The organism is Pseudomonas coleopterorum (genome assembly GCF_900105555.1).
GTDB lineage: Bacteria > Pseudomonadota > Gammaproteobacteria > Pseudomonadales > Pseudomonadaceae > Aquipseudomonas > Aquipseudomonas coleopterorum.
Window position 1 is genome coordinate 1,662,592 of the sequence record NZ_FNTZ01000001.1, and the last position, 53,125, is coordinate 1,715,716.

68 protein-coding genes and 1 tRNA gene (1 of these 69 cut by a window edge) are annotated in these 53,125 nt (G+C 60.6%); 33 read left to right on the plus strand and 36 right to left on the minus strand.

Annotation, left to right across the window (positions count from 1 at the left end):
* The first annotated feature begins 208 nt into the window (after nucleotides 1-208).
* A complete protein-coding gene (locus BLV18_RS07400) occupies nucleotides 209-1,672 on the plus strand; it encodes a glyceraldehyde-3-phosphate dehydrogenase (RefSeq protein WP_090357380.1) in 1,464 nt (487 codons plus the stop codon).
* Between the two features lie 179 nt (nucleotides 1,673-1,851).
* Here BLV18_RS07400 and tcuC read toward each other — a convergent pair whose 3' ends face one another.
* From tcuC to BLV18_RS07430, 7 genes are all read right to left on the minus strand, one after another.
* Nucleotides 1,852-3,141 carry an MFS transporter gene (gene tcuC, locus BLV18_RS07405; RefSeq protein ID WP_090357382.1) on the minus strand — a complete coding sequence of 430 codons (1,290 nt, stop codon included), beginning with the start codon at nucleotides 3,139-3,141 and terminating at the stop codon, nucleotides 1,852-1,854.
* 171 nt (nucleotides 3,142-3,312) lie between these two features.
* Nucleotides 3,313-3,537 (minus strand): DUF6555 family protein, encoded by a 225-nt coding sequence (locus tag BLV18_RS07410; protein WP_049859148.1) that lies wholly within the window; start codon nucleotides 3,535-3,537, stop codon nucleotides 3,313-3,315.
* Between the two features lie 113 nt (nucleotides 3,538-3,650).
* Complete coding sequence (locus tag BLV18_RS07415; protein WP_090357384.1) at nucleotides 3,651-4,901, minus strand: D-mannose isomerase; 1,251 nt, start codon at nucleotides 4,899-4,901, stop codon at nucleotides 3,651-3,653.
* A 106-nt stretch (nucleotides 4,902-5,007) separates the two neighbouring features.
* A complete protein-coding gene (locus tag BLV18_RS22320; protein WP_167375915.1) occupies nucleotides 5,008-5,163 on the minus strand; it encodes a hypothetical protein in 156 nt (51 codons plus the stop codon).
* 36 nt (nucleotides 5,164-5,199) lie between these two features.
* Nucleotides 5,200-6,423 (minus strand): MFS transporter, encoded by a 1,224-nt coding sequence (locus tag BLV18_RS07420; RefSeq protein ID WP_090357386.1) that lies wholly within the window; start codon nucleotides 6,421-6,423, stop codon nucleotides 5,200-5,202.
* Nucleotides 6,424-6,515: 92 nt separating this feature from the next.
* Complete coding sequence (locus BLV18_RS07425; RefSeq protein ID WP_208598845.1) at nucleotides 6,516-6,845, minus strand: DUF3253 domain-containing protein; 330 nt, start codon at nucleotides 6,843-6,845, stop codon at nucleotides 6,516-6,518.
* 51 nt (nucleotides 6,846-6,896) lie between these two features.
* The gene (locus tag BLV18_RS07430) at nucleotides 6,897-8,357 is read right to left on the minus strand and encodes a sugar porter family MFS transporter (protein ID WP_049859152.1); all 1,461 of its coding nucleotides are present in this window, start codon (nucleotides 8,355-8,357) and stop codon (nucleotides 6,897-6,899) included.
* A 380-nt stretch (nucleotides 8,358-8,737) separates the two neighbouring features.
* Here BLV18_RS07430 and map point away from each other — a divergent pair, with 380 nt between their 5' ends.
* Nucleotides 8,738-9,496 carry a type I methionyl aminopeptidase gene (map, locus tag BLV18_RS07435; RefSeq protein WP_208598846.1) on the plus strand — a complete coding sequence of 253 codons (759 nt, stop codon included), beginning with the start codon at nucleotides 8,738-8,740 and terminating at the stop codon, nucleotides 9,494-9,496.
* Nucleotides 9,497-9,512: 16 nt separating this feature from the next.
* Here map and BLV18_RS07440 read toward each other — a convergent pair whose 3' ends face one another.
* The 4 genes from BLV18_RS07440 to BLV18_RS22735 form a co-directional block, all read right to left on the minus strand.
* Complete coding sequence (locus tag BLV18_RS07440; RefSeq protein WP_090357388.1) at nucleotides 9,513-9,890, minus strand: response regulator; 378 nt, start codon at nucleotides 9,888-9,890, stop codon at nucleotides 9,513-9,515.
* A 21-nt stretch (nucleotides 9,891-9,911) separates the two neighbouring features.
* Nucleotides 9,912-11,357, minus strand: a complete 1,446-nt coding sequence (locus BLV18_RS07445; protein ID WP_167375979.1) for an ATPase domain-containing protein — start codon at nucleotides 11,355-11,357, stop codon at nucleotides 9,912-9,914.
* A 277-nt stretch (nucleotides 11,358-11,634) separates the two neighbouring features.
* Entirely contained in the window at nucleotides 11,635-12,975 is a 1,341-nt protein-coding gene (locus BLV18_RS07450; RefSeq protein ID WP_090357393.1) for a cation:proton antiporter, read from the minus strand.
* Nucleotides 12,976-13,114: 139 nt separating this feature from the next.
* The gene (locus BLV18_RS22735) at nucleotides 13,115-14,791 is read right to left on the minus strand and encodes an RHS repeat domain-containing protein (protein WP_425272620.1); all 1,677 of its coding nucleotides are present in this window, start codon (nucleotides 14,789-14,791) and stop codon (nucleotides 13,115-13,117) included.
* Nucleotides 14,792-16,132: 1,341 nt separating this feature from the next.
* Here BLV18_RS22735 and BLV18_RS07460 point away from each other — a divergent pair.
* The 7 genes from BLV18_RS07460 to BLV18_RS07490 all read left to right on the plus strand — a co-directional run bounded on the left by BLV18_RS07460 (nucleotide 16,133) and on the right by BLV18_RS07490 (nucleotide 23,096).
* Nucleotides 16,133-17,089 (plus strand): sugar ABC transporter substrate-binding protein, encoded by a 957-nt coding sequence (locus BLV18_RS07460; RefSeq protein WP_090357397.1) that lies wholly within the window; start codon nucleotides 16,133-16,135, stop codon nucleotides 17,087-17,089.
* 70 nt (nucleotides 17,090-17,159) lie between these two features.
* A complete protein-coding gene (locus BLV18_RS07465) occupies nucleotides 17,160-18,704 on the plus strand; it encodes a sugar ABC transporter ATP-binding protein (RefSeq protein ID WP_090357399.1) in 1,545 nt (514 codons plus the stop codon).
* A complete protein-coding gene (locus BLV18_RS07470) occupies nucleotides 18,701-19,693 on the plus strand; it encodes an ABC transporter permease (RefSeq protein WP_056843052.1) in 993 nt (330 codons plus the stop codon). The genes BLV18_RS07465 and BLV18_RS07470 overlap by 4 nt, the downstream gene beginning before the upstream one ends.
* A gap of 1 nt (nucleotide 19,694) precedes the next feature.
* Nucleotides 19,695-20,717 (plus strand): LacI family DNA-binding transcriptional regulator, encoded by a 1,023-nt coding sequence (locus BLV18_RS07475; RefSeq protein WP_090357401.1) that lies wholly within the window; start codon nucleotides 19,695-19,697, stop codon nucleotides 20,715-20,717.
* Nucleotides 20,718-20,729: 12 nt separating this feature from the next.
* Entirely contained in the window at nucleotides 20,730-21,647 is a 918-nt protein-coding gene (gene rbsK / locus BLV18_RS07480) for a ribokinase (protein ID WP_090357403.1), read from the plus strand.
* The gene (gene rbsD, locus BLV18_RS07485; protein WP_090357405.1) at nucleotides 21,644-22,048 is read left to right on the plus strand and encodes a D-ribose pyranase; all 405 of its coding nucleotides are present in this window, start codon (nucleotides 21,644-21,646) and stop codon (nucleotides 22,046-22,048) included. The genes rbsK and rbsD overlap by 4 nt, the downstream gene beginning before the upstream one ends.
* Before the next feature lie 28 nt (nucleotides 22,049-22,076).
* Nucleotides 22,077-23,096: a nucleoside hydrolase gene (locus BLV18_RS07490; protein ID WP_090357407.1), complete on the plus strand. Its 1,020-nt coding sequence runs from the start codon at nucleotides 22,077-22,079 to the stop codon at nucleotides 23,094-23,096.
* Nucleotides 23,097-23,126: 30 nt separating this feature from the next.
* On the opposite strand, the gene BLV18_RS07495 is transcribed toward BLV18_RS07490, so the two are convergent.
* Nucleotides 23,127-23,366 carry a hypothetical protein gene (locus tag BLV18_RS07495; RefSeq protein ID WP_090362095.1) on the minus strand — a complete coding sequence of 80 codons (240 nt, stop codon included), beginning with the start codon at nucleotides 23,364-23,366 and terminating at the stop codon, nucleotides 23,127-23,129.
* A gap of 144 nt (nucleotides 23,367-23,510) precedes the next feature.
* Between BLV18_RS07495 and BLV18_RS07500 the strand changes: the two genes are divergently transcribed.
* Entirely contained in the window at nucleotides 23,511-23,816 is a 306-nt protein-coding gene (locus tag BLV18_RS07500) for a hypothetical protein (RefSeq protein WP_090362097.1), read from the plus strand.
* 149 nt (nucleotides 23,817-23,965) lie between these two features.
* Nucleotides 23,966-24,283, plus strand: a complete 318-nt coding sequence (locus tag BLV18_RS07505) for an I78 family peptidase inhibitor (protein WP_090357409.1) — start codon at nucleotides 23,966-23,968, stop codon at nucleotides 24,281-24,283.
* Nucleotides 24,284-24,347: 64 nt separating this feature from the next.
* Here BLV18_RS07505 and BLV18_RS07510 read toward each other — a convergent pair whose 3' ends face one another.
* Together BLV18_RS07510 and BLV18_RS07515 are read right to left on the minus strand one after the other, a co-directional pair.
* Nucleotides 24,348-24,560 carry a cold-shock protein gene (locus BLV18_RS07510; protein WP_032631434.1) on the minus strand — a complete coding sequence of 71 codons (213 nt, stop codon included), beginning with the start codon at nucleotides 24,558-24,560 and terminating at the stop codon, nucleotides 24,348-24,350.
* A gap of 291 nt (nucleotides 24,561-24,851) precedes the next feature.
* Nucleotides 24,852-25,154 carry a hypothetical protein gene (locus tag BLV18_RS07515; RefSeq protein WP_049859165.1) on the minus strand — a complete coding sequence of 101 codons (303 nt, stop codon included), beginning with the start codon at nucleotides 25,152-25,154 and terminating at the stop codon, nucleotides 24,852-24,854.
* A gap of 343 nt (nucleotides 25,155-25,497) precedes the next feature.
* Between BLV18_RS07515 and thrS the strand changes: the two genes are divergently transcribed.
* The 9 genes from thrS to BLV18_RS07560 all read left to right on the plus strand — a co-directional run bounded on the left by thrS (nucleotide 25,498) and on the right by BLV18_RS07560 (nucleotide 32,951).
* Nucleotides 25,498-27,420, plus strand: a complete 1,923-nt coding sequence (thrS, locus tag BLV18_RS07520) for a threonine--tRNA ligase (RefSeq protein WP_049859166.1) — start codon at nucleotides 25,498-25,500, stop codon at nucleotides 27,418-27,420.
* Nucleotides 27,420-27,971 (plus strand): translation initiation factor IF-3, encoded by a 552-nt coding sequence (gene infC, locus BLV18_RS07525; protein WP_177327948.1) that lies wholly within the window; start codon nucleotides 27,420-27,422, stop codon nucleotides 27,969-27,971. The genes thrS and infC overlap by 1 nt, the downstream gene beginning before the upstream one ends.
* Nucleotides 27,972-28,031: 60 nt before the next feature.
* Nucleotides 28,032-28,226: a 50S ribosomal protein L35 gene (gene rpmI, locus BLV18_RS07530; protein ID WP_002553160.1), complete on the plus strand. Its 195-nt coding sequence runs from the start codon at nucleotides 28,032-28,034 to the stop codon at nucleotides 28,224-28,226.
* A 27-nt stretch (nucleotides 28,227-28,253) separates the two neighbouring features.
* The gene (rplT, locus tag BLV18_RS07535) at nucleotides 28,254-28,610 is read left to right on the plus strand and encodes a 50S ribosomal protein L20 (RefSeq protein WP_043188388.1); all 357 of its coding nucleotides are present in this window, start codon (nucleotides 28,254-28,256) and stop codon (nucleotides 28,608-28,610) included.
* Nucleotides 28,611-28,719: 109 nt separating this feature from the next.
* Complete coding sequence (gene pheS / locus BLV18_RS07540) at nucleotides 28,720-29,736, plus strand: phenylalanine--tRNA ligase subunit alpha (RefSeq protein ID WP_049859168.1); 1,017 nt, start codon at nucleotides 28,720-28,722, stop codon at nucleotides 29,734-29,736.
* 27 nt (nucleotides 29,737-29,763) lie between these two features.
* Entirely contained in the window at nucleotides 29,764-32,142 is a 2,379-nt protein-coding gene (gene pheT, locus BLV18_RS07545) for a phenylalanine--tRNA ligase subunit beta (protein ID WP_090357412.1), read from the plus strand.
* Nucleotides 32,143-32,145: 3 nt separating this feature from the next.
* Nucleotides 32,146-32,448, plus strand: a complete 303-nt coding sequence (gene ihfA / locus BLV18_RS07550) for an integration host factor subunit alpha (protein WP_002553164.1) — start codon at nucleotides 32,146-32,148, stop codon at nucleotides 32,446-32,448.
* A complete protein-coding gene (locus BLV18_RS07555; protein ID WP_043188397.1) occupies nucleotides 32,429-32,785 on the plus strand; it encodes a MerR family transcriptional regulator in 357 nt (118 codons plus the stop codon). The genes ihfA and BLV18_RS07555 overlap by 20 nt, the downstream gene beginning before the upstream one ends.
* Nucleotides 32,786-32,874: 89 nt before the next feature.
* Nucleotides 32,875-32,951 (plus strand) — tRNA-Pro (locus BLV18_RS07560).
* A 79-nt stretch (nucleotides 32,952-33,030) separates the two neighbouring features.
* Here BLV18_RS07560 and BLV18_RS07565 read toward each other — a convergent pair.
* The 9 genes from BLV18_RS07565 to BLV18_RS07605 all read right to left on the minus strand — a co-directional run bounded on the left by BLV18_RS07565 (nucleotide 33,031) and on the right by BLV18_RS07605 (nucleotide 38,525).
* A complete protein-coding gene (locus tag BLV18_RS07565; RefSeq protein WP_244156933.1) occupies nucleotides 33,031-34,194 on the minus strand; it encodes a tyrosine-type recombinase/integrase in 1,164 nt (387 codons plus the stop codon).
* Nucleotides 34,080-34,481 carry a helix-turn-helix transcriptional regulator gene (locus tag BLV18_RS22740; protein WP_244156816.1) on the minus strand — a complete coding sequence of 134 codons (402 nt, stop codon included), beginning with the start codon at nucleotides 34,479-34,481 and terminating at the stop codon, nucleotides 34,080-34,082. The genes BLV18_RS07565 and BLV18_RS22740 overlap by 115 nt, the downstream gene beginning before the upstream one ends.
* 36 nt (nucleotides 34,482-34,517) lie before the next feature.
* Nucleotides 34,518-35,258, minus strand: a complete 741-nt coding sequence (locus BLV18_RS07575) for a metallophosphoesterase (RefSeq protein ID WP_090357416.1) — start codon at nucleotides 35,256-35,258, stop codon at nucleotides 34,518-34,520.
* A 54-nt stretch (nucleotides 35,259-35,312) separates the two neighbouring features.
* Nucleotides 35,313-35,543: a hypothetical protein gene (locus BLV18_RS07580; protein ID WP_090357418.1), complete on the minus strand. Its 231-nt coding sequence runs from the start codon at nucleotides 35,541-35,543 to the stop codon at nucleotides 35,313-35,315.
* On the minus strand, nucleotides 35,540-35,857 hold the full coding sequence (locus BLV18_RS07585; protein WP_425272645.1) for a hypothetical protein: 318 nt from the start codon (nucleotides 35,855-35,857) through the stop codon (nucleotides 35,540-35,542). The genes BLV18_RS07580 and BLV18_RS07585 overlap by 4 nt, the downstream gene beginning before the upstream one ends.
* 446 nt (nucleotides 35,858-36,303) lie before the next feature.
* The gene (locus BLV18_RS07590) at nucleotides 36,304-36,840 is read right to left on the minus strand and encodes a hypothetical protein (RefSeq protein WP_090357420.1); all 537 of its coding nucleotides are present in this window, start codon (nucleotides 36,838-36,840) and stop codon (nucleotides 36,304-36,306) included.
* Nucleotides 36,841-36,896: 56 nt separating this feature from the next.
* Nucleotides 36,897-37,622 (minus strand): hypothetical protein, encoded by a 726-nt coding sequence (locus BLV18_RS07595; RefSeq protein WP_090357422.1) that lies wholly within the window; start codon nucleotides 37,620-37,622, stop codon nucleotides 36,897-36,899.
* Entirely contained in the window at nucleotides 37,619-37,864 is a 246-nt protein-coding gene (locus BLV18_RS07600) for a hypothetical protein (RefSeq protein ID WP_090357424.1), read from the minus strand. The genes BLV18_RS07595 and BLV18_RS07600 overlap by 4 nt, the downstream gene beginning before the upstream one ends.
* 64 nt (nucleotides 37,865-37,928) lie before the next feature.
* Nucleotides 37,929-38,525, minus strand: a complete 597-nt coding sequence (locus BLV18_RS07605) for a hypothetical protein (RefSeq protein WP_090357426.1) — start codon at nucleotides 38,523-38,525, stop codon at nucleotides 37,929-37,931.
* Nucleotides 38,526-38,612: 87 nt separating this feature from the next.
* On the opposite strand from BLV18_RS07605, the gene BLV18_RS07610 reads away from it, so the two are divergent.
* Complete coding sequence (locus BLV18_RS07610; protein ID WP_090357428.1) at nucleotides 38,613-38,831, plus strand: hypothetical protein; 219 nt, start codon at nucleotides 38,613-38,615, stop codon at nucleotides 38,829-38,831.
* Nucleotides 38,832-39,204: 373 nt separating this feature from the next.
* Here BLV18_RS07610 and BLV18_RS07620 read toward each other — a convergent pair whose 3' ends face one another.
* The 13 genes from BLV18_RS07620 to BLV18_RS07670 form a co-directional block, all read right to left on the minus strand.
* Nucleotides 39,205-39,561: a hypothetical protein gene (locus BLV18_RS07620; RefSeq protein ID WP_090357432.1), complete on the minus strand. Its 357-nt coding sequence runs from the start codon at nucleotides 39,559-39,561 to the stop codon at nucleotides 39,205-39,207.
* 72 nt (nucleotides 39,562-39,633) lie between these two features.
* A complete protein-coding gene (locus BLV18_RS07625) occupies nucleotides 39,634-40,365 on the minus strand; it encodes a hypothetical protein (RefSeq protein WP_090357433.1) in 732 nt (243 codons plus the stop codon).
* Nucleotides 40,362-41,999, minus strand: coding sequence for a YqaJ viral recombinase family protein (locus BLV18_RS07630; RefSeq protein WP_090357435.1), 1,638 nt, complete (start codon nucleotides 41,997-41,999; stop codon nucleotides 40,362-40,364). Before BLV18_RS07630 ends, BLV18_RS07625 begins: the two co-directional genes overlap by 4 nt.
* Complete coding sequence (gene bet, locus BLV18_RS07635) at nucleotides 41,996-42,820, minus strand: phage recombination protein Bet (protein WP_425272621.1); 825 nt, start codon at nucleotides 42,818-42,820, stop codon at nucleotides 41,996-41,998. Before bet ends, BLV18_RS07630 begins: the two co-directional genes overlap by 4 nt.
* 63 nt (nucleotides 42,821-42,883) lie before the next feature.
* A complete protein-coding gene (locus BLV18_RS07640; protein WP_090357437.1) occupies nucleotides 42,884-43,342 on the minus strand; it encodes a hypothetical protein in 459 nt (152 codons plus the stop codon).
* A complete protein-coding gene (locus BLV18_RS07645; protein WP_090357439.1) occupies nucleotides 43,339-43,560 on the minus strand; it encodes a hypothetical protein in 222 nt (73 codons plus the stop codon). The genes BLV18_RS07640 and BLV18_RS07645 overlap by 4 nt, the downstream gene beginning before the upstream one ends.
* The gene (locus tag BLV18_RS07650; protein ID WP_090357441.1) at nucleotides 43,557-43,748 is read right to left on the minus strand and encodes a hypothetical protein; all 192 of its coding nucleotides are present in this window, start codon (nucleotides 43,746-43,748) and stop codon (nucleotides 43,557-43,559) included. Before BLV18_RS07650 ends, BLV18_RS07645 begins: the two co-directional genes overlap by 4 nt.
* Complete coding sequence (locus tag BLV18_RS07655) at nucleotides 43,745-44,173, minus strand: hypothetical protein (RefSeq protein ID WP_090357443.1); 429 nt, start codon at nucleotides 44,171-44,173, stop codon at nucleotides 43,745-43,747. Before BLV18_RS07655 ends, BLV18_RS07650 begins: the two co-directional genes overlap by 4 nt.
* Nucleotides 44,174-44,403: 230 nt before the next feature.
* Nucleotides 44,404-44,844, minus strand: coding sequence for a hypothetical protein (locus BLV18_RS22200; RefSeq protein ID WP_139211009.1), 441 nt, complete (start codon nucleotides 44,842-44,844; stop codon nucleotides 44,404-44,406).
* 248 nt (nucleotides 44,845-45,092) lie between these two features.
* A complete protein-coding gene (locus tag BLV18_RS07660; RefSeq protein WP_090357445.1) occupies nucleotides 45,093-45,386 on the minus strand; it encodes a regulator in 294 nt (97 codons plus the stop codon).
* Between the two features lie 417 nt (nucleotides 45,387-45,803).
* Complete coding sequence (locus BLV18_RS07665) at nucleotides 45,804-46,244, minus strand: hypothetical protein (RefSeq protein WP_090357446.1); 441 nt, start codon at nucleotides 46,242-46,244, stop codon at nucleotides 45,804-45,806.
* On the minus strand, nucleotides 46,241-46,516 hold the full coding sequence (locus BLV18_RS22205) for a hypothetical protein (protein ID WP_139211010.1): 276 nt from the start codon (nucleotides 46,514-46,516) through the stop codon (nucleotides 46,241-46,243). The genes BLV18_RS07665 and BLV18_RS22205 overlap by 4 nt, the downstream gene beginning before the upstream one ends.
* 56 nt (nucleotides 46,517-46,572) lie before the next feature.
* The gene (locus BLV18_RS07670; protein WP_279626296.1) at nucleotides 46,573-47,439 is read right to left on the minus strand and encodes an XRE family transcriptional regulator; all 867 of its coding nucleotides are present in this window, start codon (nucleotides 47,437-47,439) and stop codon (nucleotides 46,573-46,575) included.
* Here BLV18_RS07670 and BLV18_RS07675 point away from each other — a divergent pair.
* The 12 genes from BLV18_RS07675 to BLV18_RS07730 all read left to right on the plus strand — a co-directional run.
* Complete coding sequence (locus tag BLV18_RS07675; protein ID WP_279626297.1) at nucleotides 47,352-47,549, plus strand: transcriptional regulator; 198 nt, start codon at nucleotides 47,352-47,354, stop codon at nucleotides 47,547-47,549. The two genes, BLV18_RS07670 and BLV18_RS07675, sit on opposite strands and share 88 nt — an antisense overlap.
* Before the next feature lie 295 nt (nucleotides 47,550-47,844).
* On the plus strand, nucleotides 47,845-48,267 hold the full coding sequence (locus BLV18_RS07685; protein ID WP_090357454.1) for a phage regulatory CII family protein: 423 nt from the start codon (nucleotides 47,845-47,847) through the stop codon (nucleotides 48,265-48,267).
* A 137-nt stretch (nucleotides 48,268-48,404) separates the two neighbouring features.
* Nucleotides 48,405-49,133, plus strand: a complete 729-nt coding sequence (locus tag BLV18_RS07690) for a Rha family transcriptional regulator (RefSeq protein ID WP_208598879.1) — start codon at nucleotides 48,405-48,407, stop codon at nucleotides 49,131-49,133.
* Nucleotides 49,133-49,876, plus strand: a complete 744-nt coding sequence (locus tag BLV18_RS07695) for a DnaT-like ssDNA-binding domain-containing protein (RefSeq protein ID WP_090357458.1) — start codon at nucleotides 49,133-49,135, stop codon at nucleotides 49,874-49,876. Before BLV18_RS07690 ends, BLV18_RS07695 begins: the two co-directional genes overlap by 1 nt.
* Entirely contained in the window at nucleotides 49,873-50,574 is a 702-nt protein-coding gene (locus tag BLV18_RS07700) for a replication protein P (protein WP_090357460.1), read from the plus strand. The genes BLV18_RS07695 and BLV18_RS07700 overlap by 4 nt, the downstream gene beginning before the upstream one ends.
* Nucleotides 50,574-50,777 (plus strand): hypothetical protein, encoded by a 204-nt coding sequence (locus BLV18_RS07705; RefSeq protein WP_090357462.1) that lies wholly within the window; start codon nucleotides 50,574-50,576, stop codon nucleotides 50,775-50,777. Before BLV18_RS07700 ends, BLV18_RS07705 begins: the two co-directional genes overlap by 1 nt.
* Nucleotides 50,774-50,902, plus strand: a complete 129-nt coding sequence (locus BLV18_RS22585; protein WP_279626300.1) for a hypothetical protein — start codon at nucleotides 50,774-50,776, stop codon at nucleotides 50,900-50,902. The genes BLV18_RS07705 and BLV18_RS22585 overlap by 4 nt, the downstream gene beginning before the upstream one ends.
* The gene (locus tag BLV18_RS07710) at nucleotides 50,902-51,180 is read left to right on the plus strand and encodes a phiTE_015 family protein (RefSeq protein WP_090357465.1); all 279 of its coding nucleotides are present in this window, start codon (nucleotides 50,902-50,904) and stop codon (nucleotides 51,178-51,180) included. The genes BLV18_RS22585 and BLV18_RS07710 overlap by 1 nt, the downstream gene beginning before the upstream one ends.
* A complete protein-coding gene (locus tag BLV18_RS07715) occupies nucleotides 51,177-51,581 on the plus strand; it encodes a hypothetical protein (RefSeq protein ID WP_090357467.1) in 405 nt (134 codons plus the stop codon). The genes BLV18_RS07710 and BLV18_RS07715 overlap by 4 nt, the downstream gene beginning before the upstream one ends.
* The gene (locus BLV18_RS07720) at nucleotides 51,574-51,990 is read left to right on the plus strand and encodes a recombination protein NinB (RefSeq protein ID WP_090357469.1); all 417 of its coding nucleotides are present in this window, start codon (nucleotides 51,574-51,576) and stop codon (nucleotides 51,988-51,990) included. Before BLV18_RS07715 ends, BLV18_RS07720 begins: the two co-directional genes overlap by 8 nt.
* On the plus strand, nucleotides 51,990-52,574 hold the full coding sequence (locus BLV18_RS07725) for a recombination protein NinG (protein WP_090357472.1): 585 nt from the start codon (nucleotides 51,990-51,992) through the stop codon (nucleotides 52,572-52,574). Before BLV18_RS07720 ends, BLV18_RS07725 begins: the two co-directional genes overlap by 1 nt.
* Nucleotides 52,571-53,125 carry the 5' portion of a hypothetical protein gene (locus BLV18_RS07730; RefSeq protein ID WP_090357475.1) on the plus strand. It continues 27 nt past the right edge of the window, so the window shows 555 of its 582 coding nt (coding positions 1-555); its start codon is at nucleotides 52,571-52,573; its stop codon lies off the right edge, out of view. The genes BLV18_RS07725 and BLV18_RS07730 overlap by 4 nt, the downstream gene beginning before the upstream one ends.

Below are 53,125 nucleotides of genomic sequence, written 5' to 3' on the forward strand. Positions count from 1 at the left end.
CCATTGCGGCGGCTCGAGCGGGCGGTGATGGCCGCGTCACGGTGCTTCGCACTGCCTCTTGTCAGAAAACCGCCGGGTATGAGCTACCTCGTTGGCGCGCCTCGGTTTTTTTGACGGTCCTATTCGCCAAACTTCACGACGTCGATAAGCGCAGATTGCTCCGGCCGCGCGGCGAAGTCATAATGTAGCCCGTTTTCTCAGCCCCTACATGTGGAAGGTTACCGTGACTCAGAAGCCCGACCAGTGTCTTGGTGAATGGATCGATCGTGAAGCACTCGCCGAAGCGATGATTCCTTTGATCGGCCAGCTCTACCGCAATAACAACGTAGTCACCTCCATCTACGGCCGCAGCCTGATCAACCGTTCGGTGATCGAGCTGCTCAAGGCGCACCGCTTCGCTCGCCATCGCCAGTCCGATTCCTCGGAGCTGTCGGTGCACGAGACGTTCCCGCTGATCAAGGCGATGAGCGAACTCAAGCTGGGCGCTGCCTCCGTGGATCTGGGCAAGCTCGCGGTCAAGTTCAAGGATAGCGGCAACGGGCGCAGCGCCGAACAGTTCGTGCGTGAAGAGCTGGCGGACGTGGTCGGCAAGCAGAACCAGGGCGAGCGTACCGGTACCGACGTGGTGCTGTACGGTTTCGGCCGCATCGGTCGCCTGCTGGCGCGCATCCTGGTCGAGAAGGCGGGTGCCGGCGACGGCCTGCGTCTGCGTGCGATCGTCGTGCGCAAAGGCGCCGACAACGATCTGGTCAAGCGTGCCAGCCTGCTGCGTCGCGACTCGGTGCACGGCTCCTTCGACGGCATCATCCATGTCGACGAAGCGAACAGCACCCTGACCGTCAATGGCAACCTGATCCAGGTCATCTACGCCAAGAACCCGAGCGAAGTCGACTACACCCAGTACGGCATCAAGAATGCCCTGCTGGTCGACAACACCGGCGTCTGGCGCGATGCCGACGGCCTTGGCCAGCACCTGGCCTGCCCAGGCATCGACCGCGTGGTGCTGACCGCACCGGGCAAGGGCAAGCTCAAGAACATCGTGCATGGCATCAACCATGGCACGATCACTGCCGATGACAAGATCGTGTCGGCGGCGTCCTGCACCACCAACGCCATCGTACCGGTGCTCAAGGCGGTCAACGACAAGTTCGGCATCGTCAACGGCCACGTTGAAACCGTTCACTCGTACACCAACGACCAGAACCTGATCGACAACTTCCACAAGGGCGACCGTCGCGGCCGTTCGGCGGCGTTGAACATGGTCATCACCGAGACCGGCGCTGCCACCGCTGCCGCCAAGGCGCTGCCCGAACTGGCCGGCAAGCTGACTGGCAACGCCATTCGCGTGCCGACGCCGAACGTCTCCATGGCCATTCTCAACCTGAACCTCGAGAAGGCCAGCACCCGCGAAGAGATGAACGAGTACCTGCGCTACATGGCGCTGCACTCGGACCTGTCCCGGCAGATCGATTTCGTCAACTCCCAGGAAGTGGTATCGACCGACTTCGTCGGCTCGCGCTATGCCGGTGTGGTCGACGCCGAGGCCACCATCTGCAACGACAACCGCGTCGTGTTGTACGTCTGGTACGACAACGAATTCGGCTACAGCTGCCAGGTGGTCCGTGTGATGGAAGACATGGCGGGCGTCAACCCTCCAGCTTTTCCACACTGAGCCTGAGCGCTGAATGAAAAACGCCCCGACTGGTTCGGGGCGTTTTTTTTGCGTGGGGTGTCAGGTATGGCCTCTTCGCGGGCAGAGCCCGCTCCCACAGGGGGGGTTACTTAAATACAGGCTCTTGTGGGAGCGGGGCGGGCGGCGAGCCATCTGCCCGCGAAAGCCGCACCGCGGTATCAGGCCTGCGCCGCCAAAGCCGTACGCTGCGCATGCCGGTCGCCGCGAAACAGCACCAGGGTCGCTACCAGCCCCAACACCGCCGCGCCACTGAGCCAGATGCCCGGTGCCGCCTTGTTGTCCAGCGCGTGAATCAGGTAGGTGCACGCCACAGGGGTGAACCCGCCGAACGTCGCCGTGGCCAGGCTATAGGCCAGCGAAAACCCGGTGGTGCGCACGTCCAGGGGCATGATCTCGGTCAGCGCCACGACCATGGCACCGTTGTACGAGCCATACAGGAACGACAGCCACAGCTCGACCGTCAGCAGACGGCCAAAGCTGGGATCCGCCACCAGCCACGACAAGGTCGGGTAGGCCGTCAGAATCGCCAGCACCGTGGCCGCGAGCAGCAAAGGTTTACGCCCGATGCGGTCCGACAGTGCGCCCATGATCGGCAGCCAGATGAAGTTGGAAAGGCCCACGGCCATGGTCACCAGCAGCGCATCCATGTCCGACAGGTGCAGCTCGTTCTTGCCGAACGTCGGCGTGTAGGCGGTGATCAGGTAGAACGAAACGGTGGTCATCACCACCAGCGCCATGCCCGCCAGGACCAGGCGGAAATTCTGCGCCACCGAATGCACGACTTGCTTGAGCGTGGGTCGATGGGTGCGCGCTTCGAACTCGGGCGTCTCTTCAAGCGAACGACGAATGAAGAAAATCACCGGTACGATCATGCAGCCCACCAGGAACGGCACCCGCCAGCCCCATTCACCCATTTGTTGCGCATCGAGGAAGTGGTTGAGCAGCACTCCGAGCAGGCCGGCGAAGACCACGGCGACCTGCTGGCTGGCCGACTGCCAGCTGACGAAGAAACCCTTGCGCCCCGGCGTGGCAATCTCGGCCAGGTACACCGACACACCGCCCAACTCCACGCCTGCCGAGAAGCCCTGCAACAGTCGCCCGAGCAGCACCAGCAGCGGCGCCGCGACGCCCAAGGTCGCATAGCCAGGTACGCAGGCAATCAATACCGTGCCCAAAGCCATCAAGGCCAAGGTCACGATCAGCCCTTTGCGCCGTCCGTGCCGATCGATGTACGCACCCAGAAAGATGGCCCCCAGGGGGCGCATGAGAAAGCCGGCACCGAAGGTGGCCAGCGACAGCATCAGCGAAGCGAAGGCACTGTCGGTCGGAAAGAACGTCTTGGCGATGGCCGTGGCGTAGAAGCCATAGACCATGAAATCGAACATTTCCAGAAAATTGCCGCTGACAACGCGAAAGATCGCCTTGCCTTTACCCACCTCAGACGTCATGGCTGTGCTCACTTTACTTGATCTTATAGGTGACCCATGGCAATAGACGCGTCGAGCTTTCGGGCACAACGGTCCAACGCCGGGAACATATCTTGTAACAATATGTTCCAGATCAACCTCAGGTAAAGTGAATTCGTACGCCAACCAGGCAGTGACGCAGGCCTTCGACGCTCAGGCCGGACGCCAGCTGACACCATTGATACCGAATTTTTCGGCCGATGGCTGACTGGTCTTTTTTACATGCTCACGGCCGAATCGACCGATGCGGCCGACCCCTGCATCGCAGCTTGCCCAATGCCAAGCCTCGCTGCTGTCCATTTTCTCGGCTCGGATGATGAACGACTTGGGGTCGCCGTGCAGGGTGTAATCGATGACGAACAGTTTTGCGTTGTTCATGGGGCCGAAGATCTTCCTTGTGAGGTGCGTCTCAATGAGTTTCGGAGTCCGGCCCGTCTGAAAAATTCAGTCGGATTGGCGCAACCACGCCAATCCCCTGAAGCGTGTAGCGCTCATCCCAGCCCAGATTGGCGCGCCAGCGCGGTCGCCAGGCTGGGCGCCAGTGGCAGAGCTGGCAACAGGGTCGCCTGATAGGCGTGGTAGAGGTCGGGTTTGCCCGGCCAGATGGTCTGCGCCGGTTGATTGCCCGTATCGAGTTCATGGTGCCAGCTGCCATGCTCGCGATCGATCAGGTAGAGGTCGATGTAGTCCCAGAACTCACGGTACCAGCGCTCATGGCTGGCATCGCCAGTACGCTGGTACAGCGCTGCAGCGGCAGCCACCGCTTCGGCCAGCGTCCAGTGCAGGCGCTGCGCGACCACCGGCCGTTGTTGCCAGTCCACCGTGTAGACGATTCCCGGCTGGCCATCCACCGCCCAGCCGACCCGACAGGCTGCGGCGAACAGATGCTGGGCGTCTTCGGCCAGCCAGCTGGGGTTGGCCAGACCGATGCGGTGCCGTGCGGCTTCCAGGTGCAGGAGCAGCCGCGCCCACTCGAAGGCATGCCCTGGCGTCTGTCCGTAGGGACGGAACTCGTCCCCGGGGCGGTCATGGTTGTAGTCGGGTAGCGCTTGCCAGTGGGCGTCGAAATGTTCGACTGGCAGATAGTTGGTGGCTGCCGCGTGCTGGTGAATCAGCCGCTCGCTGATCGCCAGTGCGCGATCCAGCCACTTGGCGTCGTTGCAGACGTCGGCCAGGGCCAGGCAGGCCTCCACCCCGTGCATGTTGCTGTTGCCACCCCGGTAGTCTTCCTGGTCGCTCCAGTCCTGAGCGAAGGATTCCACGAATGCCTGCTCGGCCTCGCACCAGAAGCGCCGCTCCAGAACGTCGACCGCGTCGGCCAGCAACGCCGCAGCGCCTGGTCGTCCGGCCGCTACGGCCGAGCTCGCCGCCAGCGCCACGAATGCATGCAGATAGGCTTGCTTGCGCGACGTGGAGGCCGGCCTGGCGCTGGCATGCCAGCCACCGTGCCGTGCATCGCGCAATGGACCCTGCAACGCGCGGATGCCATGGTCGACCATGGCCGCACTGCCAGGGATGCCCTGCAGGCAGGCCAGGGCAAAGCTATGGGTCATGCGGGCGGTCTGTATGGTCAATGCACCGCTGGCCAGCACCGGTCGGCCCCGGTTGTCGAGGTCCGCAAAGCCGTCTTCGATGCGCGCCGCCTTGGCGAACTCCAGCAATCGCTGGCCTTGCCGGGCCAGCCAGTGCCGGTGGGCGGGAAGGGTCAACCAACTGTTCGCGGCAGGAGTGAGGGTCTCCATCGGTACGAATGCCTCGCTAGGGGATGCAGGAAGCATCCAGCATAGCGGGGCGCAATGGCGCTTGGGTGGCGCCGACCCTCAGAGTCGGGCTTGTGGCCGATTCGGCCTATTGATAGGACTCGTCATCCTCGTCATCTTCTTCCTGAAGCGGCACCGTGGCATCTTCAGTGGTCACCGAGCCTGGGTCCTCGCTGCCTGGATCGTTGATGAAGGGCACACCATTGGGGCCTTTTTCTTCTTTGCCTTCGGTTTCAGGTGTCATGGTCATTCTCCTGTTGGCGACCTGCAGACGGTCGACTCAGGCATTGGACGCTCGGGCGCGCACGATGTTCATGCTGAGCATTGCCAGCACCGCTATCAGTGCCACTACGGCGCTGAAGAACTCGGCAGAATGATGCAGTCCGAACACGGGAATGCTCACGCCCACCGCGATCACCGGCACCGACATGGACAGGTAATAGACGATGAACAGCGCCGAGGTGACCCCGGCCTTCTGGCCGACGGGCGCGGCATTGGCCACCGCGCCCATGCCGGCCCGAAAGGTCAGGCCTTGGCCGATTCCGCTCAGGGCGCCGCCGAGCACCAGCAGCCAGAGCTGGGCGCTGGCGATACTCAGGCCCAGACAGGCGACACCGAGGATCAGCACCGTGCAGCCAACGGTCATCTGCGCGGCTTCGCGAATCCGCCTGACCCAGGCCTGGCCGACGATGGAGCCAGCGAACAGCACCAGAATCACTGCACCGATCACCAGGCCTCCCGCGTGCCCCATGACCTGACGCATGATCGCCGGTACCAGCGAGGTGAACAATCCGGTCACGCTGAACCCGGCAAGGCCGGCGATGGCGGCGGGTACGAACGGGCCGCGCACTGCTGCCGGCAGGCTCGGGCGCTGGAATCCCAGGCGTGGTTTGGCGGGTCGTTGCACCGTCTCGCCGACGGCCAGGATGGCTGCCGTAGCCGCCAGCAGCAGGACCAGGTGCACGACGAAGGCCAGGTGCACCGGCCAAGGCAGAAACTGTGACGTGAAACCGGCCAGCAGCGGGCCCAGCCCCAGGCCAAGCATGTTGGCCGCCGTGGCGACCAATGTTGCGCTGTTCCGCCAGCGCTTGGGCGCCGCTTCGATCACTGCCACCGTACCGGTACCGGTCATGATCCCGGCCGAAAAGCCCGAGATCAGCCGAGCGATCAGCAATCCGCCAATGGAGTCGGTGCACAGGAAAATCACCGCGCTGATCGCGCCCATGGCCAAGCCTGCCAGCAGCATCGGTCGCCGACCCAATTGATCGGACCAGCTGCCGACGGCCAGCAATGCACTGATCACCCCGGCCGCATAGATGGCGAAAATCAACGTGACCCAGGTCGCACCGAAGCCCAGATGCTGTTGATACAGTGCGTACAGCGGCGTCGGCAGGGTGGTGCCGACCATGGTGATCAGAAAGGCCACGGCGATCAGCCAGAAGCTCGTTTGGTGGGACGGTTGATCAGGTGCGCCGGTGGCAGCGTGGGGAGGAGTACGGGTCATGGATTTCGGCCAGATCGGGGAAGGCGGTCGGGAAACCTAGCAAACTGTGGCCGTCAGGTATACGTCTGCAAACGCACGTCCGCGGATTGACCTCAAGGGTGCTTGAAGTGCGCACCCCGGCGCAGTCTGATTGGCCCCTCCGGTTCCTTGTCGGGATTCAGCCGGTCATCGCCCTGGGTCAGGTCGATGATCTCGGCGGCCGCCAGGGCCCGAGCCACCCGGCGAACCTCCGGCATCAGCGCGCGCCACGCGGGCTCGTCCTGCTCCAGCGAGCGCGCCACTTCCGAAGGGCAGATGGACGTGCCCACGGCGCGTTGTTCGAGCAGGTGCAGAACGCGGCTGGCAATGACGTCGTCAGGGTGGGTCATGGGGGCGTTCTTCCTTGCAGGCGACAGGCTGAAGATGAAAACAACTTCAGCCATGTTACCTGCAACACTCCCGACTGGACATATCGAGCCGCGATCGGTATCGCCTCAGGCGCTGGCGGGTTCGTCCGGGGTGAATTCCTTCTCCATGTGCCGTTCGATCTGCTCCAGCGACTTGCCGCGCGTTTCCGGGACGCACATCGCGACGAAGATCAGCGACATGACGTTGATCGCGGCGAACAGCATGAAGGTATAGGGGCCGAAGCCAGCCAGGGCGATGGGGAACAGGAACGCCACCGACGCGTTGCACAGCCATTGGAAGCACACCGCCGTACCGGTCATCATGCCGCGCAGATGGGAGGGAAACAGCTCGGACATCAGCAGCCAGTAGACCGGGGCGATGAAAGTCTGCATGAACAGCAGGAACATCAGGATACAGGCCAGCGCCAGGTAGCTTTGCAGCAGCGAGGAGGGCAGCATGGTCAGCACGCCACACAGCAGCACCTGCGCCAGGACCACGAAGCACAGCCCGGTCATCAACATCGGCCGACGGCCATGGCGACCGACCAGCCAGATGCCGATCAAGGTAGCGATCACCGAAGCGACACCGTTGCCGATGGTCGCGGTAAGCGCCGCGTTGGTGCCCAGTCCCGTGGACTTGAGAATCACCGGGGTGAAGTACATGAACGCGTTGACGCCTGTGAGCTGGGCCACGAAGCCCAGGCCCATGCCCACCAGCAGCAACCGACGCAGCCAGGGTTCGGCCCAGATCGAGGACCAGCTCACGTCAGCACGTTCCTCGTCGTTCTGAGCCTGGATCTCCTTCATTTCCTTGTCGACCTGCTTCTTGCTCGAGCGGATCTTTTCCAGCACCTCGCGGGCTTCTTCCATACGTCCCTTGCTGGCGAGCCAGCGTGGCGAAGTCGGAACGAAGTGCATGCCGATCCACAGCAAGGCCGCCGGGATCACCGCGATGGCGAGCATCCAGCGCCACACGTCAGGGGTGTGGGCAAAATGCGCCAGCAAGGCATTGGAGATATAGGCCACCAGTTGCCCGGTGACGATCATCAGTTCGTTCTGGCTGACCAGTCGGGCTCGCTTGTTGGGCCCGGCTATCTCGGCAATGAACATCGGCACGATCGCCGATGCACCCCCCACCGCGAGACCGAGCACGAATCGAGTGGCGACCATGATGGCCACGGTTGGGGCGAGGGCCGAGCCCAGGGCGCCGATCATGAACAGGATGGCCAGGCCCTTGAGCGCGGTCAGGCGGCCGTATTTGTCGGCCAGATGACCGGCGAACAACGAGCCAAACGCCGCACCGAGGATCAACGAGGACGCTACCAGGCCCTCGGTGAACGGAGTGAGCCCCAGACCGCCCTGGTCCGGCCCTTGGGTCATGAAGGGCAGGGCGCCGGAAATCACCCCGGTGTCGTAGCCGAAGGCCAGAGCGCCCATGGTGGCGATGATCGCTACGCGCACCACGATCTGGCCAGGGCTAGTACGGGTGGCGTCATTTTCTTCGCCCGCTGGCGAAGTGTCAGGTGCGGTGGTGTTGGAACTGGACAAGGCTCATTCCTTTCATTGCTCGCAGGCAATAGGTCGTGATGCGTCACGCAGGATCGCGCACGAAAAGAGCAAGGCAAGTGTCAGCGTTCGGTGGTGCGATGCCAGGCATGGAGGGGGACGGTCCCAAGGGCCGTCGGTGCCAGCGGATATTATGATTATGTCGAACTGCTTGGAGCTTGAAGTCTTCGAACCGCGTTCGAAGTCATTGCCTGTGCGCTTTTCGCGACCATCTGCCGGTGTGGCGCTGGGCTGTGAGTCTTATGAACGAAATGGTTACAAAAAGTTTTGTGGGATTTGTAATTAAATCAGGTCGATACGCCACGACGAGGCAATGCACCGGCGCTCTGTTAGCATAGGGGTTCCAATAGCAGGAGAAATCAGTGAGCCGCAAGAATCTGAGCCGCACCCCGGAGCAAATCGCGATGGCCCGCCACGCCGGTGCCCTGGCCGCTGACGTATTGCGCATGATCGCCCCGCACGTGCAGGCAGGCGTCACCACGCAATACCTGGACGAGCTGTGCAACGCCTACATCGTGAACGAGCTGAAGGTGATCCCGGCCAACGTTGGCTACCACGGCTTCACCAAGACGGCGTGCATCTCGGTCAACCAGGTGGTCTGCCACGGGGTGCCCAGCGACAAGGTCGTGCTGGCCGACGGCGACATCGTCAATATCGATGTGGCGGTCATCAAGGATGGTTGGTTCGGCGACACCAGTCGCATGTACTACGTGGGTGAGCCAAGCCCATTGGCCAAGCGTCTGGTGGAAACCACCCATGAAGCGATGCTGGCCGGTATAGAAGTGGTCAAGCCAGGCGCCACCCTGGGCGACATCGGTCACGCAATCCAGAGCGTCGCGCACCGCGAAGGCTTCAGCGTCGTGCGCGAGTACTGCGGGCATGGTATCGGCCAGATCTATCACGACGAACCGCAGGTGCTGCACTATGGCCGCAAGGGCGAGGGGATGCGTTTAACCCAGGGCATGATCTTCACCATCGAGCCCATGATCAACGCAGGCAAGGCGGGCACCCGCCAATTGGCCGATGGCTGGACGGTGGTTACGCGTGACCAGTCGTTGTCCGCGCAATGGGAACACATGGTAGCGGTCACGGCTGATGGGTACGAGATCCTGACGCTGTAGCAAAGCAAGCAATCGCTCAAAGCGGCTTGAGGGGCTCCAGCGGCACCAGCTCGCGAACCTTCGCGACCACTTGGTTGATATCGAATGGCTTGTCGTAGACGGCAGCGAAAAGATCGGGCGTGGCACGCCCGACGCTGCCTTGCGCGCCACTCATCAACAGGATGGGCACGGTGCAAAACGATTCGTTACCGCGAATTCTTTGCGCCAGCTCAAGGCCGTTCATGCCTGGCATCATGAAGTCGGTAATGACCAGCGCGGGACGCTCGCGATCAAGGATCTCCAATGCACGCTTGCCATTGCCAGCCGTCACGGCCATGTAGCCTTCGTCTTCAAGAGCGTAACCAAGGATGTCGGCGATGAGATACTCATCGTCGACGATCAGGATAGTGGCCATGTCAGTTCGACCCCGGCAACATCACGGATTCGATATCGTGGAGGCGCTACCTGATAACACTGCCTCTGCATTTTTGAACGCCTTTCTCAGGTCGATTCCATGACCATGGATGACCAGCTCCAATAGCGAAGGATCATAAAAACTGTCTCTGACCTTAAGAATGGAAATCAACCGCTTTAGTTCAGACTCATGTTCGACAAATCGCGTCAGCAGGATGTTGTCGACGATGCTGGAAAGATCGGGAGCCGGCGAGGTGATCTCCGGGCCGAACAGGCCGCGGATTTCCCACGTGGCGAATACGGTCACGCCGCGGGTGCGGAGCTCGCTCATCAGGGTGCTGAAGAACTCGGTCAGGCGTACGGTACTGGTCGCCGTGCGAGCCATCCCGCCCAGGCTGTCGATCAGCACACGCTTGATGCCGTGAATCTCGACCTGATGCAGCAGGCGCGCACCCAGCCCGTCGAGCAGGCCTTCGGTGGTCGGCTGCCAGCACACGTGCAGGGCGCCGCTGGCCTGCAGGGCCTCGAAGTCGTGGCCCAGTGACCGCGCCTTCACTTGCAGGCGGCGCTCGGATTCGTACATGCCGAACAGCAGTCCGGGTTCCTCAGGGGTCGAGGCCGCCAGGAAGTTGATACCCAGGCTGGTCTTGCCGATACCCGAGGGGCCCATGACCAGGGTCACCGAGGAACGCGGCAGCCCGCCACCGATCAGGTTGTCCAGGTCAGGAATGCCGCTGGGCACTCGGCTCAGATCGGTGAGGTCGGGACAGGAAGGGCGGCTGTACAGGCTTTCCAGGCGAGGATAGACCACCAACCCGTCGTCGGTGATCTCGCACTCGTGCAGGCCGGACAGCGCGCCGCTGCCACGGGTCTTGCGCAACTGGATGCGGCGCACCGAGCGGGTGTTGAACAGTTCTTCACCCAGCTCGATGACGCCATCGACCATGGTGTGTTCGGGGCTGCCGTCGTCCAGACGCGAACTGGTCAGGAACAGCACGGTGCACCCGGCGAACGCCGCATGGCCTTGCAACTCGGAGATGAATTTTTTGGTGTCGATCTGCGAATCGGCCTTGGAGCGGGCGTTCAGCACACCGTCGACGATCAGGATGGTTGCTTTCTGCCGACTGATTTCGCGGCGCAGCAGCTTGACCACTTCATCCAGCCCTTCGTTTTCCAGCGTGTCGAAAGCACTGACGAACTGGATTTCGTTGCCTATCTTCGAGGCATCGAAAAAACTCAGGGTAGACAGGTATTGGAACAGTCGCTCATGGGACTCGGCGAGCAGTGTGGCAACCAGCACGCGGCCGCCCTGACGCACGTGATTGAAGCCCAACTGATTGGCCAGGATCGTCTTGCCTGAGCCGGGACGGCCTTGCACGATGTAGGACGCACCGGCCACCAGCCCACCCTTGAGCAACAAATCGAGCCCTTCAATCCCGCTAGCGAGGCGCTTTAGCTGTTCCAATATCCGATCTGCCTGTATGGGTTATGCGCGATCTGTCCTGTCTGGATGACAAGGACCGATCCTTCAAATGCTGGGGATTCTATACCTTTTTGACCGGGCCGGTGCATCCGAACCGATACCCTGTAGCAGCGGCGCGAGCCGCGTCCGGCAACACCGCGAAGCTCCAGGCACACCGCACGCACCGCCGACGCGGCTCGCGCCGCTGCTAGAGGGATCGCGGCACGGGGTTGATCCACACCGCCGACAGCACCGCGCCTTCCCTGACTCGCCGCATCCGCCGCTAAACCGGTTTTCGTCGACGCTCGTAATGTTCGAGCAGCGGCTGGGTACTGATGCCGTGCACCAGAATGCTCAATGCCACCACCGACAGCGTCAGGCTGATGCAGACCTGCTCGACCGACTCGGGCAGTTCGTGGGCGAGGGCATAGCACAGGTAATAGATCGACCCGATCCCGCGGATGCCGAACCAGCCCAGCAACGCGCGCTGATGCCCGTCGAGCAACCGTCGGCTCACCAGCAGCCACACGCTCAATGGCCGAATCACGCAGAACAGCGCGGCCGCCAGGCCCACCGCTCGCCAATCCCAATAGGCGGACAAGGTCGCCCCCAGAATGGTGATCAGCAGTACCTCCATGGACCGTTCCACCAGATTGCCGAACACCAGGATGTCGCCCATCATCACCCCTGCGGCCAGCTGCCCGTCTTCCAGATCGTTGGGGTGGGTGACGGTCCCTTCTTCGGGAGCCATGTCACGGTGCCCGCTGATCGGCTTGGCCAGGTGCTCCGAAGGCACCTCGGAGTTCGACGTACGTACTTCTGCCTGCCGCAGCCCCAGCCCTGCGGCGAACACCGCGAGAAAGCCGAAAGCGCCCACCGAAGCGGCCGCGAAGTACGACAGGGCGATCAATGCCAGCGCCAGAAAATCGTTCGGCGAGTTGGTGCTGTCGGCATGGCGCACGCGCAGGTAGATCATCAAGTGACCGATCGCCCGGCCCATCCCGTAACCGATCAGCAATCCGACCGGCACGCCCCACACCAGATTTTCCAGGGCCCACTGGCTCAGCCAGTGGCTGTCGAGGCTGCCATGATGCAGCATCAGCAAGCTCAGGATCACAAAAGGAAAGGCCGTGCCGTCGTTGAGCCCGGCCTCGCCCGACAGCCCGAAGCGCACGCGGTCGAAGTCCTGCGCGCTGTTCACCTGGACCATGGACGCCAACACCGGATCGGTCGGCGCCAGCATCGCCCCGAGCAGCATGCTCACCCCCCACGACAAGCCCAGGGCATAGTGCGCTACCAGGCAAACGCCCAGAATCGAAACGATCATCACCGGGCCCGACAGCATATAAGCTGCGCGCCAGGCACTGCGGCCCAATCCCAGTCGCAGTTTGATGCCGGTGCTGAACAGCGAAAACAACACCGCCGCCTCCGCCAGGCGTTCGAGCCAGGAGGCGGTGTCCTTGAAATCGGTGGTGAACAGGCCCAGCCCTATGGGACCGATGGCCACGCCGAATGCCAGGCACACCGCCGAGGTGGTCACTGGCAGCCAGCGCAGGTAAGACGCCGTCAGCGCCAGCATCAACAGCAGGACGCCCAGCACGGCCATCCACAAGATAAAGCTCATCCGGCCTCTTCGGGCTCGCACCCCTGAAATAGCTACAAAATGTAACCGATGCAGCTTCGACTGTTGGTAGGCCTATTAGTTGAGTGGCAAAACGTCGCAGATAGCCAGCCACCGGGTTATCAAAAGACGGCGCTCGGCCTCATGGAGTGTCGGAAAAACCGTAGCTCTTTTTGACGCGATCCAAGATCCCCGCACGATTGGACCCATTCACCGTCTTCATTTGTCCCATGAGGTTTTCGCCGGTTTTGCTCACGAGCACATCCTTGTGGGTTTTGGCGATCTCTTCCAGCTCTTCAGCACCATGCACCACGCCCGCCACCGTCCACGCCGCAGACAGGATCTTGAGGCCAACCTTGGCCACGGGATGAGGTACTACCGCGGCGGCTCCATCCAGGCCCGCTTTGACCGTGGCGCCTAACGACACATTCGTGATCAGTTTGTCTTGCGCCAGTTCTTTCAAATCGCCCAGTGACGCGTCCACTTCTGCAGCTTTGGTGTCGGAAAGCGTTGCCACTTCGGCAGCCCCTTTCACGGCTTTCTGGGTGTTTTTGATGGTGGCTTTGATGCTGTGAGCAGCGCCATTGACCGCGTCCGTAGCTACCGCGCCCGACAGAGGTGCTTTATTGATCTGGGAGAGGTCGCCGGTCTGGCTGAACTCGACCACAGTAGCGACGCTTTCAGCGCCCTTGAGGACTGCATTGGCCCCCGGCAGTTGACCATGCGCCAGATGATCCGCCGTTTGCGCGCGGCCCTTTGCATTGTTCAGAATCTGTTGCCCTGGACTGAATTCGTTCTTCATCCGCTGGATCTTGCCGATCACCTTGTCTGCCCGCCGGTCACCCATAGAGCCGCTCGTCGAAGCGTCGCCAGGCTGTGCTGGCGCCTGGGACTGTCGGTCGTTGTGCTTATAAGCCTCGTAGCCGATCCCGGCTGCACCGATCCCGCCTTTCACGACGATCCGCAGCATACGACCGTCGTCGTCCACTGCTGACAGCGGTGAGTTGCGGACCATTGCGTACAGGTTCAGACCATCCACAGCACCCGCCGGGTCGGCGCTGAGCCAGCGTCCGGTCCATGGCTGGTAATAGCGGTAGCCATAATAGTAGAGGCCGGTGTTGTCGCGTTCCTTGCCCGAGTAGCGCAGAGTCTTGTAACTGGCCTCGGTCTGATTGCGGCAGGCCCACACAGAGGTGGTACCGAACGGGAAGAATTCCTCGCGGCTGATGACACAGCCGTCGCCATCGATTTCCAAGCCATGACTGCCCAGCAGGTCAGTGTAGCTGTAGCGCAACTGATCGTTGGCCAGACCCTCTGGGCTGCCCTGAGGCCAGTGCAGCACGCGAACATGCTCGGTCACATTGATGCAGTGCAAAGCATGGCTGTCGTGCTGCTGCAACTCCAGACCCGGTAAATAGCGAGTACTGCCATGAGCATGAGTCTTGCGCAGCCGTTGGTGATGCTGGCCGTAAAGGTAATGCTCGCTACCTGCTGCGTCTCGCGTGACACTGCCCAGTTGCATGCGACTGTTCCAGGCAGCGCGTTGAGCGCCGTCCACCGCTCGCTGCTGGCCAGCGGCATCGAAGTGGTTATCGATCAATGCGGGGTCGTCGCAAAGGTCGCTCAGGACGGTCCGGTTGCTCCGCGCGGAGGCTGTAAGCCTGATCGTGTAGCCGGTGCTGGTAGCCGGGACGGTGTGCCGAATGGTCAGCAGGTTACCGGACTGGTCGTATGTGTAGCGGCGTTGATAGAGGGTGTAGGCATGGGTGTCGACAGGCAGCGCATGGAGCGGGCTATCAGGTTGGCCGAGTGCAGCCATTTGACGCCCGCTGGCCAGTATCAGCTGCGATAGCGAGTCGTACTGGTAGTCCTGTTGTGGCTCTATTTTCTGGTTGCGCCAGAATCGCGTCTGCTCGGCATGGTCGCGTACCTGGGTCACCAATCCGACAGGATCGTACTGGTAACGCAAATCCTGCAACACCCGACGGTCGTGCAGGCGGGTGGTTTTCCTGCCGACCAGCCGCAGGGTGTCGGGTGCGTAGGTATGGTGGGTGACCAACCCGTTGGCATCATGCTCCATCAGCCTCTGGCCGTTGGCGTCGTAGCTGACATCCAGAACCACAGGCGTTTCGGTGCTGCCCATGGGGGTGACCCAGCTGGCCCGATGCTGTCCACAGCGATCGAAACCATGGCGTTGACGATGCCCCTTGGCATCCTCACTGGCCACGATCGCGCCGCAAGTATCGACAATCACCGAACTGCTCGAACATTCTGGCTCCAGGCTTCTTGCCCATGCCAAGGGGTCTTCACCAGACCAGTCGCTTTCCTCATGGCCTTGCAGCAGCTGCAAGCACTCGCTGGTGATTGAGCCGAGCAAGCTACGGCTCTGGACAACATTCTTGCCGGCGCCGTCGAAACGTGTGTGACAGTGCCCGGCAAGGTTGCGCTCTCGCTCCCATGGCTGGCCATCAGCCCATTGCCAGCGCTCGGCTGTCCGCGTGGCTCCGTCGGTTCCCAGCGCTGTGATCGACAAGAGTCGCCCAGGCAGTGGCGCAGCCTCGTAGTGCCGGCTCTGCTCGACACCATTGGCGAGCCATGTCACAGCCTCTCGCCCGCAGGCGTCGTGCAAGGTCACAGTGGTGCCGGCGTCGACACTACGGCTGCGCAGGCAGCGACCTCCCAGGCTGTAACGTTGTTGCAGATTGGGCTCGATGTCGGGTTGCTCGGACCGGGCCGCATGCAGGCGAGGGTCTATGCTACAGACACGCTGCCCACCGGCGTTGTAATCATGGCGGGTAATACGTGCCTGCGCGAAACCGGGTTGATCTCTGTGGTACACGACATCGCGCCGCGCAAGTGCACGGCCGTCGACAACGTGCAGCCTGGGGGTTGCAGTATGAAGGGCAAGGGCTTCGTGGTTAGTCATGGCAATTTTTATGGGCTCGGCCCGAGGATGAATGAATGACTGACTTTGTATCGTGATGCGGAGCTGTCTCGCACCTGCAGGGCGGTGTTGTGGCGAGCGCTACAGATGCTTGGGTGGAAGCATCTCCACGAGATTGACAAAGGACTGATGCATGGCCATAGTTTCCAGTACGCAAACGTTTGCGAATAACCGCGAACCGTTGCTCGAAAACAATCATAAGATCGGAGTAACCCCATGAAGCTGCCCTTCGCTGGACGCCTGCTCGCTGTCTCCCTGATGGCTGCCATCGGCGCCATCGCCCCGCTGCAATCCTCCTTCGCCGACACCCAGAAACCCAAGGTCGCGCTGGTCATGAAGTCCCTGGCCAACGAATTCTTCCTGACCATGGAAGACGGCGCCAAGAGCTACCAGAAAGAACACGCCGCCGATTTCGATCTGGTGTCCAACGGCATCAAGGACGAGTCCGACACCGCCAATCAGATTCGCATCGTCGAGCAGATGATCGTGGCCAAGGTCGATGCACTGGTCATCGCCCCGGCAGACTCCAAGGCCCTGGTGCCGATCATCAAGAAGGCCATGGATGCCGGCATCAAAGTCGTCAACATCGACAACCAGCTGGATGCCGGCGTACTCAAAAGCAAAGGTATCCAGGTGCCGTTCGTGGGTCCCGACAACCGCAAGGGCGCCAAGCTGGTCGGCGACTACCTGGCCAAGCAACTCACTGCAGGCGACCAGGTCGGCATCATCGAAGGCGTACCGACCACCACCAACGCGCAGATGCGCACGGCCGGCTTCAAGGACGCCATGGAAGCGGCGCAGATGAAGATCGTCTCCGTGCAGTCGGGCAACTGGGAAATCGACAAGGGCAATGCCGTCGCTTCCGCCATGCTCAATGAATACCCCGACCTCAAGGCCCTGCTGGCCGGCAATGACAGCATGGCGCTCGGTGCGGTCTCTGCGGTGCGTGCCGCAGGCAAGGCGGGCAAGGTCCAGGTGGTGGGCTACGACAACATCAATGCCATCAAGCCAATGCTCAAGGACGGTCGCGTACTGGCCACGGCCGACCAGTTCGCCGCCCGCCAGGCGGTGTTCGGCATCCAGAGTGCATTGGGCATGATCAAGGGCGACAAGCTCGACGTCGACGCCAACGGCGTGATCCAGACCCCGGTCGAGCTCGTCACCAAGCCTTGATGCAGAGCGTCTCGCGGCAGGCCTGGGCATTGCCTCGGCCTGCTGTCGGCAGGCGCGTCTGGAGAACCCTATGACATCCAATGTTGTACTGTCGGTCAGTGGCATCGGCAAGACCTATGCCCAGCCCGTGCTGTGGGACATCGACCTTGAGCTGCACCGCGGCGAAGTGCTGGCCCTGACCGGCGAGAACGGCGCGGGCAAGAGCACCCTGTCGAAGATAATCGGTGGCCTGGAAGCGCCAACCACCGGCCAGATGCAGTTCCAGGGCCAGGCCTGGCTGCCCGGCAGCCGTACCGCAGCCGAGCGTGGCGGGGTGCGCATGGTCATGCAGGAGCTCAACCTGTTGCCGACGCTGACCGTTGCGGAAAACCTGTTTCTTCACGATCTGCCCAGCCGCGGTGGCTGGATCGATCGTCGGCGCCTGCGCGAGCAGGCTCGCCAGGCCATGGCCCAGGTGGGCCTCGACGCCATCGACCCGGATACGTTGGTGAGCGACCTGGGCATCGGTCATCAGCAAATGGTCGAGATTGCCCGCAACCTGATCGGCGACTGCCGGGTGCTGGTCCTCGACGAACCCACCGCGATGCTCACCGCGCGCGAGGTCGACATGCTGTTCGCGCAGATTCTTCGGTTGCGCGAACGCGGCGTGTCGATCATCTATATTTCCCATCGCCTCGAAGAACTGGCCCAGGTCGCGCAACGCATCGCCGTGCTGCGCGACGGGCGCCTGGTGTGTGTCGAGCCGATGGCGCGCTACGACAGTGAGCAACTGGTCAACCTCATGGTGGGCCGCGAACTGGGCGAACGCATCGACCTGGGTGAGCGACGCATTGGCGCGCCCATGTTCCAGGTGCAAGGCATGAGCCGTGGCGACAGGGTCAAGGACGTGTCCTTCGAGGTGCGTGAGGGCGAGATCTTCGGCATTTCCGGATTGATCGGGGCAGGGCGCACCGAACTGCTGCGGCTGATCTTCGGCGCCGACGCCAGCGATGCCGGTACCGTTGCGATTGGCCAGCCACCCAGGCCAGTCACCATCCGCAGTCCCGCCGATGCCGTGGCCCATGGCATCGCCTTGATCACCGAAGACCGCAAGGGCGAAGGCCTGCTGCTGTCGCAATCGATCAGCGCCAATATCGCCTTGGGCAACATGCCGGCGATTTCCGCCGCGGGTGTCGTCGACAACCAGGCCGAACGGGCCTTGGCCCAGCGCCAGATCGAGGCCATGCGCATCCGCAGCTCCAGCCCGGCACAAACCGTGGCCGAGCTCTCGGGCGGCAACCAGCAGAAAGTGGTGATCGGCCGCTGGCTGGAGCGCGACTGCAACGTGCTGCTGTTCGACGAGCCGACTCGTGGCATCGACGTCGGTGCCAAGTTCGACATCTATGCCCTGCTGGGCGAACTGACCCGCCAGGGCAAGGCGCTGGTCGTGGTCTCCAGCGACCTGCGCGAGCTGATGCTGATCTGCGACCGCATCGCGGTGCTCTCGGCCGGCCGTCTGATCGACACTTTCGAGCGCGAACACTGGAGCCAGGATGAACTGCTGGCCGCCGCGTTCGCCGGTTATCAAAAACGCGATGCGCTGCTGGCCGAGCCTGCAGCAAGGATCCCTGCATGAAAACTTCAACACTGCCCAAAGCCACGCCTGGCGCCAAACCCAGCGGCACCTACCTGGGCCTGGGGACCTACCTGGGCCTGGCCGGCGCCTTGCTGGCCATGATCGTGCTGTTTTCCGTGCTCAGCAGCCACTTTCTCTCGTACAGCACCTTCAGCACCATCGCCAACCAGATCCCCGACCTGATGGTTCTGGCCGTTGGCATGACCTTCGTGTTGATCATCGGCGGCATCGACCTGTCGGTAGGCTCGGTGCTGGCACTGGCTGCTTCGGCAGTCAGCGTGGCGATCCTCGGCTGGGGCTGGAGTGTATTGCCCGCCGCGCTGTTGGGCATGGGCTGCGCGGCGCTCGCCGGCACCATAACCGGTTCGATCACCGTGGCCTGGCGCATCCCGTCGTTCATCGTCTCCCTGGGCGTGCTGGAGATGGCCCGCGGGGTGGCCTACCAGATGACCGATTCGCGTACCGCCTACATCGGTGACGCCTTCGCCTGGCTGTCCGACCCTGTGGCCTTCGGCATCGCGCCCTCGTTCCTGATCGCGCTGGGGGTGATCGTCATCGCCCACCTGACCCTGACCCGCACGGTCTTCGGCCGCTACCTGATCGGCATCGGCACCAACGAAGAAGCGGTGCGCCTGGCGGGGATCAATCCCAAGCCCTACAAGGTGCTGGTCTTCTCCCTCATGGGTCTGCTGGCGGGCGTGGCGGCGCTGTTCCAGATTTCCCGCCTCGAGGCGGCCGATCCCAACGCCGGGGCCGGTCTGGAACTGCAGGTGATCGCTGCAGTGGTCATCGGTGGGACCAGCCTGATGGGCGGGCGCGGGTCGGTCATCAGCACCTTCTTCGGCGTGCTGATCATTTCCGTGCTCGCCGCCGGTCTGGCGCAGATCGGTGCCAGCGAACCGACCAAGCGCATCATCACCGGCGCCGTGATCGTCATCGCCGTGGTCCTGGACACCTACCGCAGTCAACGCGCGCGCAAGCGGAGCTAGCATGGCGACCATCAAGGATGTGGCGGCGCGGGCGGGGATTTCCTACACCACGGTCTCTCATGTGGTGAACAACAGCCGCCCGGTCAGCGCGCACGTGCGGCGCAAGGTCGAGTCGGCGATCGCCGAACTCAACTATGTACCCAGCGCCGTGGCCCGCTCATTGAAGGCGCGCAGCACGGCGACCATCGGCTTGCTGGTGCCCAACAGCGTCAACCCGTATTTTGCCGAACTGGCGCGGGGTATCGAGGACTGCTGCGAGCGCAATGGCTACTGCGTGATCCTGTGCAACTCCGACGACGATCCGCAGAAGCAGCGCAACTACCTGCGTGTGCTGCTGGAAAAGCGCGTCGACGGCATCGTGTTCGCGTCCGTCGGTGGCGATGCCGCGCTGACCGATATGCTGGCGGCGGTGCGCACGCCCATGGTCATCGTCGACCGCGGCTTGCACGAGGTGACGGCCGATCTGGTGTGCATCGACCACGAGCAGGGCGGCTACCTGGCCACCCTGCACCTGCTGGAACTGGGCCATCGCGCCATTGCCTGCATCAGCGGGCCTGCGCATACCCATGTGGCGCAATTGCGGATGGACGGCTACCATCGCGCGCTCGCCGAGTACGGTCTACAGCCGGCGAAAGGTCATGTCCTGCACAGCGACTTCACCAGCCCGGGCGGCTACCGGGCGACGGTTCAACTGCTGGCGGGCGAGCGGCCCACGGCGATTTTCGCCGCCAACGACATGATCGGTCTGGGCGTTCTGCGCGCTGCCGCCGAACAGGGTATCCGCGTGCCCGAGCAGCTATCGGTCATCGGCTTCGACGACATCCAGCTCAGCCGCTACGTCTACCCGGCACTGACCACCGTGGGCCAGCGTATCGGCGAGCTGGGCGAGAGCGCCGCCGAGCGGCTCCTGGCCCGGATCGCTGGCGCTGCCGGCACAGCCGCCACGCAACACATCATCGCGCCACAGATCGTGGTGCGCGAGTCCACGGCGCGATACGCCGGTCTTCCCCATGAATTGCGCTGAGAGTGGCAAACGATGCAAGCGAACGTATTGATAATAGGCAGTCTGAACATGGACCTGGTGGCACAGGCCGAACGTTTGCCGCGCGCGGGAGAAACGCTGCTGGGCCAGTCCTTCGCGACGGTTCCGGGCGGCAAGGGCGCCAATCAGGCGGTCGCGGCAGCGCGCCTGGGTGGCCAGGTCGCAATGATCGGCTGTGTGGGCGCCGACGCCTATGGTCAGGCATTGCGACAGGCGCTGGTCGATGAGGGCATCGATTGCCAGGGCGTGCGGGAGGCCGAGGACGTGGCGACCGGGATCGCCATGATCGTGGTCGATGCCAGCAGCCAGAATGCGATCGTCATCGTGGCAGGTGGCAATGGCCAACTCGAATCCACCGACATCGAGCGCTTCGATAGCCTTCTGCAGGCCGCCGACGTGGTGGTATGCCAGCTGGAAATTCCCTACCCGGTCGTTGCTTTCGCCCTGCAACGCGCTCACGAAGCGGGAAAGACCGTCATTCTCAACCCCGCGCCGGTGACCGGACCCTTGCCGTCGCAGTGGCTGGGCTGGATCGACTACCTGATCCCCAACGAAACCGAAGCGCAGGCCATGACCGGGCTTGCGGTGAACTCGGCTGCCGAGGCGGAGCAGGCCGCCAGCCTTCTACGCGAGGCCGGTGCAGGCAAGATCATCGTCACCCTGGGCGAGCGCGGCGTCTTGTTTGCCGATGGCGTGCAGTCCCGGCACTCTCCTGGCCGCAAGGTGCAGGCGGTGGATACCACGGCGGCGGGCGACACCTTCGTTGGTGGCTTTGCCGCCGCCCTGGCCCGTGGCCTGGACGAGTCCCAGGCCATTACCTTCGGTCAGGCCGCTGCCGCGCTGTCGGTCACCCGCGCCGGTGCGCAGCCTTCCATTCCAACCCTGGCGCAGGTCGAGCAGGTGCTATCGTGAAAAAGACTGCATTGCTGAACATTTCCCTGTCACAGTTGGTCGCCTCTCTGGGCCATGGCGACATCGTCGTGATCGGCGATGCGGGCCTGCCGGTGCCACCGGGCGTGCCTTTGATCGACCTGGCCCTCACACCGGGCATTCCCGGCTTCGTTAGCACACTGGAGGTGCTGCTCAGCGAAATGCAGGTGGAAAGCCACGTGATCGCCGAGGAGATGCTTCAGGTACTGCCCCCGGCATCGACCCGGATCCAGCAGCTGCATGATCAAGGCGCACTGGGCGTGCGCCAGATGGTCAGCCATGCGCGGTTCAAGGAGTTGTCGAAAAGCGCCCGCGCCATCGTGCGGACCGGCGAATGCCAGCCCTACAGCAACATTGCGCTGATGGCAGGCGTTACTTTCTAAATTCATCAATGAGCACAAGGAGTGTGATATGCAACGTTTTTTCCTGACCCTGATCCGAGGATTTTCGCTGATGGCCTTGCTGACCAGCGCCACCGCCATGGCGGCCGACAAGATCGATCTGATCATCGATACCGATCCGGGTGCCGATGACTTCGTCGCCTTGCTGCTGGCCCTGTCCTCACCTGAGCAGATCAACGTTCGTGCGCTCACTACCGTGGCCGGTAACGTACGCCTGGACAAGACCTCGCGCAACGCACGACTGGCCCGTGAATGGGCTGGCCGTGAGGACGTGCCAGTGTATGCCGGCGCGCCCAAGCCGCTGGTCCGCGAGCCCATCTATGCCGCCAATGTGCACGGCGAGGAAGGCGTGCCGGGTATTGTCGTCCATGAGCCGGCCAAGGGCCTTGCCGAAGGCAGTGCGGTGCAATACCTGATCGACACCCTCAGTCATGCCGAACCCCACAGCATCACCCTGGCCATGCTGGGGCCACAGACCAACCTGGCGCTGGCGTTGATCCAGGCCCCTGGCATTACCCAGGGCATCAAGGAAGTGATCGTCATGGGCGGCGCCCACTTCAATGGCGGCAACATCACGCCGGCAGCGGAATTCAACCTGTTCGCCGACCCGCACGCCGCTCAGGTCGTGCTGGCGAGCGGGGTGAAGCTCACCTACGTGCCGCTCGACGTCACCCACAAGATCCTCACCAGTCCGGCACGTCTGCAGCAACTGGCTGCGTTGTCGAACAAGGCCGGGCCGAGGGTGGTGGATATCCTGCAGGCGTACGTCAAGGCCGATATGGAGCATTACGGGTTGCCAGGCGGCCCGGTGCACGATGCCAGCGTGATTGCCTACCTGTTGGCGCCGGAGCTGTTCAGCGGTCGTCAAGTCAATCTGACCATCGACAGCCGCGAAGGCCCCACCTTCGGTCAGACCGTGGCCGACTGGTACGGCACCCTCAAGCAACCCACGAATGTATTCTGGGTAAACGACGGCAACGCGCAGGGGTTCTTTGATCTGCTGACGCAACGGCTGCAGCGTCTGCCTTGATCTGTCGAGCCCGATGAGAGCTCGGGCTGGCTATAAGCTGGTTGGATTCTTGAGTGGATGAGCCACGCTGTTGACCGACGCTGCCGCGTGTTCGTGGGCGTAGCGCTCGAACACCTGCAGGACGAAGCTGCGCGCCGCGTCGGTGCCCAGTGCCTTGACCAGCACGTCGACCCCGATGATCGCCAGTTCTTCAGGCGTGCCGGGACTGAAAGAGCTCTGGCCCTGGGGCCACTGGATCTTGATGTCCGCCTTGATCGATACGTTTGCCATGTTGCTCTCGCCAACGGTCATAAGCGAACGACGTTCGCTCCACGTGATCCAGTAAAGCATTTTCGTCCACGCTTTACACCGGCCCTTGGGCAGATGGCCGGCCTCGTGCCAAACTTGGGGCCAATCTTCTGCATGGAGGCTCATGTGCACATCGATCTCAAGCAGCCTGACTCGCTGACTCCCGAGGCGGTCCGCGCACTCATTGCGTCGGGAAATCCAGCCGTCCATAACCAGCTACGCGTCACCCGCGACGGTATCGCTTTCCTTTCCACCCAAGCGATCGGTGGCATGGACGTGCAGGGACTGTGTTTTCGCCTCGAGACCTGGTCTGCCGGATCGGGCTACGTGGGTCCGGCTGCCGCCGAGGACGCCGAATGGATCCAGCAGATCCATACCGCGTTGCAGACTCACTGGCCTGTGCCCCGATCTGATTACATCGATCTGTACTGAATGCGATGTCACCACACATCCCGTGACGAATTCGCAGGCACTCGTTTACGGTGCCCTGGGGCAGACTGGCCCAGTGTGCAACCAATCCAGTTGCAGGCGGTCGCACAACCTTGACTATTCGAAAACCTACTGGAAAAAGAGGAGGCTGCATGCCTTTCCCGCGCAAGACCCTGTTGATCCTGATGGCCGCCCTGGCTGCCAGCGGCTGCTCTACCTCAGAAACGTCGACCCAGTCGTCTGCCGCCGCTGCACCGGCATTCGACGGACGCTGCAACGCCGATGGCGCACGCTACACCGTCGGCAAGCCAGCTTCCGCCGACCTGCTCGAAGAGGCCAGGGTCAAGGCAGGCGCCCAGGTTGCTCGGATACTGCGTCCCCATGACATGGTCACCCTGGAGTACCGTTCCGACCGTCTCAATCTGAACGCCGACGACAGCGGTCAGATCACTCGCGTCAACTGCGGCTGAACGCGACAAGAATCGCAGGCGAAAAAAAACCCGTCACATGGACGGGTTTTTTCAGCTGCCGAGATTACTCTGGGCGAACTTGAGCAGCTTGCATGCCCTTTTGGCCTTTCTCAGCCACGAACGAAACGGTCTGGCCTTCTTTCAGGCTTTTGAAACCGTCGGATTCGATAGCTTTGAAGTGTACGAACAGGTCGTCACCGCCACCTTGAGGAGTGATGAAGCCGAAGCCTTTCTCATCGTTGAACCATTTTACGGTGCCGGACTGGCGATTAGACATGGTGAATCTCCAAGAAACATAATATTCAGTAGTGCTGTGCTGCTCAGGCCAACTGGGCACACGGTCCCTATCATAGTCCAAAAGCTGGACTGTGAACCCCCTTTGATTGGGGCAGGAAGCCAAGGTTGTCGCCTTTTTGACCTGTCCGAAGCGGCTAAACCCCTTATTTTGTTAGGGTTTGCACCTGAAAATTCTTTTAAAAAAAACCGCATTCCGTCGCAAATAAATTGATCGTCTGCTGTTGTCAGGCCTGAAGAACCCCCGAAGTGCTCTTCAGGTGAGGTAACCACGTTACTGGTTTTTGCAAACCAGCACTTCCTTCATCAGCTTCTGGCGCAGCGCCATCGGTGGTTCGACCTGCTTGTTGGTCAACTGGTCGATCTCGGCTTGGGTGAACTTGTCCTCGATCACTTTTGCACCACAGCTGCAGTGTGCCTGTGCCTTGGCAGCATCAACGCCTTGCTGCACGGCTGCAGCCTGACATTGAGCGGTGTATTCGGCCTTGGCGTCGGCGGACAGCGCGGCAGCCTGGGCCGCGAATGGAAGCATCAGGGCCAGGCAGGCACTCAGGGGAAGAAGTCGTTTGAGACCCATAATGGATAGCTCCTTGTTTTCAGGCGGTTTGGACTCACCACATCTGAGGGGTGGAAAGGGCCGCAAGTTCAGCCACCCGTTGAGTTGCCACATCGCACGCATGACGCACCAATTCGACGCGCCTTGTGTGCTAGGATGTTCGGCCCTGTACTCGGCACTGCCCTGTTCGGCAGTGCGAAGCGCGGGATTCACCTTTTTCGATTGCTCCAGTCACTCTGGTTCGTATTCCGGTCGGCCGCAAGGCTCCTGCCAACGTAAGGCGGGCATACCGGGCGAATCGCGTACTGGCTCATCCCAACCCATGTGACCTTTGGTAGGGGTCACCACTAGGAGAGGAGGCGCCATGCCCACCATCACTCTTCCCGACGGCAGTCAGCGTTCGTTCGATCACCCGGTTTCCGTTGCCGAGGTCGCCGCATCCATCGGCGCCGGCCTGGCCAAGGCCACCGTGGCCGGCAAGGTCAACGGCCAACTGGTCGACGCCTGTGACCTGATCACCGCCGACGCCACCTTGCAGATCATCACGCCCAAGGACGAAGAGGGGCTGGAAATCATCCGTCACTCCTGCGCCCACCTGGTCGGTCATGCCGTCAAGCAGCTGTACCCAACCGCGCGGATGGTGATCGGCCCGGTCATCGAAGAAGGCTTCTATTACGACATCGCCTACGAGCGGCCCTTCACGCCGGACGACATGGCGGCGATCGAGCAGCGCATGCAGCAGTTGATCGACACCGAGTACGACGTGATCAAGAAAGTCACGCCGCGTGCCGAAGTCATCGACGTGTTCACCGCTCGCGGCGAAGACTACAAGCTGCGTCTGGTCGAAGATATGCCGGATGAACAGGCCATGGGCCTGTACTATCACGAAGAATACGTCGACATGTGCCGCGGTCCGCACGTGCCGAACACCCGTTTTCTCAAGTCCTTCAAGCTGACCAAACTGTCCGGTGCCTACTGGCGCGGCGATGCCAAGAACGAGCAGTTGCAGCGCGTGTATGGTACTGCCTGGGCAGACAAGAAGCAGCTGGCCGCCTACGTCAAGCGTATCGAGGAAGCCGAGAAGCGCGATCACCGCAAGATCGGCAAGCGCCTGGGGCTGTTCCATCTTCAGGAAGAAGCGCCGGGCATGGTCTTCTGGCACCCCAACGGCTGGACCGTCTACCAGGTGCTTGAACAGTACATGCGCAAGATCCAGCGCGAGAACGGCTACCTGGAAATCAAGACGCCGCAGGTGGTCGATCGCAGCCTGTGGGAGAAATCCGGGCACTGGGCCAACTACGCCGAGAACATGTTCACCACCGAGTCGGAAAATCGCGACTACGCCATCAAACCGATGAACTGCCCCTGCCACGTGCAGGTGTTCAACCAGGGCCTGAAAAGCTATCGCGAGCTGCCGCTGCGCCTGGCCGAGTTCGGCGCCTGCCACCGCAACGAGCCTTCCGGCGCGCTGCACGGCATCATGCGCGTGCGCGGCTTCGTTCAGGACGACGCGCACATCTTCTGTACCGAAGAGCAGATGCAATCCGAATCGGCAGCTTTCATCAAGCTGACCATGGACGTCTATGCCGATTTCGGCTTCAAGGATATCCAGCTCAAGCTGTCCACGCGTCCCGAGAAGCGAGTCGGCTCCGACGAGCTGTGGGATCGCGCCGAGTCGGCCTTGGCCGCAGCGCTCGATGCCGCTGGCCTGCCTTATGACCTGCAGCCGGGCGAGGGCGCCTTCTACGGTCCCAAGATCGAGTTTTCGCTGAAGGATTGTCTGGGTCGCGTCTGGCAATGCGGTACACTGCAGCTCGATTTCAACCTGCCGATCCGTCTGAGTGCCGAATACGTCACCGAAGACAACGGACGCAAGCATCCCGTGATGCTGCACCGCGCGATCCTGGGTTCGTTCGAGCGATTCGTCGGTATCCTGATCGAGCACTACGAGGGCGCATTCCCGGCTTGGCTGGCTCCCGTGCAGGCTGTGGTGATGAATATCACTGATAAACAAGCGGATTTCGTGCAGCTCGTCGAAAAAAATCTGACGGAAAGCGGGTTTCGTGCCAAGTCCGACTTGAGAAATGAAAAGATCGGCTTTAAAATCCGTGAGCATACTTTGCTCAAGGTTCCTTATCTCCTGGTCATCGGGGACAAGGAAGTTGAAACGCAAACTGTCGCTGTGCGTACCCGTGAAGGTGCTGACCTGGGCTCCATGCCCATCGCCCAATTCACCGAGTACCTGGCACAAGCGGTATCCCGGCGTGGTCGCCCAGATTCGGAGTAATTATTATTAAGCGTGAAATGAGACAAGATAAACGAGCTGCACCGAAAGCCCCGATCAACGAGAATATCTCGGCACGCGAGGTTCGGTTAATTGGCGCTGACGGCGAGCAGATTGGCATCGTCTCTATCGATGAAGCGCTTCGTATCGCTGAAGAAGCGAAGCTGGACCTGGTGGAAATCTCCGCCGATGCCATCCCGCCCGTATGCCGGGTGATGGACTACGGCAAATCGATCTTCGAGAAGAAGAAACAGGTTGCCGCGGCGAAGAAGAACCAGAAACAGGTTCAGGTAAAAGAAATCAAGTTTCGTCCAGGGACGGAAGAAGGGGATTACCAGGTAAAACTCCGCAACCTGGTACGTTTCCTGAGTGATGGGGACAGGGCCAAGGTATCCTTGCGATTCCGCGGCCGTGAGATGGCGCATCAGGAGCTGGGCATGGAGCTGTTGAAGCGGGTCGAAGGCGACCTGCTTGAATACGGCTCCGTTGAACAGCATCCGAAGATGGAAGGACGCCAGCTGATCATGGTCATCGCCCCCAAGAAAAAGAAGTAACCACCAGGGCACGGCAGGCCTTGCGGTTATGTTTATCAATTGAATGTGGAGTACCCGAACATGCCAAAGATGAAAACCAAGAGTGGTGCAGCGAAGCGGTTTTTGAAAACCGCCAACGGCATCAAGCACAAGCACGCTTTCAAGAGCCACATCCTGACCAAAATGTCGACCAAGCGTAAGCGTCAATTGCGCGGTAGCAGCTTGCTGCACCCGTCTGACGTGGCAAAAGTCGAGCGCATGCTGCGCCTTCGTTAATTTCGGTCAAAGATAGAGGACTAACTCATGGCTCGTGTTAAGCGTGGCGTCATTGCCCGTAAGCGTCACAAGAAAATTCTGAAACTGGCTAAAGGCTACTACGGCGCTCGTTCGCGCGTATTCCGTGTTGCCAAGCAAGCGGTCATCAAGGCAGGCCAATACGCCTACCGCGACCGTCGTCAGAAAAAACGTCAGTTCCGCGCCCTGTGGATCGCTCGTATCAATGCTGGTGCTCGTGTCAACGGTCTGTCCTACAGCCGTTTCATCGCCGGCCTGAAAAAAGCGTCCATCGAGATCGACCGCAAGGTTCTGGCTGATCTGGCAGTGAACGAAAAAGCGGCGTTTGCTGCGATTGTCGAGAAAGCTAAAGCCTCGCTGGCCTAAGTACCCCGACAATCACCTTGGCCCGCCGTCGGCGGGTTGGGGTGTTAAACGTCATGAATAGGGGAAGAGCCTTCAAGCTCTTCCCCTATTTCGTATCTGGAGTCTGTACATGGAAAACCTGGATGCGCTGGTCTCTCAAGCTTTGGAGGCCGTGCAACACGCTGAAGACATCAATGCCCTGGAGCAGATCCGGGTTCAATTCCTTGGCAAGAAAGGCGAACTGACTCAGGTGATGAAGACCCTGGGCAACCTGCCTGCCGATGAGCGTCCTAAAGTGGGTGCGCTGATCAACGAAGCCAAGGAGCGTGTCACAGATGTCCTCAATGCGCGCAAGACGGCTTTCGAAGAAGCCGAGCTGAGCGCCAAGCTCGCTGCCGAGCAGATCGACGTCACCCTGCCTGGTCGTGGCCAGACAACTGGCGGCCTGCATCCGGTCACCCGGACGCTGGAGCGTATCGAGCAGTTTTTCACCCATATCGGCTACGGCATCGCCGAAGGTCCCGAGGTGGAAGACGACTATCACAACTTCGAAGCGCTCAACATCCCAGGTCATCACCCGGCCCGTGCGATGCATGACACCTTCTATTTCAATGCCAACATGTTGCTGCGCACCCACACCTCTCCGGTGCAGGCGCGGACCATGGAGTCGCAACAGCCGCCGATTCGGGTCGTCTGCCCGGGCCGGGTCTATCGTTGCGACTCGGATATCACCCACTCGCCGATGTTCCATCAGGTCGAGGGGTTGCTGATCGACCGCGACATCAACTTCGCGGACTTGAAAGGCACCATCGAGGAATTCCTGCGGGTGTTCTTCGAAAAAGAGCTGGCGGTTCGTTTCCGTCCCTCGTTCTTCCCCTTCACCGAACCTTCGGCTGAAGTCGATATTCAATGCGTGATGTGCAGTGGCAAGGGCTGCCGGGTCTGCAAGCAGACCGGCTGGTTGGAAGTGCTGGGCTGCGGCATGGTGCACCCCAACGTGCTGCGCATGTCGGGTATCGACCCCGAAGAGTTCCAGGGTTTTGCTTTCGGCATGGGTGCGGAGCGTCTCGCCATGCTGCGTTACGGCGTCAATGATTTGCGCCTGTTCTTCGACAACGACTTGCGGTTCCTCGCGCAATTTCGCTAGCCGTAACGAATCTTTCAGGAGAGCAGGATGAAATTCAGTGAACAATGGCTGCGTGGCTGGGTAAGCCCGCAGGCTTCGCGAGACGAGCTGGTTGCGCGTCTGTCGATGGCAGGTCTGGAAGTGGACAGCGTAACCCTGGCCGCAGGCGAGTTCAGCGGTGTGGTGGTAGGCGAGGTGCTGGCCACCGAGCAGCACCCGGACGCCGACAAGCTGCGCGTGTGCCAGGTCAGCGATGGCAATGAAACATTTCAGGTGGTCTGTGGTGCGCCGAACGTGCGCCCCGGCCTGAAGATTCCATTCGCCAAGATCGGTGCGCAATTGCCCGGTGACTTCAAGATCAAGAAAGCCAAACTGCGCGGCGTCGAGTCCAACGGCATGCTGTGCTCGCAGTCCGAGCTGCAGGTTGGCGAGGGTAATGACGGCTTGATGGAGCTGCCAGCCGATGCGCCGACTGGCGAGGATTTTCGGGTGTACCTGGGGCTGGACGATGCCAGTATCGAGGTCGACCTGACCCCCAACCGGGGTGACTGTCTGTCGCTGGCAGGTCTGGCCCGTGAAGTGGGTGCGCTGTATGCCGCGCCGGTTACTCGCCCGGTCATCGCCGCCGTTGCTCCGGTCAACGACGACGTGCGTCCGGTGGAGGTGCTTGCGCCGGCAGCTTGCCCGCGTTTTCTCGGCCGTGTAGTGCGCAATGTGGATCTGTCCAAGGCCACTCCGCTGTGGATGGTCGAGCGCCTGCGTCGCAGCGAAGTGCGCAGCATCGATGCCGCGGTGGACATCACCAACTACGTGATGATCGAGCTGGGCCAGCCGATGCATGCGTACGACCTGGCCGAAATTGACGGCGGCATCCGAGTACGCATGGCCGAGGAGGGCGAGAAGATCACCCTGCTCGACGGTCAGGAAGTCGCCCTGCGCAGCGATACCCTGGTCATTGCCGACCACGCGCGCTTGCTGGGCATCGCTGGCGTCATGGGCGGCGAGAACAGCGGCGTGACCGCCAAGACCCGCGATGTGTTTCTCGAGGCCGCGTTCTTCGAACCGATCTCGGTGGCAGGCAAGGCGCGTTCGTATGGGCTGCACACCGACGCTTCCCATCGATTCGAACGCGGTGTCGATTCGAACCTCGCCCGTGAAGCGATGGAGCGCGCGACCGCGTTGCTGCTGGACATCGCCGGCGGCGAACCGGGCCCGATCATCGAAAGCGTCAGCCCGGAACACCTGCCACAGATCGCCCCGATCACCTTGCGTGCCGAGCGGGTCAGCCAGATGCTGGGGCTGGAGCTGGGCAGCAGCGAGATCGAAGCGCTGCTGACCGGTTTGGGTCTGGGCGTCAAGGCCAGTGGGGAAGGGCAGTGGTCGGTGGAAGTGCCGAGTCATCGCTTCGACATCAGCCTGGAAGTCGATCTGATCGAGGAGCTGGCGAGGCTCTACGGTTACAACCGTCTGCCGGTACGCTACCCACAGGCGCGTCTGGCGCCGCAGGCCAACCCGGAAGCTCGTTCCGACCTGCCAGCCCTGCGTCGCCTGCTGGTCGCCCGTGGCTATCAGGAAGCGATCACCTACAGCTTCATCGATCCCAAGCTGTTCGAGCTGTTCAGCCCAGGCGTGGAGCCGCTGTTGCTGGCCAACCCGATCTCGACCGACATGGCAGCGATGCGCTCGTCCTTGTGGCCAGGTCTGGTCAAGGCCCTGCAGCACAACCTCAATCGCCAGCAGGACCGTGTGCGCCTGTTCGAAAGCGGCCTGCGCTTCGTTGGCCAACTGCAGGGTTTGAAGCAGGAGCCCATGCTGGCTGGCGTCGTCTGCGGCAGTCGCCTGCCCGAAGGCTGGGCCCAGGGTCGCGAAACCGTGGACTTTTTCGACGTCAAGGCTGATGTGGAAGCCGTGCTGGGCTTCGCCGGTGCGCTGGACGCCTTCACCTTCGTTCCGGGTCAGCATCCGGCGCTGCATCCAGGCCAGACCGCCCGTATCGAGCGCGATGGTCAGGAAGTAGGCTACCTGGGTGCCTTGCATCCGGAGCTGGTGAAGTCGTTGGGTCTGGACCGCGCCGTCTTCGTGTTCGAGCTGGTGCTAGCCGAAGTTTCCGAAGGTCGTCTGCCGAAATTCCAGGAGCTGTCGCGTTTCCCCGAAGTGCGTCGTGACCTGGCATTGCTGGCCGATCGTGATGTGGCTGCCAGTGCAGTAATGGAGGTCATTCGCGAGAACGCCGGGGAATGGCTCACCGACCTCAGGCTGTTTGACGTCTACCAGGGTAAAGGCATTGATCCTCATAGAAAAAGCCTTGCTGTTGGCTTGACCTGGCAGCATCCATCGCGCACTCTTAATGACGATGAGGTGAATACCACGACACAAGCCATCCTCACCTCGCTCGAACAAAGGTTGAACGCCACGTTAAGGAAGTAGCGCATGGGGGCTTTGACGAAAGCTGAAATGGCGGAACGTCTTTATGAAGAGTTGGGCCTGAACAAGCGGGAGGCCAAGGAATTGGTCGAGCTGTTCTTCGAAGAAATCAGGCACGCTCTTGAAGACAACGAGCAGGTCAAATTGTCGGGTTTCGGCAATTTCGACCTTCGGGACAAACGCCAGCGGCCTGGCCGCAATCCGAAAACCGGTGAAGAAATCCCGATCACGGCTCGCCGCGTGGTCACCTTTCGTCCAGGGCAGAAACTGAAAGCCCGAGTTGAGGCCTATGCTGGAACCAAGTCATAACGACGAACTTCCGCCCATTCCCGGCAAGCGCTACTTCACCATCGGTGAAGTCAGCGACTTGTGTGCCGTCAAGCCTCACGTGCTGCGGTACTGGGAGCAGGAATTTCCTCAGCTCAACCCCGTGAAGCGTCGCGGAAACCGTCGGTATTACCAGCGCCAGGACGTGCTGATGATCCGCCAGATCCGCGCGCTGCTGTATGACCAGGGTTTCACCATTGGCGGTGCGCGTCTGCGTCTGTCCGGTGACGAGGCCAAGGATGACACCACGCAGTACAAGCAATTGATTCGCCAGACCATCTCCGAGCTCGAAGATGTCTTGAGTGTCCTGAAGAAGTGAATTTTTGGAAAAAAATACTTCCATAATTCAAATGCTTAAGGTATATTTCTCGACGTTCTCAGAGGTTCTGGAACAGCTTTACGCTCGGTCGGGGCGTAGCGCAGCCCGGTAGCGCACTTGCATGGGGTGCAAGGGGTCGAGTGTTCGAATCACTCCGTCCCGACCATTTATTTCAATGACTTAGGCCATTTCCGCAAGGGGTGGCCTTTTTCATGTGCGTGACTTTTGCGTGACTTCTCGTTTTCTCATGCCTGCCTCCTGGTCAGAATGGTGAGCACCGGCCCGCGCGAGTCGGTTGCAGATACTTTGTTCGCGGCATCTATCAGCTGGCCCAACTCGGCGCCCGAGTAGTGACTGGTGATGCTGCCGTTCTTGTGGCCCAATAGAGCCTTGCGATCCTCTTCGGTTACGCCTGCGGCACGAAGCCGGCGGCCGAACGAATGCTTGAGGTCGTGGATCCTGATCGAGGCGTACCCAGGGTGAGCGGGGCGAAGGTTTTTCTCCTGCCAGAGTTTCGCCGCTCTCACCCGTGCCTTCTTCCATGCGGAGTCGTTCATCCGGTGCATGGCGCTATCGTTGTATGGGAACACCCATTCCCGGTTGATGCCGCGCTGCTGCTCCACAATCGACTTCGCCACGTTGTTCAGCACAACCAATCGCTCGTCCCCATTCTTCACTCCCGACCGTGCGTGCCGGCCGCCGAAGTCTGCGGGTATCAGAAACACGCTCGTGCCAAGTTCCGGCACGCTTATCTCCCAATCCCACCTCAACTTGCAGACCTCTTGCTCTCGACAGCCAGTGTTCACCTTGAACAGGGCCATCTTGTGCAAGTGGTCGGGCAACTCTCCGAACAGAATCGATTGCTCGTCCCATGACATGGGGTAGGGCTTTCGACTCGACCGCTTCTCCTCGAGCTTCGCGATCATCGGCACGCTGTCCAGCCATGGCCGCCGCTCGTCATCTCGCCACTTCCTGGCACACATCGAAAGAACCCGAATCGCCCGCTCAAGCGCTATGTTGATGGTGCGATTGCTGACCCCCTTCTTCACCTTGCCGTCCGGCTCAACATGGCCGGTCTTGCGGTCCTTGATGAATTGCTCAAGGGCCTGGTCGTCAATGTGCGTCAGCGGCATGGCGCCGATGTATGGGTCTAGCTGCTCCAGGCATAGCGCCGTCAGATGAATCGACGGCTGATCCTTGTGCTCAAGCAGGTATCGCGTAGCGGCATCGCGGAAAGTGCGCACCTGGCGCACCCCGTATACCTTCTGCTGCCGGATCTGCTCCAGCCGGTGGATCAGGTAGCGCTCGGCTTCCGCCCGGTCACCAGTGCCAGTGCTCTCGTAAAGTCGTTCTCCGTTGATTTTCTTGTCGATATGCCAGAGGCCTTTCCTTTGGGAGAGGCCGGTGATCGTTTTTCGCGCCATTGTGTTTCTCCAACTTGGCGCTCGCTGCGGGGCGATTGTTGCCCTGAAGCGCCGGTTTTATCAATCGCCTTTGCCTCGACGTATGCGGTTGCCCACGCGTCCAGGTCGAGCCGGTCAAAGCCGACTCCCCGCTCACCGATCGGGAATTCCCGGACATGAGGTCGAACTGTCTTATCGAATTCGGCCCGGCACATGCCCAGATAGCTGGCAGCATCGCGGGCACGGATGAAGCGCGGCGGGAAAGATGCCTGCGCTGCTGTAGCGTTTGCCATGGGTGTGCTCCGTGCCGCGCTTGGCGGCAGAAGGGGTTAATCCCAGTCCTGGCTGAGTGCCGGGCGGGTAGCGGGAATGGTTTCGAGGGTGTGCAGGTTCAGCAGGGTGAAGTAGCCGCGATCTGGCATCCAGCCGGCGGTGTCGATGTGGTAGACGTTGCCCAATACCGCCGGCCGCTTCATCGGCGTGTGGCCTACCACTACCGCGCGTATGTCCGCGACGGTGGCGGTGTCGTAATTCTCGACCCGGCTGCGCGACCACATGCACGTGTTCTGAACCAGCTTCAGTCGTTTGTTGCTCTCCGGTGCCTCCAGCTCCTTTCGCATCTCGGCCCACGTATCAAAAACGCAGTCGGCATGCACGATGCCGATCAGTCCACCGGCCGTCTCGACCTCAATGGCGACCGGAAGCTCGCGGAACTGGACGGCAAACTCCCGCTGCTCATCCCAGGCCAAGCCGGCAAACCAGGCGCCGCCGTTGTAGACCCAGTTGTCCACGTCGCAGGTATCAAAGCGGCACACGTAGTCGTCGTGGTTGCCACGCACCGGGTGAAACCATGGTTTGGCCAACCACTGAAGTACGTCGCGGCACTCGGGGCCGCGGTCAATCAGGTCGCCGACACTGAAGAGACGGTCCACAGCGGGATCAAAGCCGGCCGCATCCAGGGCAGATTGCAGTCGCGTGAAGTGGCCGTGAATATCACCCACGGTGAAATCACGGCCAGCAGAGTTCGCGGCGAAGCGCTTCACGCGCACCACCTCAATGTTTTCGAGCATGCGTAATCCTCGCCCGCCGGTCACCGGCAGGCTGCATAGATGGGAGGGAAGGGGTTAGCGTTGTTCGAGAGTGGTGCTCACGGCTTCGACGATGATCGGGCCGATGATTTTTGTGGTCGCTATGTGGTCTTTGAAGACCTTGTTCAGGCGACCAATCGCGGCCTCGCGTGCCTGGTCGTGGACTTGACCGGTTGTACAGTCCGGCCCCCAGCTTCCGAGACTCGATAGCTCCAGGGTGACCGTCACCTTTGCGCCGGTGCTCGTTCTCGCGCGTTGTTTGCTCATGGCGTCACCACTCGGCGAGCCCACCAGCAGACCGGGCCGTCATCGGTATCGTGGATGGCCAGGCAGAACCAGTGATCCCCATCAGGTCGATCTGGCTCCCAGTAGCTGCAGTCCGGGTCGCCTGCTTCGAAGTAGCGCTCGGATATCGCTTCGTCGCTGTGGTATTCCAGGCTGACCATTTTCACCTGCAGGTCCTGCTCAGCGATCCAGGCTTTGCAGCGCTCACCATCCCCCTCATCGAAGTCGGGCAAGTCTGGGTGCTGGAAAAAGCCGTTCTCATCGCGCCTGACTGGCCAGTGCTTGATGAGCGGCAGCCGGTCAACTCGCTCAATCTCTGCAAGGAGGAGTGCTGCGGCTTTCACCAGATCTCTCCGGCGGTCATCGCTGAGCTTGAACGTTCCGATGCCCCATGGCCAAAGAGTTGTCTGGCTCTTAGGTTGCCCAGCGCAGGTGGCGTAGGCAGCGGCGGCATCGGCCATCTCGCTCTTGATATATCCATCATCGCGATAGAGCGAGTAGTCCTCGCTGGACACTTGTCGCTGCCGCTCCGCGATGACGTCGCGTACGGCGCGATTGAGCTTCAGTGCATTTTCTTCAGGCATGACTTCGTCCTCACCGCTACAGCGGCTGACTTTGAATTGAAGGGGAAGGGGTTACTTGGCGATGACGTCGGCGCTTGCGATGTAGCGGCCCAGGGGGCTGGCGATGATGCAGCCGAAGGCGAACCACATGGCCAGGACGATTAGGGCGGTGAGGACGGTCACGATTGCTGCTCCTGGTCCGCGGGGCCGGCGCTGGACATTGCCTTGTCGATAGCCTGGTCACAGGTGTCTGGGGATGATCCTCCGAGCGCCCAGCATCGAGTCTGGTACACATCGTCCGATCTCACTGCGATCCAGAAGGGTTCGCTTCCATCCAGCGGTCGATCACGAAGCCAGCGATAGCGCGCGGCATCCTTCTCCGTTTCGGCCAGGCGTTCCTGAAGCACATGCAGTTCATTGTGCAGCTGCGTGAATGCCAGCTCGACGCAGGTCGAGACATGGCCCTCTCCTACGTGTTCTGCCCACTCGCGCTCCCGAACCATTTCCGCCATGCTTGCGCACCGCTCAAGCTCCTTTTGCAAATCAACGTCGGAACGAAGTGCGTCATCAACCCGGGCGACGATCGCGTCGAAGTCGATCTTTTCGTTCAGCTTCATAGCCAGCGCGTGGCACTGGTTGGATGTCAGAACCGGACAGCCGGGGATCTCCATATGGGCGCGAACAACGTCGGCCATTTCAAGTTTCAGCTTGTGCATTTCCCTTCCTCGCTTGTGCATACCGCTGCTGGCGCTTCTTGGAGCAGTAGCGGTGGTTAGAGATGCATCTCGACCTGGGATTCGCGCTGCCAGATCGGTGAGCTGTTGTGGGCTTCAATGCGGTCCGCGATCACGCAGGCGCGCTGGCCGGCAGTGGGTGGGGCGTACATACCAAAGCGGCTGATACTGCCGCCGTTCACTGCGGCATTTGTGGAGTCAGCTGAAGCGAAGGGCAGGTGCTGGAAGATGGCCGGGTCGAGCATGCGCAGCCCGTGCAGGCGGCAGGCCGGCCGTCCTTGGTCGTCGCAGATGGCGTCCATGGCCGCGGCCATTCGCTTCCACCACGCTGCTGTGCCGGGCGAGCGCCATTGCCCTGAACTGCCGAAGGCCACCATCGGCCACTCGCTGGCGAGCCGTTGCAAGCGCTCGAGCGATTCATGCAGATGCCATACTGGCACGCCGCGCAGCGCCCTTGGCCACGCTGCGAGCAACGCATCGTTCGCCGCTTCATCCCCATCGATCACATCGGGGATCAAAGCCCAGTCGAAGCCTGGGTGCCGATGCCAGTCCTCAACCCAGCGGGTATAGCCGTCCACGTCGAGCGTCCCGCCCTTGTTCCAGATGCTGAAGGCACCGTTGTCGAAAACGAACGATTGGCAAACCTCAGCGACTATGCCCACGTCGTCCTGGCGTGGGAAGGGCACCAGTGCGTGACGACCAGCAAGGAACCTGGCCCCATCCTGCCGCGTGCCCCCGACCGGGGTACCGTGGTAGTGGATCATCCGCCCAGCCTCACCGTTTCGATCTCGACGCCTTGGTGCACAGCCTTGATGGTTTGGTCACCACCCAGGCGCTCTGCCAGGTCATCGGCGATGCGCTCGTGATAGCCGGATTTGATCAGCGCCGTAGCGGTCCGGATGTGCTCGACCATCACCACGGCCAAAGAGCGAATTTCCAGGCTGTAGATGATCGTGTCTCCGTCCGACGGGCAGGTGGCCGCGAACGTATGCCGATAGATATTCATGGATACTCCAGACAGCCGCCCGCCTGCCGAGGCGTTCAGCGTGATAGGTGAATGAGGGAGAGGGTTAGGCGGCTGCGGCGTTGTCGGCGGGGGACTTCGGTGTGTAGGTCAGCGTGCCGTCGAGGATTGCAGCTTTGATGGCCTCGTATTCCCAGCAATAAATCTGCGCTTCGACATAGATCCTGAGCGGAGGATAGTCGTGGCCTTTGCGATCAATGAATGCCTGAGCTGCTTCGTGAGTGAAATGGCTGTTCACGATCTCCCAACGCCTGGCATATCCAAGAACGCTGACATCCTCAACCGATTCCATGAGCTCCCACTGATCCGATTCGCACATTTCCAGTAGCGGGATATCGGCGAGGTACGCGTCGCTGAAATCGGCGCGCTCTTCTTCGTCCAAACAGTCCCAGTATTCTTGCGGACTGGCCCATTCGCAGTCCTCTTGGCAGATCACCTTGCCGTCGGCGTAGTCAGGATCGAGGCCGTAGGTCGTGCGATGCTGCTGAACGGTGAACAGGGCGGCAGCGGTGCAATGGTCATTCACGCGCGGCCCGTCGCAGTCAAACCGCAGACGAGCAACAAAGTCGGCCCAGGTGGCGGGGTCCAGCTTGGCGCCGGTGGCCAGGCTCGGGGCTGGCTTCATTTCGATATCGGTGCTCATGGCAATCTCCATTGCAGGCGCCACCCTCCGTATGCGGAAGGAGGCAAGACTGGTTAAAATGAGTGTTTTGGTCTGGATGGCACAGACATGGACACAAAGACGAATGAGGCAAAGCCCCTGAGCTACAAAGGGCATACAGTCAGAGCCTTCGCTCACTGGACGAGTGGATCTGGGGAGTCGCATCCGTTGCGCATCATCAATGTGGTTGTTGGTATGAAGACCAAGGTTATCTATGGGCCTTGGGAGTCCAATGAGGCTGCCATCGAGGCAGTGCTGAAAGCAGCCGGCGACATTCTCGACTCTTGACCTCTCGCCATATCCCGCCCTCCGATATCTCGGTGAGTGGCAAATAGGGGTGGGGTGGGCTATAGGTATTGACCGGCATGGGGCCGGATTACGGAGGGTACTTTGAACAGCAAAAGTGATAGCAGAAGGGTAGTGCGGGCTGGAATAACCGAGGTTGGCATTGAACTCGATTACGAAGGAGAAATACCAGTTTCAGCTCTCTTAGTAGCCGACGCCGGTAATAGCCAGGTTCTTGGCATAGTGAAGTCGGTTAGCGGTCCCTGGGCCGATGAAGATGAGGCTTTCGCCGACCTCGAACCCAAAGCAAAGGATTGGGCCCAGCAGCTCGACGGGGGTCGGTAGACGTTCATTTATTCAAGAACCAACTAGGTGTTTACTGAGTAGTGATATGAAGATGCATAGCCTTGGGTGAAACAATTTCATCCCCCGGATCCTGCTGAATCATTAGCAGGCTTTTACGCTCGAAAGCCAGCGCCACAGAATGCGAAGGTACGTATTTGTGGCGCGGAGGTAGCTGAAGCATTTCCAAGGCCCGTTCAGGCCCTATGCGGTGAAGATGATGAATCATCAGGGTCAGCGCCTCGCCCTGCTCCTCGATGCCCGCCCACTGCATCAGCTCGGCCAGTGCCTGCTTGGTGCCTTGCCGAACCTTCAGCCGCAGATCCTCTTCCTGCAGCCTGGCTGCTTTGTCGTGCCGGCGTTGGTCCCGCTCTTTCTGTGTCATACCCATCACAAGGCTCCGTCAGTCCGCTGGGCGGGATGTGAAATTGTTCTACCCGGCGACGCCAGGCTTTCTGCTTGATCATCCCTTCCTCGGCTTCGTCGTGCGCAGGGGGAAGTCGATGGCGTACTGGTCGACGATGCGGGAGAGGACTTTCTGAGTGATGCCGATCTGTTCGGCCGCATTGCGTCGTGTGCATCCGCTGGGAAGCAGAGCTTTGATCTTCGCGACGATCGCCAGCTCGTCTTCGATCTTGGTGCGGGTGCCGAAGCGGATCTTGTAGTCAGTCGAGATCCGCCGGATGCGGCCACGGCGCACGCCCAGCGCTTCGGCAATCTCAACTTGGCCCATGCCCTGGTTGCACATCTCGCGCACCTGGGGAGCGAGCTTGGCATCGAGAGCGCGCTCCGCCTCGTGGCTTCGGGCGAAGACCATCTTGTTCTCCGAGGCAATCCGGCTCAGGCGGTGCTGAGACACGCCCAAAGCCTTTGCCGCCTCGACCAGGCCTACGGCCAGGTAGGCAACCAGCTTCGCGGCGATACCGTCCTCGAACGCTTTCTTGCGAGCTTTGTTCGCCGCCCTGATAGCAGCGTTTCGCTTCGGGGCCGGGGAAGGTGTCACGTCCGCTGGGCGATCAAAACGCACAGAGGTGGACTGGATGCTTTCGCTGTTGAATGGAGTCGGGTTGAACAGGCTGCGGCTGATGGGTACAACCTCAACCACTCGCGCTGCTTCGTAGTCCGCCATCGCCCGAGCAAGCCAGGCGCGTTCGGTGTCCTTCTGTTGGATGCTGCTGAGCTCGAGGCTGATCATGCTGCCACCTGCTCCAGGGTCACCCCCGGCATGCTGAATTCTGAGCCCTCGGCGTCAACCAAGTCGTCGAGGGCTTGCCAGTTGACTGTCAGGACCGCAATAGGGACTTCGCCGGCGGCCACGGCTTTCACCAGCGCTTCAAGGTCGGTCACCCGCGCTTCAAGCTTGGTAGGCTTCGGCGCCACTTTCGGCGAGCCGGCGACCTGGCGCACTGCCGCAGGCTTTGTGGCCTGTGACACTGGAGCTTCTACCGGCTCAGGCTTCACCTCTGCGGCCATGGCCGCAGCGGCCTGCTCGTCAGCGATACGCTGCAACTCCTGCTGGCGGATCTGCTCGCGTTGAACCTCGAGCTTCTTGGCCTCTGCGGTTTCGTGCTCGTTGATCCGCACCTTGATGACCGACACCAGGTCATCGTTATCCTTGAGCACCAGCTGCTGGGCGTCGTTGAACAGGAAAGCGTGATCCTTGGCTAGGCTGCGCAGGCTGTCTAGGTTTGCGCGGATTCCGTCGCCGATCTGGCTGGCTTCGATCTTTGCCCGGGCCAGTTCCGAGTCGGCGGCATCGCGCAGGCTGCTGATGGTCTTCTTGCCCTTGATGGCTCCGGCGAAGTCCGCCTTGACGACAGGCATGCGCACCTTGCCGCCGAACGAAATGTTGATCTTGTCCAGATGGTCCTGCAGAGCCTTGGCCGCGCTGATCACGATCTCGTCGCGAATGGCTACCTTGCGCGCCTTCACCAACTTGTCCAGTTCCAGGCGCTTCGCCCTGGCTTGCGCGCTGATCTCGTCGATAGCGCGGAAGAGGGCGTCGATGCTTTCGGTCTGGCTCAGGGCGTGCTGCTTGGCTGCTGCAAGTCGATCCTCGACATCACCACACCACTTCACCGTTTTTTCAGCATCAGCGAAATGCTGGTCCGTTTGAAGGTCGGTGTTGATGCCATCAAACACGGCTAGCGAGTGCGCTTTGAACTGCTCGAGGTTGCTCGCGGTGACCATGCCGGTGACTTCGATTCGCAGCGCAGGCAGGCTTTCTGGTGATACTCCAACGGATACGGCAGCGGCAGGCTCGGATTCGAAAGCGGCGAGGTCTACCTCGAATTGTTTCCAGCCTTCCACTAATTGCTCAGCGCGGCCCGGCACTGGGCGGTACTCCATCGATACGAAATTCTCTTCCGTCCCGTCGGAGCAAACGAAGATCACCATCTCAGCACCGCTTACAAGAAGCTGCTGCTCCAGCTGCCAATAATAGTGAGGCTCTAGCTGGCCTGCGCGCACCTGGGCGACCAAGGATGCGTTCCAGAGCTTATGTTCGAAGAGGATCTCACCAAGCATCGTTGCGCCGTCCATAGACGCGAGCAGGTTGCCGCTGGTGCCCACGATCGGGAACAGGTCTTCGCCTATGCGACCTTCGACGATTGGCCGGGCCAGCGCCTCGGTGGCATGACCGCGGTCGAAGATTCGCTGCTGCTGGGCGGTCACTTCAGGCACGATGCCGGTTTTCTTCATGCTCAGCAGTTCGGTGCGGGTTTGGTACTTCGAAGCGCCCATCATGGCCGGGGCTTCAGAAGCAGTTCGGTGCTGGGCGCGCAGAGCATGCCATTCAGCTGAGCCCTGAGCTACGTTATGAATTTTCATGCGGCTTCACCTTCGATGGGTTTGAGCTGGTTGATGGCGTCGATCTGCTCTTGGGTGAGCGTGTACTTGCTGCTCACAGTTGCAATCAGGTGTTCCGGAGATGAGCGACCAGCCTCGACTGCAGCCCGCCATTTCGGCAGGTTTTCCTGCAGCTTGGCGTCTGGGTAGGTTTCAAGCGGTTCGGCCTCTATAGGCTGCTCAGGTTGACGTTGCGAAGCGACTTCGCGAGGCCCTTCCTCGAAGACCTTGCCTTCCATCTCGTCGGCAGTTGGTACCGACCCGACCTCGGGGAAAGCCTTGCGAAGTGCTTGTGCTTCTGCACATTTCGCAAGCTGGGCGTATGAGCGCTTTTTCCACATCGCATTCGGCGCTGCGGAGTCTTTGCTTGCGGTGGCGTAGTTCTCAAGCCAGCGCTCGTTGGCGGTGTACTCTGCCACCAAACCATTGCTCATCTGCCGTTTGACCGTAATGCGGCACCACTCCGGAAACGTCACGTCGACATTGCCTAGCTTGAGGCTGACAGGCGGACCATATTCCGGCTCGCTGATACCTGCGTACTGGCCGGTGCGTGCTGCCTGAATGCGATACAGGCCAACACCGGGCATTACGGTGTCCACCATCTTCCCGGCTGCTTTGCTCCAGATCGGAACGATGTGCACTGGCTTCAACATCGGATCAAGTTGAGCTGCTTTGCAGTAGGCAAGCACCATCACGACAGAGTTGCGAGCCGCGCCTGGGTAAAGGCTGCCGCTGAGAACCTCTACCAGAGCGTCCTCGGACATGGCCGGCATGTGCTCGGCTTGTTTTATTAGTGCGGACACGGTTGCTCCTTGCGCCATACCGTCACCGGGGCGCTGCGATTGGATAGGGAAGGGGCTAATGCTTCAGGCGAATGGCGTTTCTGCCCAAGGCGCTGGAGGCGGCATATCGAAGGGAAGCGGGGTGTAGCTGTTCCCATAAAGGACCGCTTGAAAAAGCGCGATCCGGTGATCTTTTGGCATGATGTTCAGCAGTTTGGCTATCGAGGTAGCTGCCAAGAAGCGCCTGTAGAACTGATCGCTGAATGTGATGATCAGGTTCAGGTCGCCGTGAGAGAAGGACTGAAACGTGAGTTCATCCTCTCCCAAGTACTCGCTGATATCGCCGCAGTCGCTGCCGTCGTTATCAAAGCTGTGCTCGACAAGTCTTGGCTTTAGGTGGCTTTCAAAGAGATCTTTGTCGGTCAGAACAAGCACGTCCTGATCCGTGTTGGTGGGCGGCGGGTTGCAGGTAATGCGACTGCCTACAAGTTGGTGGTTCAAGCAGGCGCCTTTCAGAACCTCAAGTTTGGTTTCCAGGTTCACGTCCGCACCTCATAGCTCAACGTCCACTCACCACACAGGCAAGCCCGGCGGCTCCACGCCTGCGGGTTCGAGATGTGAGCACGTTCGGCTGCTTGCATGGCATCCCACATGGTCGCGCCCTTGAAGACCATCAACACCCGATCGTCTGGAATGGCCATGTGAGCGGGCAGCTCTTCGATTTGTTCGTCGGCCAGGGATTTAACCAGTGCAGTACTCATGCTGCCTCCTTGCGCTGCCCGCAGACCTTGCGGAGGCGAACGCAGTAGTAATGGAAGTCCTCGACGTCAATGGCCTGCTCTTCGAGCGCCTGGACGATCTTGCGCTCGACGTAGCCCTCGTAATGGGGAGGCGCCGATGGGTGCTGCAGGTCGTCCAGCATCGTGGACAGCTTCGAATGGACGCTCAAAATCCGCACTCCTCTGATTCGCGCTGCCACTGCTGATCAAGCTCGACGGCGCGCTCTGCGTGTGGCCGGAGCAGGTCCATGGCGATCACCTTCAGCGTGGTACGGCTACCCATCAGGTACTCAGCGTTGGCCCGGCCATCGAAGCGCGTGCCCCACACCAGATTGGCGATCACCAGTCGGGCGAAGGCGTCGCGCTGGTCTTCGCCGGCGATCTGCCGGTCGACCAGGTGCACCTGCACAGCAGTAGCAAGCTCGTCAGGAGTGACCTGGCCCTTGTCAGCCTTGCGGTAACCCCACTCGACGGTCTGGCCGTCCATGAGGCGCTCAGCGCTGGCTTCCAACCATTCAGTTTCGGCCAGGTCTTCGTTGACCGGCGCGGGAAGGCGGTTGTCGTATTCCGCCTGGGCGATCTGAAGTGCGTTCATGCGCGAATACTCCTGATCAGCTGCCGCGCCAAGTTATGAGCGTGCGCAGCATCAGACAGGCACTGCTGGGCGTACTTGAAATCGCAAGCGACCAAGAAGCTTCGCGCTCGGGCGGTGTGGCTGAATGCGACGTCAAAGCACTGCTGGACCGCCGACCGTGGCCAAGCTTGGCGTGAGCGGCGGCGCGGAAGTTTCTCCAATCGTTTGGCCATGGTGGGGTCCTCGGTGGGTTAGTCGGTGTAGGCGATGTACTTGAAGTGGCCGTTGCCGAAACGCTCGAACCGGCCACCGAAGGTGCCAGTTACCTCTCGCTCAACCTCTTCGCGGCTTATGCTTTCGGGGTATACGCCTTCCTTGATCATTGAGGCGTTGGTATGCGGGGCATAGCGCCAACTGACCTTCGTGTTATCCAGCGGGGCATTCCTAAGTCGCTCCCATTCTTCGGCCTGCGCTTTCCAAAAATCCTTTTCCTTCTGGCTTAATGGCTGTGGCTCGGGAGCTGGTTCTTCCGACTCTTCCCATCCGCAAGCCTCGCAGTAGCCGCGTGGCGCGGTGCATGCCCCGCAGGGGGGATTGATGTGACAACTGCAGTTCACAACCTTGTGCTCGCCGATAACGCCCGCGCAGCCTTCACGACCGCAGGCTTCACCTTCGCAATATCCAGGTTCCATGAGTGATCCTCTGACCGCATTGGTCGGATGCCAGGCAACAGGGACCAAGCTGGGCGTGAAGAGCCAGCCTGGCACCCGCCGATGCGGTCGTATGGGTTGGGGGAGGGTTGATGCAGGGGTCCGCGTTGCGCGGTGCAGAATCGTCCGCATCGGTCCTGCGCATTCGCCATCTAGTGGCACCGGAGGCAAGCCCTACCCGGGATCAATGCGCAGGCCGATGGGCACTCTTGCGAATGCCAACGGGTGGGTCAGGCTGGTGTTCTCGGTGTGTACTTGAACCTATGCCAGTTGTCTCGCAGCTCAATTGACTCGTAGCTGCTACGTCGCTCAGCAAAGCCCAATTCAACTGCCAGCGCATGCAGTTCGTGCCCTCGTTTTATCTGCTCCATGCCAATCCAGTCGGCATCTGCGTTTCGCTTCTCTGCTTGCTTGGGCGTTAGATCCAGGTAGCTCACAGCGCTGAGCTTGGCTTGTCGCTTGCGGTCAACCTTCATGCTGCGCAGCAAGGCGATCATCGCGTCTATGCGCTTTTCATCATCCATCTCACTTCCTCCGTTCACTTACCAAAACGCCCGGTCGCCCAGGCGCTTCAGTAAATCGTTCGGTTTCCGCTGGCACCGCATAGCGGGTCATTCACTCGGTTTGAGCCTTTCGCTCTAGTCAGCCGTCGAGGTGCGCCTCGCGTTGGTAGCCTTTCGGGGCTATCTGATCTCCGGTCGCCGTAGAGGCGGTGCCGTCTTTGTTCGTGTTGCGCGGATTGTTAAAGAGCGGCGAGGGCTCTTCAGTCCTCTCCAGTCCGCATCTGCGTCCTGTTGGAGAGAACATTACAATCAAGAATTGTAGTCTGCAAGCTAAAGTTGTAATTATTTCACGCAGACACAAAAAAACCGCCCGAAGGCGGTTTTCTGTGGGGCGGGGCAGTCAGAAGATAAAAACCGGGTGATTGACCCGACCTGATGCTACTGCTTCGTGGGCGCCGGGGCTTGCAGGAAGCTTTGCTGAGCCTGGATTTGCTGAAGAAGCTGTCTGGTCTCGGTAGTCTGCTGCTTCGCCTCTTGCACGAGCGCTGCAGTCTCGCGCCCTGAATCAAATGCTGCAAACGAAAGCCCCACCACAGCGATGATCGTGCCAACCATGACAGCGGTGGCAGCCCAAATATTGGCTTTGACATTTTTTATGGGCTGAATTTCTAGCCTAAAATCGCTGACAACCTGGCGCATGTCGCTTTGAAAATCGGCAACACGGCGATCCATCCGCGCTTCAACAGCGGATAGCTTCGCATCGAGTTCGTCACGGCTTATGTCATTCATATCACGAGTATCGGTTTTTTTCCTCGTGCTGTCATCTCTCGTGAATTTCGGAGCGTTGGTCTCATCCACAACGACGGGCACGAAAGTCATACCGGCTCACCCGGATCTTCTTCATTGCTGTCAATCCAAGCCTTCAGAGCCTTCGCTCTGTGCACGCGCAAATAGCCGCAGTCGTTACAGGTAAGATGGAGATCGTAAGACCTAATGCCATTTTGCTGATTAGTTGAAAGGGTGAGGTAGCACAGGGTTTTGTCTTCCTCCTGAATGGCTATGCCCCAGTTATTGTTTTTACACATGGGACAATGACCGGCAGGTGTTACGGTCGTGAAAAAACGAACGGCATCTCTAAAGTTTATGATCATTCATGCCTGCCTTGGTGCGCCTGGATTTCATTCTTGTCACAGCCGTGGTTGGCCGCTCAATAGCGTCCTAGAACCTTACTTGGCGCTAGAATATTGCCCACGTAGTGGATGCGGTCGATCTCCTTGCGCGGGATGGTCCGGCGCTCGCCGTAGGCCGAGTTGACCGACATGAGGCTGACCGCCTCGTCGTTCTCGAACAGCAGCTCCTTGACCATGCTCTGCCCGTCGGTTGTGGTCACCATCACATACTCACCTGGGACCAGGCGGTGGTTGGGCTCGCATACGGCAACCCAGCCATCGCGGATCGCCGGCGACATCGAATCACCCTTCAAGCGAAGGGCATAGGCATCCTCATCACGGGAGTATGTCTCTACAAATCCTTCTGCAAGCTCCAGATTGATCCAGTAGCCGCCCTGGCCAAGCTGTGCGGTGCCCACGATATCGATCCTTCGAATGGGTGATGTGATGGGAGGACCTTCTTCCACATTAGCCCAGCCAATATGCGGAACGCTGGACTCGCCTATCAAGTAGGAAGAGGTGACGTTCAACGCCTCGGCGATCGCTTTCAGTCGCTGTTGGCGAGGAGTGTTCTTGTTCGCCTCCCACGCTTGCACGGATTGCGGGGATACACCTAGCTTCCGGGCTAGCTCAGATTGGTTCATCCCTTTGTTCTCGCGGGATGCAGCGATTCGTTCGCCAGTAGTTTTCATGTGCCGAAGGATACAACCGGCAGTTGTAGTGTTCACTGCAATTTTGCCTTGTAGGTTTTCGGGCTTTGTTGTAACTTTGGGTTGTAATTCTTCCGACAGAGGCAGACATGACCCAGAACGCAGCCGTGCGTGCAGCTGAAGCAGCAGGAAGCCAATCCGCTCTTGCCCGCGTTCTCGGCTGCACGCCTCAGAACATTCAGCGGTGGTGTGCAACCGGCCGTATTCCAGCAGAGCGCGTACTTACCGTAGAGAGAGCCACCGGCATTTCCCGCCACGAACTACGCCCAGACCTTTATCCGAGCGAGTCGCTTTCTGCGGCTTAAGCGGAAGCGCTTCGCCTGGAGCTAAGGGAAACCGTGGTCCGTTCGAAGCCTTGAGCAGCATCCCGATCAAGACCGTCCCTGACCATATCGGCAAGAGATTCAAACGCCGGCCAAAGCCGAAGCTGAGACGAAAGGGGAAGGGTGGTTGCCAAGGCAGCCACAAAGCAGCGAAGGGCGGCTACCTCGCCCTGCAGTTCAGATGAGTCGGTCATGGATACGTTCTTGATCAGTTGATGGACCCATTTTCGACGTGTTGGCACTGCGCCACCACTGAAACAGTAACGAGGTTTTACGCATGGAAAACTTTCTGCGCGCCACCCAGGCCGCTGTTCTGGATAACGAAGCGAAGACGCTTGCCGCGAAGATGGGCTTGGGCCATGTCAGCCTGCTGCAGCGCGCCAACCCAGACAACGACGCCCACCACCTGACCATCGAGCACCTGTTCGGCATTTTGCTGCACAGCGGTGACATGCGCCCGCTGGAAACCCTGGCAGGTGAGTTCGGCTTTGAGCTGGTGGCCAAGCAAGCGCCCAAGCCTCAGGAACTTACCAAATCAATGATCAGCGTTGGCAAGGAGTTCGCCGACCTGACCATCGCTGTTCATTCGGCACTGGAAGATGGCCATGTCTGCCAGTTCGACAAATCGACGATCCGCCGCGAGATCTCGCATATTCGGGAGAGCCTGGACGTGATGGATGCGTCGGTAAGAGCTGCCTGAATTTCAGGCACAAAAAAGCCGGGATTGCGGCCCGGCTTAATGCTGTAACGAGTGAGGTAAGTATGCACACACAAATGCAGATGAGCAATACCCATCCCGCGCCACAAAACGCAGGCTCGGGAAATGTGGCGCGCACGATGTCTTCGCGCGAGATCGCCACTGTTACGGCGAAACGCCACAACAACGTGAAGCGCGACATTGTCGCGATGCTGGTTGAGCTGAAAGAAGATGTGCTCAGTTTTGAGCATATCTATCTGGACGGCCAAAACCGTGAGCAGGTCGAGTACCGCCTTGACCGTGAGCTGACCGACACACTGCTGACGGGCTACAGTGCCAAGCTGCGTCGTGCTGTGATCCGCCGCTGGGCCGAGCTTGAGCAGCAGGAAGGAGCCCGCCAGGTCGTCAACGCCAATGGCACCAAGGTCATCGGCGAGCTGGCGATTCTCGAATGCTTCACGCGCCTGCTTAAGCCTGCGCCATCAAGCCAGATGCTGATGCTCACCAAGATCGCCGAGAACAACGGCCTAAACCCGAAGTTCTTGCCCGGCTATGCCATCGACGCCGCACCTGATGCCACTGCCGGCGGTTCCATGCCTACCAAAGCGGTCACGGCGCTGATCAAGGATCACGGCCTGCCCACTACGGCCGCCACCTTCAATCACGCCTTGGCCGCTGCCGGCTTCCTCAAAACCATGCAGCGCAAAAACTCCCGTCAGCAAACCGTCCACTTCTGGTCGATCACTGATAAGGGCCTGCGCTACGGCAAGAACCTCACCAGCCCCCAATCACCCCGCGAGACGCAACCTCACTGGTACGTGGATCGCTTCCTTGAGCTTGCCGATCTGATCGGCAAAGGACGTCCGTAATGGCCGGAGACTGGATCAAATTCGAAATCACCACTATGGACAAGCCCGAGGTAGCGCAGATAGCAGACCTGGCCGATATTGATCCCGATGCGGTGGTGGGAAAGCTCATGCGCATTTGGGCATGGTTCGACCAACAAACCGAAAAAGGTAACGCTCCTAGCGTTAGCAAAAAGTTACTCGACCGTGCCGTGGGCGTTACCGGATTCTGCGATCACATGAAATCGGTTGGCTGGATGGAAGAGTGCGACGGCCGAATCAGCCTGCCTCACTTTGATCGACACAACGGCAAGACCGCCAAGAACCGGGCTTTGACGGCCAAAAGGGTCGCCTCTCACAAAACCAAAGGTAACGCTGGCAGCGTTACTAATGCGTTACCTAAAGAAGAGAAGAGAAGAGAAGATCAAAACCCTCTCTCTGCGCACGAAGCTGTCGACCCCCGCATGCCCAGCGAAATGACCCTCGACTGGGCGCCTGATCAAAAGCTGCTCAAGACCTATGCCGTGCACTCGGGTGTGGCCTTGAACCTGTTCACCGAAGAGGCGCGCCGCGCTTTCACTGCTCATTACGAGCCGCGCGGCCAGGTGAATACCCAGGCCGAATGGGTGCAGATGCTGGTCAAGTGGGTGCTGAACGACCGCAACCGCGCCGCCGCCTCGAACATCCGGCCGTTCCCGGCCCGCCAGAGCAACGAACCTGACTTCGACGACACCTCATGGGCTGACGGTCTTGTGGTGAAGACATGAAGTCCGTGAACCAGCTGATGGCAGCAGCCACTAATCTGCCGGCGGTCGAGCCCACCCAGGCGATCCCTGTCTCTCCGGAAACTACCGAGGTCGTCAACGCGCTGTTCCGCAAGCTGCGCGGGATCTTTCCGGCCTGGCGCCAGGCGTGGCCATCGACCGAAGCGCTGAACGCGGCCAAGGAAGAGTGGATCAAGGGTTTCGCCGCCGAGGGTATCCGCTCGCTCGAGCAGATCGAGTTCGGCATCCAGAACTGCCGCAAGACCAAGAAGCCATTCGCCCCGAGCGTCGGCGAGTTCATTGCCCTGTGCAAGCCGAGCCCGGAAGACTTCGGCATGCCGCCAGTGGCTGACGCATGGATCGAAGCGCTGATGGGCACCTACAGCCATGAAGCGGTCCACTTGGCAGCCAAGGCCACCGGCCTGTTCGATCTGCGCGGCGCCAAGCAGGACGACAAGGGGCTGCGCCAGCGCTTCGACCGCAACTACGAAGTGATCCTACGCCGCGCCCAAGACGGCCAGCCACTCGACGGCAAGATCCTGACCGGCATCGGCCACGACAGCCAGAAGAGCGAGCTTGAGCTGGCCAACGAGCGAGCAGATCGGCAGGCGCAGGCGCGGATTATTCAGCAGGGCATACCAGCAGACGGCGCTTCGGCGCGTGCGTTGCTGATGGCGAAATTTGGGAAGAGGGCTTCGTGATGGCTAAGCCGCATTGGGTTGATGCGCCAGAGTGGGCGCAATGGCTTGCCCAGGATGAAGACGGGGAGTGGTATTGGTTTCAAGACGAGCCGGAGGCTATGGGCTGCAAGGAATGGATAACGCTCACCGGTGGAAATTTCGAGTGGGCCAGAACAACTCCTTGCCATGGGCATTGGTTCAAAACCCTGGAGGCCCGCCCATGACCAAGCGCAGCTGGCAAGTAACCGTCCTGGGCTACAACCCATTTCGCATGGGCGGAGAACCGATGGATTACGCCGAGGCCCTGGCCACGGCTCGCAGTATCTGGCCTATGGCGGAGGTGAAGTGATGGGCAACGACAAGATGCGTGATGAGTTCGAGCGCGCAGTGCAGCGAGATTGGCCGTCCGCATCTCTGCTGAGAGTCAATCAGGTTGGCGCACCCACAAATGGGTTTTATCGCGATGACCGAGTTCAACATGCCTGGTGGGGCTGGCTGTCATCACGAGCGTCTCTGGTGGTGGATCTGCCGAGCGAATACGACTGCTGCGGCGGCACGACGTCCTATGAAATTCGTGAAATGGCGATCGAGGCCGTTGAGGCCGCTGGCCTGCAGGTGACGCCATGAGCGATGAAAATCTGCGGATGGACGCCTATTACTACAGCTTCAACGAGACTGGCCAGACTGAGGTCGACCTGATCCTGTCGGCCATAGCATGCGCCGGTAAGTCCTTCCACCATACCGATCAATGGAACGATGAAGACTCGCCCTGGCCCGGGCATACCGGTAATTCGCCGATCGAATGGATCTGCAATGCAGCATTCAGCGCTGCCCAGGAAATGGCGCGCCTCAAGGCCGAGGTCGAGGCTCTGCGCAAGGATGCTGCCCGCCTGGATCGTCTGGAGATGGAATGCGAGGCCTACGGTACGGATGTCCACGAGGGTAACCGATGGGTAATCGATGGTCCGTTCGCAACGCTTCGTGACGCCATCGATGCCGGCATGGGCAAGGAGTGCGGCCATGACTGAGATCATCATGCGCAGCCGCGCTGACACCAGCCGGCTCAATGGCTTCCTCGACGGCACCGACTTCACCAAACCCAAGAAGATCGTGATCAAGGACCTGGACCGCAGTGGCGAGCAGAACAAGCTGCTCCACGCGCGTCTCACCGACATTGCGAGCCAGGTCGAGCACGCAGGCAAGAAATGGGACGTGCTCATCTGGAAGCGCCTTCTGACTGCTGCCTGGCTGCGCGAGTCGGGCGACAAGCCCCAGATGATCCCTGCGGTCGACGGTCATGGCTTTGACGTGATCTACGAGCGCACCAGCAAGCTGACCGTGAAGCAGTGCGCCGAGCTTCTGGACTGGGTTGAGGCGTTCGGCGGCGAGCATCAGGTGCGGTGGACGGCCAAGGATCATTGGGGAGGTCGGTACTGATGCGCACCGCCATCAAAGAACGCCGCAAGAAGACCTGCGCCAATCCGGCCTGCGCAATCCAGTTCATACCGGCCCAGATCGGGCAGAAGGTTTGTGGGTGGGCGTGCGGCCTGGCCATCGCACCGGCGAATCAGGATCGGGCACGCAAGGCCATTGAGCAGCGCGAGCGCCGCGAGATCAAGGTTCGGAAGGAGAAGCTGAAGAGCAGGGCAGATCACCTCAAGGACACGCAACAGGCCTTCAATGCGTGGATTCGCGAGCGAGACGCAGGGCAGCCCTGCATCAGCTGCGGCACCACGGCGGACGTGCAGTACTGTGCAGGCCATTACCGCACAACTGCTGCGGCTCCAGAGCTCAGATTTGAGCCATTGAACGTACATCTTCAGTGCAACCGCAACTGCAACATGGGCCAGTCCGGGAATCTGCTGGGATACCGGCCTCGCCTGATCGAGAAGATCGGCCTTGAGGCAGTGGAGTGGCTGGAAGGCCCACATGAGCCGAAGAAGTACATGATCGACGAATTGAAAGCGCTCACAGCCACCTACCGGGCCAAGACCCGCGAGCTCAAGGGGAAAGCAGCATGAACATCAACTCAGCACGCCAGGCCTGGCATGACTGCACCTACAACCCTGCTCCCGGCCAGACCTCAGATGTCGTCCAGCTGGGTGTGGTAGTGCAGAAGACCGAGCGCGGGCCAACAGCCAATAACGCGATGCACAGTGCGCTGGCAGGCCACATCCAATCCGCAATCGCCCGGCTTCACCCGCAGGTTCGCTTGTTCGGAGAGTTCATGTACGCCGCCAACCGGGATGACGATATCCGCGAGGCAGCAGAGAGCCTGGTCTTCGGCATGGTCGTTTCGAAGTCCAAGCGCATGACCGCGGCGAAGCGCGAAAAGCTCGAGTACGTGGTCAAGGGCGTGATGCGCCGGTACCGCTACATGCACCAAGGCGGTCAGTCGGCCAACGAAGATCCGCTGAGCAAGCCTGAGGGGTTTCGTTCGTGGCTGATGGCCGAGTACGGCGTCCGCCTCGAATCCTTCAACTGGGACCGGGATTGGGAGTCGGTTGTGAGGCTGACATTCGACTGCTGCGAAGACTTGGATCGGCTTGCACTGAGCCCAGTTGCCGCAGTG

Excerpts from the sequence above, each read along its gene's own strand:
- BLV18_RS07400 (WP_090357380.1), top strand. The coding sequence starts at position 209 with ATGTGGAAGGTTACCGTGACTCAGAAGCCCGACCAGTGTCTTGGTGAA.
- tcuC (WP_090357382.1), bottom strand. The coding sequence starts at position 3,141 with ATGACGTCTGAGGTGGGTAAAGGCAAGGCGATCTTTCGCGTTGTCAGC.
- BLV18_RS07410 (WP_049859148.1), bottom strand. The coding sequence starts at position 3,537 with ATGAACAACGCAAAACTGTTCGTCATCGATTACACCCTGCACGGCGAC.
- BLV18_RS07415 (WP_090357384.1), bottom strand. The coding sequence starts at position 4,901 with ATGGAGACCCTCACTCCTGCCGCGAACAGTTGGTTGACCCTTCCCGCC.
- BLV18_RS22320 (WP_167375915.1), bottom strand. The coding sequence starts at position 5,163 with ATGACACCTGAAACCGAAGGCAAAGAAGAAAAAGGCCCCAATGGTGTG.
- BLV18_RS07420 (WP_090357386.1), bottom strand. The coding sequence starts at position 6,423 with ATGACCCGTACTCCTCCCCACGCTGCCACCGGCGCACCTGATCAACCG.
- BLV18_RS07425 (WP_208598845.1), bottom strand. The coding sequence starts at position 6,845 with ATGGCTGAAGTTGTTTTCATCTTCAGCCTGTCGCCTGCAAGGAAGAAC.
- BLV18_RS07440 (WP_090357388.1), bottom strand. The coding sequence starts at position 9,890 with ATGGCCACTATCCTGATCGTCGACGATGAGTATCTCATCGCCGACATC.
- BLV18_RS07450 (WP_090357393.1), bottom strand. The coding sequence starts at position 12,975 with ATGAGCTTTATCTTGTGGATGGCCGTGCTGGGCGTCCTGCTGTTGATG.
- BLV18_RS22735 (WP_425272620.1), bottom strand. The coding sequence starts at position 14,791 with ATGGCTGCACTCGGCCAACCTGATAGCCCGCTCCATGCGCTGCCTGTC.
- BLV18_RS07460 (WP_090357397.1), top strand. The coding sequence starts at position 16,133 with ATGAAGCTGCCCTTCGCTGGACGCCTGCTCGCTGTCTCCCTGATGGCT.
- BLV18_RS07465 (WP_090357399.1), top strand. The coding sequence starts at position 17,160 with ATGACATCCAATGTTGTACTGTCGGTCAGTGGCATCGGCAAGACCTAT.
- BLV18_RS07470 (WP_056843052.1), top strand. The coding sequence starts at position 18,701 with ATGAAAACTTCAACACTGCCCAAAGCCACGCCTGGCGCCAAACCCAGC.
- BLV18_RS07475 (WP_090357401.1), top strand. The coding sequence starts at position 19,695 with ATGGCGACCATCAAGGATGTGGCGGCGCGGGCGGGGATTTCCTACACC.
- rbsK (WP_090357403.1), top strand. The coding sequence starts at position 20,730 with ATGCAAGCGAACGTATTGATAATAGGCAGTCTGAACATGGACCTGGTG.
- BLV18_RS07490 (WP_090357407.1), top strand. The coding sequence starts at position 22,077 with ATGCAACGTTTTTTCCTGACCCTGATCCGAGGATTTTCGCTGATGGCC.
- BLV18_RS07495 (WP_090362095.1), bottom strand. The coding sequence starts at position 23,366 with ATGGCAAACGTATCGATCAAGGCGGACATCAAGATCCAGTGGCCCCAG.
- BLV18_RS07505 (WP_090357409.1), top strand. The coding sequence starts at position 23,966 with ATGCCTTTCCCGCGCAAGACCCTGTTGATCCTGATGGCCGCCCTGGCT.
- BLV18_RS07510 (WP_032631434.1), bottom strand. The coding sequence starts at position 24,560 with ATGTCTAATCGCCAGTCCGGCACCGTAAAATGGTTCAACGATGAGAAA.
- BLV18_RS07515 (WP_049859165.1), bottom strand. The coding sequence starts at position 25,154 with ATGGGTCTCAAACGACTTCTTCCCCTGAGTGCCTGCCTGGCCCTGATG.
- thrS (WP_049859166.1), top strand. The coding sequence starts at position 25,498 with ATGCCCACCATCACTCTTCCCGACGGCAGTCAGCGTTCGTTCGATCAC.
- rpmI (WP_002553160.1), top strand. The coding sequence starts at position 28,032 with ATGCCAAAGATGAAAACCAAGAGTGGTGCAGCGAAGCGGTTTTTGAAA.
- rplT (WP_043188388.1), top strand. The coding sequence starts at position 28,254 with ATGGCTCGTGTTAAGCGTGGCGTCATTGCCCGTAAGCGTCACAAGAAA.
- pheS (WP_049859168.1), top strand. The coding sequence starts at position 28,720 with ATGGAAAACCTGGATGCGCTGGTCTCTCAAGCTTTGGAGGCCGTGCAA.
- pheT (WP_090357412.1), top strand. The coding sequence starts at position 29,764 with ATGAAATTCAGTGAACAATGGCTGCGTGGCTGGGTAAGCCCGCAGGCT.
- ihfA (WP_002553164.1), top strand. The coding sequence starts at position 32,146 with ATGGGGGCTTTGACGAAAGCTGAAATGGCGGAACGTCTTTATGAAGAG.
- BLV18_RS07555 (WP_043188397.1), top strand. The coding sequence starts at position 32,429 with ATGCTGGAACCAAGTCATAACGACGAACTTCCGCCCATTCCCGGCAAG.
- BLV18_RS22740 (WP_244156816.1), bottom strand. The coding sequence starts at position 34,481 with ATGGCAAACGCTACAGCAGCGCAGGCATCTTTCCCGCCGCGCTTCATC.
- BLV18_RS07575 (WP_090357416.1), bottom strand. The coding sequence starts at position 35,258 with ATGCTCGAAAACATTGAGGTGGTGCGCGTGAAGCGCTTCGCCGCGAAC.
- BLV18_RS07580 (WP_090357418.1), bottom strand. The coding sequence starts at position 35,543 with ATGAGCAAACAACGCGCGAGAACGAGCACCGGCGCAAAGGTGACGGTC.
- BLV18_RS07590 (WP_090357420.1), bottom strand. The coding sequence starts at position 36,840 with ATGCACAAGCTGAAACTTGAAATGGCCGACGTTGTTCGCGCCCATATG.
- BLV18_RS07595 (WP_090357422.1), bottom strand. The coding sequence starts at position 37,622 with ATGATCCACTACCACGGTACCCCGGTCGGGGGCACGCGGCAGGATGGG.
- BLV18_RS07600 (WP_090357424.1), bottom strand. The coding sequence starts at position 37,864 with ATGAATATCTATCGGCATACGTTCGCGGCCACCTGCCCGTCGGACGGA.
- BLV18_RS07605 (WP_090357426.1), bottom strand. The coding sequence starts at position 38,525 with ATGAGCACCGATATCGAAATGAAGCCAGCCCCGAGCCTGGCCACCGGC.
- BLV18_RS07610 (WP_090357428.1), top strand. The coding sequence starts at position 38,613 with ATGGACACAAAGACGAATGAGGCAAAGCCCCTGAGCTACAAAGGGCAT.
- BLV18_RS07620 (WP_090357432.1), bottom strand. The coding sequence starts at position 39,561 with ATGGGTATGACACAGAAAGAGCGGGACCAACGCCGGCACGACAAAGCA.
- BLV18_RS07625 (WP_090357433.1), bottom strand. The coding sequence starts at position 40,365 with ATGATCAGCCTCGAGCTCAGCAGCATCCAACAGAAGGACACCGAACGC.
- BLV18_RS07630 (WP_090357435.1), bottom strand. The coding sequence starts at position 41,999 with ATGAAAATTCATAACGTAGCTCAGGGCTCAGCTGAATGGCATGCTCTG.
- BLV18_RS07645 (WP_090357439.1), bottom strand. The coding sequence starts at position 43,560 with ATGAGTACTGCACTGGTTAAATCCCTGGCCGACGAACAAATCGAAGAG.
- BLV18_RS07655 (WP_090357443.1), bottom strand. The coding sequence starts at position 44,173 with ATGAACGCACTTCAGATCGCCCAGGCGGAATACGACAACCGCCTTCCC.
- BLV18_RS22200 (WP_139211009.1), bottom strand. The coding sequence starts at position 44,844 with ATGGAACCTGGATATTGCGAAGGTGAAGCCTGCGGTCGTGAAGGCTGC.
- BLV18_RS07660 (WP_090357445.1), bottom strand. The coding sequence starts at position 45,386 with ATGGATGATGAAAAGCGCATAGACGCGATGATCGCCTTGCTGCGCAGC.
- BLV18_RS07665 (WP_090357446.1), bottom strand. The coding sequence starts at position 46,244 with ATGACTTTCGTGCCCGTCGTTGTGGATGAGACCAACGCTCCGAAATTC.
- BLV18_RS22205 (WP_139211010.1), bottom strand. The coding sequence starts at position 46,516 with ATGATCATAAACTTTAGAGATGCCGTTCGTTTTTTCACGACCGTAACA.
- BLV18_RS07685 (WP_090357454.1), top strand. The coding sequence starts at position 47,845 with ATGGAAAACTTTCTGCGCGCCACCCAGGCCGCTGTTCTGGATAACGAA.
- BLV18_RS07690 (WP_208598879.1), top strand. The coding sequence starts at position 48,405 with ATGTCTTCGCGCGAGATCGCCACTGTTACGGCGAAACGCCACAACAAC.
- BLV18_RS07695 (WP_090357458.1), top strand. The coding sequence starts at position 49,133 with ATGGCCGGAGACTGGATCAAATTCGAAATCACCACTATGGACAAGCCC.
- BLV18_RS07700 (WP_090357460.1), top strand. The coding sequence starts at position 49,873 with ATGAAGTCCGTGAACCAGCTGATGGCAGCAGCCACTAATCTGCCGGCG.
- BLV18_RS07705 (WP_090357462.1), top strand. The coding sequence starts at position 50,574 with ATGGCTAAGCCGCATTGGGTTGATGCGCCAGAGTGGGCGCAATGGCTT.
- BLV18_RS22585 (WP_279626300.1), top strand. The coding sequence starts at position 50,774 with ATGACCAAGCGCAGCTGGCAAGTAACCGTCCTGGGCTACAACCCATTT.
- BLV18_RS07710 (WP_090357465.1), top strand. The coding sequence starts at position 50,902 with ATGGGCAACGACAAGATGCGTGATGAGTTCGAGCGCGCAGTGCAGCGA.
- BLV18_RS07715 (WP_090357467.1), top strand. The coding sequence starts at position 51,177 with ATGAGCGATGAAAATCTGCGGATGGACGCCTATTACTACAGCTTCAAC.
- BLV18_RS07720 (WP_090357469.1), top strand. The coding sequence starts at position 51,574 with ATGACTGAGATCATCATGCGCAGCCGCGCTGACACCAGCCGGCTCAAT.
- BLV18_RS07725 (WP_090357472.1), top strand. The coding sequence starts at position 51,990 with ATGCGCACCGCCATCAAAGAACGCCGCAAGAAGACCTGCGCCAATCCG.